Origin of the sequence: Enterobacter cloacae complex sp. OE43NF (assembly GCF_023544405.1) — a bacterium.
Lineage (GTDB): Bacteria > Pseudomonadota > Gammaproteobacteria > Enterobacterales > Enterobacteriaceae > Enterobacter > Enterobacter cloacae.
In genome coordinates this window covers 1-44,142 of sequence record NZ_JAMJFW010000040.1, presented here as the reverse complement: position 1 = coordinate 44,142, position 44,142 = coordinate 1, and the positions used below count along the sequence as shown (strand labels likewise).

Annotated in this window: 40 protein-coding genes and 1 pseudogene; 15 read left to right on the top strand and 26 right to left on the bottom strand. The window is 55.7% G+C overall.

The window, feature by feature from the left end:
* Positions 1-28 precede the first annotated feature (28 nt).
* The 3 genes from M8370_RS17450 to M8370_RS17440 are packed head-to-tail and all read right to left on the bottom strand — an operon-like array spanning position 29 to position 2,987.
* A complete protein-coding gene (locus tag M8370_RS17450) occupies positions 29-991 on the bottom strand; it encodes a lysylphosphatidylglycerol synthase domain-containing protein (RefSeq protein ID WP_013097488.1) in 963 nt (320 codons plus the stop codon).
* Positions 991-2,229: a cardiolipin synthase ClsB gene (gene clsB / locus M8370_RS17445; protein ID WP_250021497.1), complete on the bottom strand. Its 1,239-nt coding sequence runs from the start codon at positions 2,227-2,229 to the stop codon at positions 991-993. The genes M8370_RS17450 and clsB overlap by 1 nt, the downstream gene beginning before the upstream one ends.
* A complete protein-coding gene (locus M8370_RS17440) occupies positions 2,226-2,987 on the bottom strand; it encodes an endonuclease/exonuclease/phosphatase family protein (RefSeq protein ID WP_013097486.1) in 762 nt (253 codons plus the stop codon). The genes clsB and M8370_RS17440 overlap by 4 nt, the downstream gene beginning before the upstream one ends.
* A gap of 133 nt (positions 2,988-3,120) precedes the next feature.
* Here M8370_RS17440 and M8370_RS17435 point away from each other — a divergent pair, with 133 nt between their 5' ends.
* Positions 3,121-3,531 (top strand): YbhQ family protein, encoded by a 411-nt coding sequence (locus M8370_RS17435; RefSeq protein WP_014883088.1) that lies wholly within the window; start codon positions 3,121-3,123, stop codon positions 3,529-3,531.
* Here M8370_RS17435 and M8370_RS17430 read toward each other — a convergent pair.
* The 5 genes from M8370_RS17430 to cecR are packed head-to-tail and all read right to left on the bottom strand — an operon-like array spanning position 3,493 to position 9,133.
* The gene (locus tag M8370_RS17430; protein ID WP_014831156.1) at positions 3,493-4,599 is read right to left on the bottom strand and encodes an ABC transporter permease; all 1,107 of its coding nucleotides are present in this window, start codon (positions 4,597-4,599) and stop codon (positions 3,493-3,495) included. The genes M8370_RS17435 and M8370_RS17430 overlap by 39 nt on opposite strands.
* A 9-nt stretch (positions 4,600-4,608) precedes the next feature.
* Positions 4,609-5,742 (bottom strand): ABC transporter permease, encoded by a 1,134-nt coding sequence (locus M8370_RS17425; RefSeq protein ID WP_038418946.1) that lies wholly within the window; start codon positions 5,740-5,742, stop codon positions 4,609-4,611.
* The gene (locus M8370_RS17420; protein WP_250021496.1) at positions 5,732-7,471 is read right to left on the bottom strand and encodes an ATP-binding cassette domain-containing protein; all 1,740 of its coding nucleotides are present in this window, start codon (positions 7,469-7,471) and stop codon (positions 5,732-5,734) included. The genes M8370_RS17425 and M8370_RS17420 overlap by 11 nt, the downstream gene beginning before the upstream one ends.
* Positions 7,464-8,459, bottom strand: a complete 996-nt coding sequence (hlyD, locus tag M8370_RS17415; protein WP_013097481.1) for a secretion protein HlyD — start codon at positions 8,457-8,459, stop codon at positions 7,464-7,466. The genes M8370_RS17420 and hlyD overlap by 8 nt, the downstream gene beginning before the upstream one ends.
* A complete protein-coding gene (cecR, locus tag M8370_RS17410) occupies positions 8,456-9,133 on the bottom strand; it encodes a transcriptional regulator CecR (protein ID WP_013097480.1) in 678 nt (225 codons plus the stop codon). Before cecR ends, hlyD begins: the two co-directional genes overlap by 4 nt.
* A 205-nt stretch (positions 9,134-9,338) precedes the next feature.
* On the opposite strand from cecR, the gene rhlE reads away from it, so the two are divergent.
* Complete coding sequence (gene rhlE / locus M8370_RS17405) at positions 9,339-10,691, top strand: ATP-dependent RNA helicase RhlE (RefSeq protein WP_038418948.1); 1,353 nt, start codon at positions 9,339-9,341, stop codon at positions 10,689-10,691.
* Between the two features lie 97 nt (positions 10,692-10,788).
* Positions 10,789-12,966, top strand: coding sequence for an ATP-dependent DNA helicase DinG (gene dinG, locus M8370_RS17400; protein WP_250021495.1), 2,178 nt, complete (start codon positions 10,789-10,791; stop codon positions 12,964-12,966).
* Here dinG and M8370_RS17395 read toward each other — a convergent pair.
* The 5 genes from M8370_RS17395 to M8370_RS17375 form a co-directional block, all read right to left on the bottom strand.
* Positions 12,953-13,453 carry a fimbrial protein gene (locus M8370_RS17395; protein ID WP_038984985.1) on the bottom strand — a complete coding sequence of 167 codons (501 nt, stop codon included), beginning with the start codon at positions 13,451-13,453 and terminating at the stop codon, positions 12,953-12,955. The two genes, dinG and M8370_RS17395, sit on opposite strands and share 14 nt — an antisense overlap.
* Before the next feature lie 10 nt (positions 13,454-13,463).
* Positions 13,464-14,453, bottom strand: coding sequence for a fimbrial protein (locus tag M8370_RS17390; protein WP_250021494.1), 990 nt, complete (start codon positions 14,451-14,453; stop codon positions 13,464-13,466).
* 17 nt (positions 14,454-14,470) lie between these two features.
* Positions 14,471-16,966: a fimbria/pilus outer membrane usher protein gene (locus M8370_RS17385; protein WP_250021493.1), complete on the bottom strand. Its 2,496-nt coding sequence runs from the start codon at positions 16,964-16,966 to the stop codon at positions 14,471-14,473.
* A gap of 71 nt (positions 16,967-17,037) precedes the next feature.
* Positions 17,038-17,712, bottom strand: coding sequence for a fimbrial biogenesis chaperone (locus M8370_RS17380; RefSeq protein WP_029882478.1), 675 nt, complete (start codon positions 17,710-17,712; stop codon positions 17,038-17,040).
* Between the two features lie 61 nt (positions 17,713-17,773).
* Positions 17,774-18,307, bottom strand: coding sequence for a fimbrial protein (locus M8370_RS17375; protein WP_250021492.1), 534 nt, complete (start codon positions 18,305-18,307; stop codon positions 17,774-17,776).
* Positions 18,308-18,532: 225 nt separating this feature from the next.
* On the opposite strand from M8370_RS17375, the gene ybiB reads away from it, so the two are divergent.
* On the top strand, positions 18,533-19,495 hold the full coding sequence (ybiB, locus tag M8370_RS17370) for a DNA-binding protein YbiB (protein ID WP_029882476.1): 963 nt from the start codon (positions 18,533-18,535) through the stop codon (positions 19,493-19,495).
* A 114-nt stretch (positions 19,496-19,609) separates the two neighbouring features.
* Here ybiB and ybiJ read toward each other — a convergent pair whose 3' ends face one another.
* The 3 genes from ybiJ to mcbA all read right to left on the bottom strand — a co-directional run bounded on the left by ybiJ (position 19,610) and on the right by mcbA (position 20,805).
* Positions 19,610-19,870 (bottom strand): DUF1471 family protein YbiJ, encoded by a 261-nt coding sequence (gene ybiJ / locus M8370_RS17365; protein WP_013097471.1) that lies wholly within the window; start codon positions 19,868-19,870, stop codon positions 19,610-19,612.
* Positions 19,871-20,155: 285 nt separating this feature from the next.
* Positions 20,156-20,422: a DksA/TraR family C4-type zinc finger protein gene (locus tag M8370_RS17360; RefSeq protein WP_013097470.1), complete on the bottom strand. Its 267-nt coding sequence runs from the start codon at positions 20,420-20,422 to the stop codon at positions 20,156-20,158.
* Between the two features lie 116 nt (positions 20,423-20,538).
* A complete protein-coding gene (gene mcbA, locus M8370_RS17355) occupies positions 20,539-20,805 on the bottom strand; it encodes a DUF1471 family periplasmic protein McbA (protein ID WP_250021491.1) in 267 nt (88 codons plus the stop codon).
* Positions 20,806-21,048: 243 nt separating this feature from the next.
* Here mcbA and rlmF point away from each other — a divergent pair, with 243 nt between their 5' ends.
* Entirely contained in the window at positions 21,049-21,957 is a 909-nt protein-coding gene (gene rlmF, locus M8370_RS17350; RefSeq protein ID WP_250021490.1) for a 23S rRNA (adenine(1618)-N(6))-methyltransferase RlmF, read from the top strand.
* Positions 21,958-22,002: 45 nt separating this feature from the next.
* Here rlmF and ybiO read toward each other — a convergent pair whose 3' ends face one another.
* The 6 genes from ybiO to rhtA all read right to left on the bottom strand — a co-directional run bounded on the left by ybiO (position 22,003) and on the right by rhtA (position 28,613).
* Entirely contained in the window at positions 22,003-24,216 is a 2,214-nt protein-coding gene (gene ybiO / locus M8370_RS17345; RefSeq protein WP_250021489.1) for a mechanosensitive channel protein, read from the bottom strand.
* A 129-nt stretch (positions 24,217-24,345) separates the two neighbouring features.
* Positions 24,346-25,068 (bottom strand): glutamine ABC transporter ATP-binding protein GlnQ, encoded by a 723-nt coding sequence (gene glnQ, locus M8370_RS17340; protein WP_013097465.1) that lies wholly within the window; start codon positions 25,066-25,068, stop codon positions 24,346-24,348.
* Complete coding sequence (gene glnP, locus M8370_RS17335) at positions 25,065-25,724, bottom strand: glutamine ABC transporter permease GlnP (RefSeq protein ID WP_003858462.1); 660 nt, start codon at positions 25,722-25,724, stop codon at positions 25,065-25,067. The genes glnQ and glnP overlap by 4 nt, the downstream gene beginning before the upstream one ends.
* Before the next feature lie 93 nt (positions 25,725-25,817).
* Positions 25,818-26,561 carry a glutamine ABC transporter substrate-binding protein GlnH gene (glnH, locus tag M8370_RS17330; protein WP_013097464.1) on the bottom strand — a complete coding sequence of 248 codons (744 nt, stop codon included), beginning with the start codon at positions 26,559-26,561 and terminating at the stop codon, positions 25,818-25,820.
* Between the two features lie 361 nt (positions 26,562-26,922).
* Positions 26,923-27,426: a DNA starvation/stationary phase protection protein Dps gene (gene dps / locus M8370_RS17325; RefSeq protein WP_013097463.1), complete on the bottom strand. Its 504-nt coding sequence runs from the start codon at positions 27,424-27,426 to the stop codon at positions 26,923-26,925.
* 299 nt (positions 27,427-27,725) lie between these two features.
* Positions 27,726-28,613 carry a threonine/homoserine exporter RhtA gene (gene rhtA / locus M8370_RS17320; protein ID WP_250021488.1) on the bottom strand — a complete coding sequence of 296 codons (888 nt, stop codon included), beginning with the start codon at positions 28,611-28,613 and terminating at the stop codon, positions 27,726-27,728.
* A gap of 354 nt (positions 28,614-28,967) precedes the next feature.
* Between rhtA and ompX the strand changes: the two genes are divergently transcribed.
* Positions 28,968-29,486, top strand: a complete 519-nt coding sequence (ompX, locus tag M8370_RS17315; RefSeq protein ID WP_013097460.1) for an outer membrane protein OmpX — start codon at positions 28,968-28,970, stop codon at positions 29,484-29,486.
* 148 nt (positions 29,487-29,634) lie between these two features.
* Here the strand turns inward: ompX and M8370_RS17310 are convergent, their stop codons facing one another.
* Both M8370_RS17310 and mntS read right to left on the bottom strand, forming a co-directional pair.
* Positions 29,635-31,218, bottom strand: coding sequence for a phosphoethanolamine transferase (locus M8370_RS17310; RefSeq protein WP_023621661.1), 1,584 nt, complete (start codon positions 31,216-31,218; stop codon positions 29,635-29,637).
* A gap of 283 nt (positions 31,219-31,501) precedes the next feature.
* Positions 31,502-31,630 carry a manganase accumulation protein MntS gene (mntS, locus tag M8370_RS17305; RefSeq protein WP_013097458.1) on the bottom strand — a complete coding sequence of 43 codons (129 nt, stop codon included), beginning with the start codon at positions 31,628-31,630 and terminating at the stop codon, positions 31,502-31,504.
* A gap of 183 nt (positions 31,631-31,813) precedes the next feature.
* On the opposite strand from mntS, the gene mntR reads away from it, so the two are divergent.
* The 9 genes from mntR (at position 31,814) to M8370_RS17260 (ending at position 42,457) form a co-directional block, all read left to right on the top strand.
* Entirely contained in the window at positions 31,814-32,287 is a 474-nt protein-coding gene (gene mntR, locus M8370_RS17300) for a manganese-binding transcriptional regulator MntR (RefSeq protein WP_013097457.1), read from the top strand.
* Complete coding sequence (locus tag M8370_RS17295; RefSeq protein WP_250021487.1) at positions 32,284-33,393, top strand: anion transporter; 1,110 nt, start codon at positions 32,284-32,286, stop codon at positions 33,391-33,393. Before mntR ends, M8370_RS17295 begins: the two co-directional genes overlap by 4 nt.
* A gap of 101 nt (positions 33,394-33,494) precedes the next feature.
* Positions 33,495-34,589 (top strand): HlyD family secretion protein, encoded by a 1,095-nt coding sequence (locus M8370_RS17290; protein WP_029882857.1) that lies wholly within the window; start codon positions 33,495-33,497, stop codon positions 34,587-34,589.
* Entirely contained in the window at positions 34,586-36,157 is a 1,572-nt protein-coding gene (locus M8370_RS17285) for a DHA2 family efflux MFS transporter permease subunit (RefSeq protein WP_029882858.1), read from the top strand. The genes M8370_RS17290 and M8370_RS17285 overlap by 4 nt, the downstream gene beginning before the upstream one ends.
* Positions 36,157-37,680: an efflux transporter outer membrane subunit gene (locus M8370_RS17280; protein ID WP_250021486.1), complete on the top strand. Its 1,524-nt coding sequence runs from the start codon at positions 36,157-36,159 to the stop codon at positions 37,678-37,680. The genes M8370_RS17285 and M8370_RS17280 overlap by 1 nt, the downstream gene beginning before the upstream one ends.
* A 106-nt stretch (positions 37,681-37,786) precedes the next feature.
* Positions 37,787-38,827: an aldo/keto reductase gene (locus tag M8370_RS17275; RefSeq protein ID WP_250021485.1), complete on the top strand. Its 1,041-nt coding sequence runs from the start codon at positions 37,787-37,789 to the stop codon at positions 38,825-38,827.
* A 147-nt stretch (positions 38,828-38,974) separates the two neighbouring features.
* The gene (locus M8370_RS17270) at positions 38,975-40,351 is read left to right on the top strand and encodes a glycoside hydrolase family 1 protein (protein ID WP_250021484.1); all 1,377 of its coding nucleotides are present in this window, start codon (positions 38,975-38,977) and stop codon (positions 40,349-40,351) included.
* 51 nt (positions 40,352-40,402) lie between these two features.
* Positions 40,403-41,725, top strand: coding sequence for a PTS sugar transporter subunit IIC (locus M8370_RS17265; protein WP_038984964.1), 1,323 nt, complete (start codon positions 40,403-40,405; stop codon positions 41,723-41,725).
* 15 nt (positions 41,726-41,740) lie between these two features.
* Positions 41,741-42,457 (top strand): GntR family transcriptional regulator, encoded by a 717-nt coding sequence (locus M8370_RS17260; protein WP_038984962.1) that lies wholly within the window; start codon positions 41,741-41,743, stop codon positions 42,455-42,457.
* 43 nt (positions 42,458-42,500) lie between these two features.
* Here the strand turns inward: M8370_RS17260 and ldtB are convergent, their stop codons facing one another.
* Positions 42,501-43,421 carry a L,D-transpeptidase gene (gene ldtB, locus M8370_RS17255; protein WP_020689864.1) on the bottom strand — a complete coding sequence of 307 codons (921 nt, stop codon included), beginning with the start codon at positions 43,419-43,421 and terminating at the stop codon, positions 42,501-42,503.
* 307 nt (positions 43,422-43,728) lie between these two features.
* A pseudogene (locus M8370_RS17250) lies at positions 43,729-44,142 on the bottom strand (hypothetical protein); the annotation flags it as partial.

The following is a 44,142-nucleotide window of genomic DNA, read 5'->3' as shown; positions in this document are numbered from 1 at the left end:
CCGGGGTGAGGGCATCAGACCGCTGCGCCTATTTTGCCATCGCCTTCTCGTTCTTCGCTCTCAGCTTCTTCGCCCGGCTCTCAAGCACCAGATAACAGACCGTTGCCAGCGCCAGCGGCAGAAAGTAATAGAGCATGCGGTAGGCGAGCAGGGCGGCGATAATCGTCCCATGAGAAACATGTTCTCCGGCAAGCAGGGCGATAAATACCGCTTCCAGCACCCCAATCCCGGCCGGAATATGTACGATCACCCCGGCAATACTGCTCACCAGCAGCACCCCCAGCACGAAGAAATAATTCACATCTTCGCCAATGAGCAGCCAGATAATTGCCCCCATCGCCATCCAGTTGGCGCTGGAAACCGCCATCTGCAGCACGGCAAATTTCCATGAAGGTAAAACCAGCTTTTGCCCTTTGATGGTCATATGGCGGCGTCTGGCAAAGGCGCAGGCCCAGAGATACAGGGCGATAATGAGCAGGAGCGCGAAACCTAAAATCCGCAGCGTGGCTTCATCGATATACCAGTGTGCGGGCAACTGCACCACGCCGATGGTAAAGATCACCCCACCCAGCAGAATATAACCCAGCCAGTTGGTGGTGATGCTCAGCGAAAATATACGCGTGATAGTCCCACCGGGCAGTCCCAGGCGCGAGTACAGGCGATAGCGCATGCCAATCCCCCCGACCCAGGTGCTGAGCGTCAGGTTAAAGGCGTAGCAGATAAACGACACCAGCATGACCTGGCGTTTTGCCAGCTTGTGGCCGCAGTAGGCGCGGCCCAGCAGGTCATAGCAGCCGTACATCAGATAGCTGACAATCACCAGCCCAACCGCTCCCAGCAGCACCATCCGGTTGTAGTTGCGGATGACTTTCCACACCTCTTCCCAGTCCACCTTTTGCGCGTAAACCACCAGCAGCACCGCAACGGCAATAAAAAACAGCCAGGTCAGGATCTTTTTCGCCATTCGCCAGCGTGGATGCGATTTAGACATCAGGTTTTCCCTCCATCTTCCGCCTCAATGCGGTCCTGGGTTTCCATTTCGGGTTGAACAGGCGGATCCACCAGCGCAAGTTTTGGGGTATGCGCTGGCAGCCAGCCCACCATCGCCGGGAAATGGCGCAGGAAGTGGAACACCACTACGCTGATCCCCAGATTCCACCAGGTGCGTTTTGGCACCATGGACTCGTCCACGCGCACGCAGTCGTTGACGATCAGACCCTGCAGGTTATCCCGCAGGGTCTGGTTAAAATGACGATCGTGAATGATCAGGTTCGCTTCCAGGTTGAGCGACAGGCTCAGCGGATCGAGGTTACTGGAGCCGACGGTCGCCCAGTGATCGTCCATCAGCGCGACTTTGCCGTGCAGCGGTCGGCGACGGTATTCGTAGATCTGCACTCCGCCTTTGAGCAGGTAGTTATAGAGCAGCCGCGCGCCGACTTTGACGATGGGCATATCCGGCTCGCCCTGCACAATCAGCTTCACGCGGACGCCGCGTCGGGCGGCACTGCGCATGGCGTGCAGCAGCCGGTAGCCCGGGAAGAAATAGGCGTTGGCGATGATCACTTCGCGTTTGGCATTCGCCAGCATTTTCAGATAGTGGCGCTCAATATCGTCCCGGTGCTCGCCATTATCCCGCCAGACGAACAGCGCCTGCGCTTCGCCGGGCTTCCGGTTCTCTTCCGGACGATGGCGGCGCTTCCACCAGCGTCGGGCGGCCTCTTTGCCGGGTAAGTTTTCCAGTTCAAACAGCAAAATGTCCTGAACCACAGGCCCTTCGATGCGGATGGCGTAATCCTGCTTGGCCTCCGGGCCGTAGTCAGACATATGCTCGGCGGAGTAGTTAATGCCACCGACAAACGCCACCGTCTCATCAACGACGACGATTTTGCGGTGCATCCGGCGAAAGAGATTGGTACGCATGCCGAACAGGCGAGGGCCGGGATCGTAGTAGCGGAACACAACGCCTGCGGCAGTGAGCTCATTCACGAACGCGTCGCTAAGATCGGGCGAGCCATAGCCATCCAGCAGCGCTTCAATTTTGACGCCGCGCTGGGCGGCGCGCAGCAGCACGCTGTGCAACTGTTTGCCCACATCATCTTCAAACCAGATAAAGGTCTCGAGGATCACTTTATGCTGCGCGCGGTCTATCGCATCAAAAACGGCGGGGTAATATTCGTCCCCGTTGACCAGCAGCGTGATCCGGTTGCCTTCCTGCCAGGTACATTTCATAAGTGGATCTCCGCGCTCAGCGGGGCATGGTCGGAAAGGTGGCGCCAGTTAAGCAACGCCAGCGCGGTCGGGCTGCTGGCATGGGCGTTTTTCACATAAATGCGGTCAAGCCTCAGCAACGGGAAGCGCACCGGAAACGTGCGCGCAGGTCTGCCGTGCGCGCGGGTGAAAATCTCCTCCAGCCCGGCCTCCACTTTCAGAGGGTGGTTAGCCCGCTGCCGCCAGTCGTTGAAATCCCCGGCAATGACCACTGGCTCTCCTTCGGGCAGGGCGTTAGTCCACTCGGCCAGCATCTGCAGCTGTGCCTGGCGATGCGCTTCCCGTAGACCGAGATGCACACAGCCAACGTGCACCGGAAAATCGAGATCCGGCGGGGCGATACGGCAATACAGCAGCCCACGCTTTTCGCTTTCGCCGACGGAGACGTCCCGGTTCTCGTAATGTTCAATGGGATAACGCGACAACACCGCATTTCCGTGATGCCCTTCAGGATAGACCGCATTGCGGCCGTAAGCGTAATCACTCCACATGGTGTCGGCCAGAAATTCGTAGTGAGGCGTGTCGGGCCAGTTTTCGAAGTGCATCGGATGGACCTCGTGCGCGCCCATCACTTCCTGCAGGCAGACAATGTCCGCGCTGACGGTGCGAACCGCGTCGCGCAGCTCCGGTAAAATGAAGCGGCGATTAAATGCTGTGAAGCCTTTATGAATGTTTATCGTCAGCACTTTAAGCGAGAAATGCTGCATTTTTTTGGTCATACGCTCCTTCCTGAGTGACTATCCCAATGAAAATAAAGTGTAGTCGTCGTCACAAAAAGATGCGGTGTTACGGAATTTTCCGTAAAGTGCGGTAGTCTGATTAAGCAGAGAAAAATCCTTCAGGAGAGAAGCCATGAAGTGGCAACAACGTGTTCGTGTCGCAACGGGTCTAAGTTGCTGGCAGATAATGTTGCATTTACTGGTCGTGGCCGTACTGGTGATGGGCTGGATGAGCGGCACGCTGGTGCGTGTTGGCTTAGGACTATGCGTCCTCTATGGCGTCACCGTGCTGTCGATGTTGTTCCTGCAGCGCCATCATGAAGCGCGCTGGCGCGAGGTGGGTGATGTGCTCGAAGAGCTCACCACCACCTGGTACTTTGGTGCCGCAATGATTGTGCTGTGGCTGCTGTCCCGCGTGCTGCAAAATAACCTGCTGCTGGCGCTGGCCGGTCTGGCCATTCTTGCAGGGCCTGCGGTGGTCTCTTTGCTGACCAAAGAGAAAAAGCTACGCAATGTTGCGTCTAAACATCGCGTACGCCACTGACCCCGTCGTGGCCGCTATGACCAGTAGCGGCCACAAACTTCCCCAGATAATATCCAGACTCGCATCCTTCAGATAAATTTGCTTGGTGATATCCGTAAAGTGACGAATCGGGTTTATCCACGTCAGATCCTGTAACCACACCGGCATATTCTCAACCGGCGAAACATACCCGGAGAGCAGAATGGCCGGCATCATAAAGACAAACACGCCAATAAACGCCTGCTGCTGCGTGGAGCAGAGCGCGGAAATCAGCAGGCCAAACCCGACCAGCGACAGCCCGTAGATCACCATCGTGAAGTAGAACAGCGCCAGCGACCCGGCGAACGGGATCTGGTAGGCCCAGATCCCCACGCCCAGCACGATGGTGGCCTGGAACGTGGCAACAATCAGGGCGGGAACCGCTTTACCGACGAAGATTTGCCAGGTCGCCAGCGGGGAGACCAGCAGCTGATCGAGCGTACCTTGCTCGCGTTCGCGGGCGACGGACAGGGAGGTGACGATCATCACCCCAATGGTGGTGATCATGGCGATCAGCGACGGCACCACAAACCATTTGTAGTCCAGGTTTGGGTTGTACCAGTTACGTACCACCAGCTCGCTGTTGTTGGGCTTCGGTTTCCCCTCCATCAACTCCTGCTGATAATCCTTCACCACCTGTTGCAGATAATTCGCGGCAATCTGCGCGCTGTTGGAGTTACGCCCGTCGAGGATCAATTGCATGGGCGCGGGCTGGAAGGTGTCCAGATTGCGGGAAAAATCAGCCGGAAAACGCACCAGCAGCAGCGCTTTCTGGGTATCGATGGTGGGCTGGATCGCCTGTGGACTTTTCAGCAGCAGGATATGGGTAAAAGCCTTCGCCCGGGCAAAGCGCTGGGTCAGCTCGACGGAATGTTTACCGTTGTCTTCGTTGTAAATCGCGATGGTGGCGTTGGTCACCTCAAGCGTGGCGGCAAAAGGGAACAGAAACACCTGGATGAGCACCGGCAACACCAGAATGGCGCGGGTTTGCGGCTCGCGCAGCAGCGATTGCAGCTCTTTGCGTATTAACGTCCATAAACGGTGAAACATGTTCGCTCCTTAATCCAGACGCCGTTTGGTTTTCATCCACGTCAGCCCAATAAACATCGCCGCCGACGCCAGCAAAAACAGGGTATTGATAATCAGCACTACCGGAATATTCCCCGCCAGGAACAGGCTCTGCAGCGTGCTGACGAAATAGCGCGCCGGAATTATGTAGGTCACGGCACGGATCACCGCGGGCATGCTGTCTATCTGGAAGATAAACCCGGACAACATAATCGACGGTAAAAAGGCGGCGTTCAGCGCCACCTGCGCGGCGTTAAACTGGTTGCGGGTGACGGTGGAGATGAGCAGCCCCATGCCCAGCGTGCTCAGCAGGAACAGGCTGGTGATGAAAAAGAGCAGCACCAGCGAGCCGCGGTACGGCACCCCGAGGATAAACACCGAGACCAGCATACAGAGCAGCATCGCCAGCATGCCGAGGAAGTAGTAGGGGATAAGCTTACACAGCAGCAGCTCAAGGCGCGTCACTTCGGTTGAAAGCAGCGCTTCCATGGTGCCGCGCTCCCACTCGCGGGCAATCACCAGCGAGGTCAGGATTGCGCCAATCACCGTCATAATGATGGTGACCGCACCCGGGATAATAAAATGCTGGCTGATGGCGGCAGGGTTAAACCAGTAGCGCATCTGTACGTCGATCAGCGGTTCGAACGTTTCGCCCCGGTCTTCGGCGCGCTGCATCTGCCAGAGCTGCCAGATCCCCTCTACGTAGCCCTGGACAAAGTTGGCGGTATTCGGCTCGCTGCCGTCAGTGATCACCTGGATCGGCGCAGCGGTATCTGCCCGCGCCATGTTGGCGGCAAAATCGACCGGGATCACCACCAGACCGCGGATTTTCCCGGCCTGCATCTTCTGAATAAGCGCTTGCCGGTTGTCGCTGATGGTGGCGTCAATGTAGGGCGAGCCGGTCATGGCGTGGGTGAAGTCCAGCGCCTCTTCGCTCTGCTGCTCCAGTAATATGCCAACCCGCAGTTTGCTGGAGTCGAGGTTGATCCCATAGCCGAAGATAAACAGCAGTAGAAGCGGGATAACCACCGCAATCAGCCAGCTGCTGGGGTCACGCACGATCTGACGCGTCTCTTTGATGCACAGCGCGCGCACCCGGCGCCAGGAAATCGCCTTATTGCGCATCGGCATTCTCCTTATCCCAGTCGTGGATGAGGGTGATAAACGCCTGCTCCATGGTCGGGTCCGGCACCTCGTCGTCTGCGGCCTGGGCTTTCAGGTCATCCGGCGTGCCGTGGGCAATCAGCTTGCCGCGATAGACCAGCCCGATGCGATCGCAATACTCCGCCTCGTCCATAAAGTGGGTGGTTACCATCACCGTTACCCCTTTCTCCACCATGCTGTTGATGTGCAGCCAGAACTCGCGGCGGGTGAGGGGATCAACGCCTGACGTGGGTTCATCCAGAAACAGAATATCGGGCTCGTGCATCAGCGAGCAGGCCAGCGCCAGCCGCTGTTTGAAGCCAAGGGGCAGCTCATCCGTGGCGTGGGAAGCGATAGTTGTCAGGCCAAACGCCTCGCTCATGCGGTGGATTTTCTCGTCCTGGGCGCGCCCTCGCAGGCCGTAAACGCCGGAGAAAAAGCGCAGGTTCTGCTCGACCGTCAGGTTGCCGTACAGCGAGAACTTCTGCGCCATATACCCCAGATGCTGACGCGCCTTGCCGGAGCTGACTTTCAAATCCATATCCAGTACCAGCGCTTTGCCGGACGTAGGCACCAGCAGGCCACACATCATCTTAAAGGTGGTGGATTTCCCCGCGCCGTTTGGCCCGAGCAGGCCAAAAATTTCACCGCGCTTCACCGCGAAATTGACGTTATCGGTGGCGGCGAAATCACCGAATTTTTTGGTCAGGGATTTGGCTTCGATCACCGTCTCACCCGGCGTACCTTCCACCGTGTGCAGGATCGCCCCGAGCGGCGATTCCGAAGTACCCGCTCCGCCCAGCAGATCGATAAACGCGTCCTCAAAGCGGGGAGCCGTCTCTTCCATCTCAATGTCAGGCATGCCCGGCGCGTGACGAATATCCGCTTCGGTCGCCTCTTTGGTCAGGATCACGCGCACCGAACGGCCCTGAATCATCCCGTCGCTGACCTGGGGCAGCTTCAGCACCCGTTGCAGCAGTTTGCGGTTCGACTCCTGCGGACTGTGCATCAGGAAACTGCGTCCGGCCATGCTTTGGGTCAGCTTCGTCGGTTCTCCCTGATAAAGCAGCTCGCCTTCGTTCATCAGCAGCACATCGCGACACTGCTCGGCTTCATCCAGATAGGAGGTGCTCCAGAGGATCAGCATTCCGTCACCGGCCAGCTCGTGCACCATCTGCCACAGCTCGCGGCGTGAAATGGGGTCCACGCCCACGCCGGGCTCATCCAGCAGCAGCACTTTCGGCTCGCCGACCAGCGTACAGGCCAGCCCCAGCTTTTGCTTCATCCCGCCGGAGAGCTTGCCCGCCAGACGATCGGTGAAGGGACCGAGGGAGGTGAAGGACAGCAGACGGGCGAAAGTCTGCTGACGGGTTTCACCGGTCACGCTGCGCAGATCGGCGTACAGATTAAGGTTTTCCATCACCGTCAGGTCTTCATAGAGACCAAACTTCTGCGGCATATAGCCGAGCATGGCGTGGAGTGCACCGTCATCTTTAATCGGATCGAGCCCGAGCACGCTGGCCGCCCCTTCATCGGGCTTAAGCAGGCCTGCCAGCATCCGCATCAACGTGGTTTTGCCTGCGCCGTCCGGGCCAACCAGCCCGGTCACATAGCCTTTCTGGATGGTACAGTTCAGCGGCGCGACGGCCGGTTTTTCCATGCCCGCGAAGCGTTTGACCAGATTGTCGAGCCGGATAACCGCGTCATTCATGTCGTTCCCCGCTGTTCACTTTTACGGTGACTGGCATGCCCTGACGCAGCGCATCGTCCGCATCGGTGACGATGATGCGCAGGCGATACACCAGGTCGGTACGCAGATCCGGCGTTTCCACCGTTTTTGGCGTGAATTCAGCGGTGGGCGAAACAAAGCCCACTTTGCCGTGATACGGCTTATCCGGACGACCGTCGGTATAGAGCAACAGTTCGCGACCCGGCTGCATCTGGCCGAGGTTTGGCTCATCAATGTAGGCGCGCACCCATACCGGACGGGTGAGCGACAGGGTTAAAACGGTGCTTCCGGCGTTGAGCATGCTGCCGGGCTCCACGGCGCGGGTCATCAGCGTGCCGTCAGACGGTGCCACCAGCGTGGTGTCGTGCAGATCGAGCTCCGCCTGGGCCAGCTGGGCCTGCGCCTGTTCAAGGCTGGCTTTGGCCTGGGCGATATCCTGCGGGCGGTTACCGGTGTGGTACTGACTCAGTTTGTCCTGCGCTGATTTCAGCGTTGCCTGAGCCTGATCGCGTGATGAACGGGCGTTTTCCAGATCGTTGGCCGAAATAGTGCGGCTTTTCCACAGCCCCTGCTGGCGGGCATAGAAATTCTGCGCATAGTCATAGGCCGCCTGCGCCTGTTTGACTGCGGCAGCAGCCTGGGCAATCTCTTCGTCACGATAACCGGCCAGCATCAGATCATATTGCGCCTGGGCGACGGAAACGCCGGCTTTTGCCTGCATTAACGCGTTCTCGTAGGGCGCTTTATCAAGCATCCCCAGCGTCTGCCCGGTTTTGATGGTGTCGCCCTCATCCACGTTAAGCGACGCCAGCCGCCCCCCGACGCGGAAGCTCATATTCACGGTGCGAATATCAACGTTACCGTACAGCGTCAGGCCGCGATCCTGATGGCTTTGATACCACAGCCAGCCACCGACGCCTGCGGCAAGCAAAACAACAACCACCAGAATGATGGCGACAGGTTTTTTCATGACTTCAGGCTCCTTTGCGTTAAGCCTTGCAGGATCAGATCCAGATGACAGGTGATAACCTGGCTAATCTGCGCGGCTTTATCCTCATCAAATTGTGTCCAGCCGGTGCGTAACAGAATCGTTTCTCGCCCCAGACGGAAGGCCAGAATCTCACCCAGCAGGGCGTGGGTATGCAAAATCGTAGCGGTATCGTTGGCGTCTTGCCCGGTATAGGCCGCAATCAGCCGGGTCAGGTGCGTGTGCATCGGGGCAATCACCTGGTCATGCACCAGCTGGTAGGCGGCAGTGGGGAAGAGCTGTTCACGGGAGATAAATCGACTCAGGTTCAGCGTGTCGTCGTGCGTCAGCAGGCGGATCATGTTGTGGCAGGCGTTGAGGATCAGCTGGCGGATAGCGTCACGATCGGGCGACGGCTGGCTGAGCAGCGCGGTGGCTTCCTCCACGTGCGGGTGAAACTGCGTGCCAATAAAATCGGCGATCCACTGGGCACAGGCGAGGTATAAATCCTCTTTTGAGCCAAAATAGTAGGGGATAGCCGCAATGTTTTGCCCGGCCTGCGCCGCGATATCCCGGGTGGTGGCGTGCAAGCCATACTCACCAAACTGCGCCAGCGCGGCAGCAATAAGCTGGCTTTTGGCCTGTTCGCCTTTAGAAGTTGTCGGGGTTGTATTCATAGCGGCATTAAAAATTAATCAATCGATTGATTAAGATTATGCCTGATTAGCGAAATCGTCGAGGGAAGGTGGAGGGATATTTTATGCGCCACGTCACAAAAGCTGCTACACTCCGCCCCTTCGCGACATTGTGGTTTTTGTCCTCCTAATTGTTATATCTCCCTGAAAACTACACCTGTGATGGTCGGGGCGGTTCGGAGTTTTTATGTCTTTTGATTCCCTTGGCCTGAACCCGGAAATTCTGCGCGCGATCGCAGAGCAGGGCTACGTTGAGCCAACCCCAATCCAGCAGCAGGCGATCCCTGCCGTTCTGCAGGGCCGTGACCTGATGGCCAGTGCCCAGACCGGGACCGGTAAAACCGCAGGCTTTACCCTGCCACTGTTAGAGCTGCTGGTAAAAAATCAGCCGCACGCGAAGGGGCGTCGCCCGGTTCGTGCGCTGATCCTTACCCCAACCCGCGAGCTGGCGGCGCAGATTGGCGAGAACGTGCGTGATTACAGCCGCTATCTCAACATTCGTTCGCTGGTGGTTTTCGGCGGTGTGAGCATTAACCCACAGATGATGAAACTGCGCGGCGGCGTGGACGTGCTGGTCGCAACGCCGGGCCGTCTGCTGGATCTGGAACATCAGAACGCCGTGAAGCTAGATAACGTCGAAATTCTGGTGCTGGACGAAGCCGACCGCATGCTCGACATGGGCTTTATCCACGATATTCGCCGCGTGCTGGCTAAGCTCCCGCCGCGCCGTCAGAACCTGCTGTTCTCCGCGACCTTCTCCGACGAGATCAAAGCGCTGGCTGAAAAGCTGCTGCATAACCCGCTGGAAGTTGAAGTGGCGCGCCGCAACACCGCCTCTGAGCAGGTGACCCAGCACGTGCACTTCGTTGATAAAAAGCGTAAGCGGGAACTGCTCTCCCAGATGATTGGTCAGGGTAACTGGCAGCAGGTGCTGGTCTTTACCCGTACCAAGCACGGTGCAAACCACCTGGCGGAACAGCTGAACAAAGACGGTATTCGCAGTGCGGCTATCCACGGTAACAAGAGCCAGGGGGCGCGTACCCGTGCACTGGCGGACTTTAAATCCGGTGATATCCGCGTGCTGGTGGCCACCGACATCGCTGCTCGTGGTCTGGACATTGAAGAGCTGCCGCACGTGGTGAACTACGAGCTGCCAAACGTGCCGGAAGACTATGTTCACCGTATCGGCCGTACCGGTCGTGCGGCGGCCACTGGCGAAGCGCTCTCGCTGGTCTGCGTGGATGAACACAAACTGCTGCGCGACATCGAACGCCTGCTGAAGAAAGAGATCCCGCGTATTGAAACGCCGGGATACGAAGTGGATCCGTCCATTAAAGCGGAGCCAATTCAGAATGGTCGCCAGCAGCGTGGCGGCGGTGGACGCGGTCAGGGCGGCGGCCGTGGTCAGCAGCAGCCACGCCGTGCCGAAGGCGGTGCGCCGAAGTCGGGCAATAAACCGCCTCGCCGCGACGGCGAAGGGAAACCGGCAGGAGAAGGGCAGCGCCGTCGCCGTCCGCGTAAACCGGCTAACCCACAATAATCTGGAAGCCCGGCCGTAAAGCCGGGCTTTTCTTTTTGCGGCGACGAAAATAAAGTGCCACAATAGTGGCTGTTTATACAGTATTTCAGGTTTTCCGATGGCTTTAACCGCGGCGCTGAAAGCGCAGATTGGTGCCTGGTATAAGGCACTCCAGCAGCAGATCCCCGACTTTATCCCCCGGGCACCACAGCGGCAGATGATTGCCGATGTGGCAAAAACGCTCGCCGGTGATGACGGGCGACATCTGGCGATTGAAGCGCCAACCGGGGTCGGTAAAACCCTCTCTTATTTAATCCCGGGCATCGCTATTGCGCGGGAAGAACAAAAGACGCTGGTGGTCAGCACCGCTAACGTGGCGCTACAGGATCAGATTTTCAGCAAAGACCTGCCGCTGCTGCGCAAAATTATCCCCGAGCTGCGTTTTACCGCCGCCTTTGGCCGCGGACGTTATGTCTGCCCGCGTAACCTGGCGGCGCTCGCCAGCAGTGAGCCCAGCCAGCAGGATCTGCTGGCGTTTCTTGATGACGAACTGACGCCAAACAACAAGGCGGAGCAGGAACAGTGTGCGAAGCTGAAAGCCGATCTCGACAGCTACAGGTGGGACGGTTTGCGCGATCACACCAGCCAGGCCATCGGCGATGATTTATGGCGCAGGCTCAGCACCGATAAAGCCAGCTGCCTCAACCGTAACTGTCACTACTACCGCGAGTGCCCGTTTTTTGTCGCCCGGCGGGAGATCCAGGAAGCGGAAGTGGTGGTCGCCAATCATGCGCTGGTGATGGCGGCGCTGGAGAGCGAGGCGGTGCTGCCGGAGCCGAAAAACCTGCTGCTGGTGCTTGATGAAGGCCACCATTTGCCTGACGTAGCCCGGGATGCGCTGGAGATGAGTGCTGAAATCACGGCCCCGTGGTTCCGCCTGCAGCTCGATCTGTTCTGCAAGCTGGTGGCCACCTGCATGGAGCAGTTCCGTCCTAAAACCACGCCGCCGCTGGCGGTGCCCGAGCGTCTGAGTGAACACTGTGAAGAGGTCTACGGCCTTATCGCATCCCTGAACAACATTCTGAATCTGTATCTCCCGGCGACTCAGGAGGCAGAGCACCGTTTTGCCATGGGGGAGCTGCCGGACGAGGTGATGGAGATTTGCCAGCAGCTGGCGAAGCATCTGGAAAAGCTGCGCGGCCTGGCAGAGATGTTCTTAAACGATCTCAGTGAAAAGACCGGCACCCATGACGTGGTGCGTTTGCACCGTATTCTGCTGCAAATGAACCGTGCGCTGGGCATGTTTGAAGCGCAAAGCAAACTCTGGCGGCTGGCCTCAATGGCGCAGGCGTCCGGCGCGCCGGTCACCAAATGGGCCACCCGCGAAGTGAGAGACGGGCAGGTGCACCTCTTTTTCCACTGCGTGGGCATCCGCGTGGCCGATCAGCTGGAAAAGCTGATCTGGCGCAGCGTGCCGCACGTGGTGGTAACGTCAGCGACTTTGCGTTCCCTGAACAGCTTCTCGCGGCTGCAGGAGATGAGCGGCCTGAAGGAAAAAGCGGGGGACCGCTTCGTGGCGCTGGACTCGCCGTTTAATCACTGCGAGCAGGGCAAGCTGGTGATCCCGCGCATGCGCTATGAGCCGCTTATCGATAACGAAGAGCAGCATATTGCCGAAATGGCCGCCTATTTCCGCGAACAGCTGGAGAGTAAAAAATACCCCGGCATGCTGGTGCTGTTTGCCAGCGGACGCGCCATGCAGCGCTTTCTGGAACATGTTACCGATCTGCGTTTACTGCTGCTGGTGCAGGGCGATCAGCCGCGCTATCGGCTGGTAGAGCTCCACCGCCAGCGCATCGATAACGGCGAGCGCAGCGTGCTGGTGGGGTTACAGTCTTTTGCGGAAGGTCTGGATCTGAAGGGCGACTATCTGACCCAGGTGCATATTCATAAAATCGCCTTCCCACCCATCGACAGCCCGGTGGTGATCACCGAAGGAGAATGGCTGAAAAGCCTCAACCGCTATCCGTTTGAGGTACAAAGTCTCCCGGCGGCGTCGTTTAACCTGATTCAGCAGGTGGGTCGTCTGATTCGTAGCCACGGCTGCTGGGGCGAAGTGGTGATCTATGACAAGCGTCTGCTCACCAAAAACTATGGTCAGCGCCTGCTGAATGCCCTGCCGGTGTTCCCGATAGAACAGCCGGAGGTGCCTGAAATAAAAAAACGCCCGGCAAAACAGACTGCCGGGCGTCGGAAAAGCATCCGTGCTAAGGGGCGCGGTCCTACTGGTAAGTAAAGGTGGCCTGAACAACGCTGTTGAAGGTACCCGCTGTCACAGGCAGGGCGGTAGCGTAATAGCGTGCCGCCATGGGAAAATCGGCGGTGTGGGTACCGGCGTCAATCACCACGCTGAAGCGGGCTTCGGGGGCAAGCACGATGTAATCCAGACGGTCGGCCAGCTCTAATGCCACCCCTTTGGCGGTGCCACTATTGGCGAATTTAAAGGGGTGGTCCGTATCGCGGGGGCCGTCAACGCTGATGGTGGCAACCGTCAGCGTGGGCGGACAATTGGTGAGCTTTAAATCGAAGTTTTTCCACGGGCCGGTGTCGCCGATATCCTTAAAATCACTGGCGACGGCCTGTCCCAGATCCACCACCATGTTCTGGCTGGCGCTGTCTACCTGGCAGGTGGTGTCGTAAATATTCCCTTCGATATTGAGCGTCACGTCGGTCGCGCCCGCAGAGAGGCTCGTCAGAGCGAGCAAAAGGGATAACGTTTTCATCTTCGCTCCGTTACTGGTATTCAAGATCGATGGTGGCAATCGTATTGGCTTTCCCCGCCGTGACGCTGGCATCCGTCTGGTAATACTGCACCGCGAAGGGGATCACATCCGGAACGCCTGGCTCGGCTCTTCCACCCACCGGGATTGGGTAGTCGTATTTAAGATCGACACCGTCAAGCAGCATTCTCACCCCCACGCCCGTGGCGCTGTCGCTGCCGGGCGTCAGGTTCAGGACATCTGCATACTGGCTGTTGGTGCCATTTGCACTGGTTACCGAGGCCGTAAGATTGACCTCTTCGGTACAGGTGGCGGTGATGTTGAAATACTTCCAGGCCGTATAGCTGCCCACGTGGGTAAATTGCGACACCGGGAAATTGCCGAGGGTCACCGTCAGATTTAGCGGATCAATAGAACAGGTCGCCGTTCTTTCGCTGACCGTGGCGGAATAGTGGCTGGTATTACGTGCACCAGAAATCCCCACAGAGTTAAAAACCCCGAATCCATAGGGATCCTGCGCGAGCGAAAGGGTACCGCTGCCGATATGTGATGCCGTTTTGATTAACCGCTGGGTGTAGCTGAAAGAAAATGTTTGTCCGCTGTCGCTGCTGACCGTCCCAATGGGCGTGGCGGTTGTATCGCATGAGTACCCTTTGCCGCGAACGATCTGCCCGCTGCTGTTCAGAAGCTCAATGCCGATGCCGTCAACATTGGTGGTATACACGCCCGGCATGCCAGGCACTTCCGTTCCCGTTCCGTAATAGCAGGAAATAAGGGTGTGATTCGTCATCGTGCCGGTACAGCTGCCGTTAACGGTATGGGTCTTTGCCGAACCCGGGATGACGCCGCCAATATCGAGTGTTGTGGGTACAGAAAGCGTGCCCGCATCAAGGGTATAAGGCAGATCGGCGCTGTCACAGGAGGTTGCCGCCTGGGCATGCGGCACCAGACACGCGCTCGTGAGTAAAACCAGCAGTGCGAAGACATATCTACACATGTTCATTTTTTCCTCGGGAAGGGTCATACACACTGCGCCGTAACGTTAAGAACAGGGCCGTCGGCTTTGGTGGGCAGGTGATAAGTTGCCTTGCAATGGCTGTCGGCGGTTTTCCCCCAGCTGACGTTAACCGTACCTGTCTCGTGCATACCGGTGAGGTACACCTGCCCGCCGTCGCCTACGATAAATTCACCGTCCTGATGGGCCTGAGATGCCGTTGCGCCAAAGGGGATCGGGCGACCATCCGCACGTTTTAGTGTCATCAACACCCGACTGCCTACGTGGGTTTCATAATGTGCTCGCACGATGGCGCCGCGCGTTGGGGTCACCGTTTTGGCGGCCTGGTCGATATCGGCATTTTCCGGCAAGGTTTCGGTGTTCAGCGCGAGGGTGTTGTGACGGTATGGCGAAACGTACGGCACAATGGCATAGCCGCGATAATCGGTGTTGATGCCTGTCTGATTGGTGACGTTGGTGTCGTCTGCGCCCGGCGCTTCGATCAGCGCAGCGGTCTCACCCATCGGCTGACCGAGGGTGATGCCGTGCGCATGGGCGATCATACTGCCCTGAAGACCGACATTGAGCTGTTGCTGCTGGTTATCCTGGGAATACCCGGCGCTCACTTCGCCGTAGGTGCCTTTATAATCGGCATTCAGACTGGTGCTGTCCCCACTGCTCTGACTATGGCCCTGCTGAACCCCCCAACTGAGGTTATTTCCGGCCAGCGCCGTGCCGTTCAGACCCACGCTTTGGGTTGTTTCGTGCTTTGTGCTGTTCAGGTTGTAGTTCACCCAGGTGTTGCTGAGCCAGCGATCGAGCGGAACGGAGACGTTAAACGCGATCGTCTGCTCGCTGGTTTTCTCATTATTATCATCCCCGCTGTCACGCGTGTTTTTATCCAGTCCGTAACTGAGACCGTAGCTGATGCCGTGCCAGGAGTTGTTGTAGCCGAGGTTCAGTGAGGTCATCCCCTGGCTTGAATTCCAGTAGTTCTCTTTGACCAGGCTTAACGTCAGGGAACCAAACGCCCCGCCCAGGGACTGGTCGACAGTCGCCTCCTCGCGGCTGCGGCGCGTGTCCGGCGTTTCCCAGTCGTCATTACGGGTATGGGAATCCAGCGTGTCCTGCAGGGTGTAGAACCCCTTGCTGTTATAGCGATAGCCAGCAATGGAAAAATGGGTACCGGTGGTGGCGAAATCTTTGCTGTAGCGGATGCGCCAGGAGCGCCCGCGAGTGGGGTCCTGATCCTGCATCTCTGATTTGGCGTCGGTGACATCCACCGAAAAGGCCCCGAGATCGCCGATATTCTTGCCGACCCCCAGCGCCAGCGCATCGTAATACTGGCTTGCCTGCACGCCGCCGTAGACCGTAAAGCCGTAAGGCAAGCCGTAGATTGCCGTACCCTGCATAAACGGGTTTTTTTCGACGTCGTTGTCATAGCTGCGATAGCGCCCCGCGGTGAGGCTGTATTTAAAGCGGCCTTCACGCTGCAACACCGGCACCGACGCATAAGGCACCACAAAATGCTGTTCGCTGCCGTCCGTCTCTTTTACGGTGACGTTCAAATCGCCGCTTCCGCCGGTGGGGTAGAGATCGTTGATCTCGAACGCGCCGGGAGCAACATAGTTCTGGTAAATGACGTAACCATTCTGGCGAACGATAACCTGGGCGTTACTGTGCGCCGTACCGCGGATCACCGGCGCAAAGCCCTTCATGCTGTCCGGGAGCATGTCGTCATCCGAGGCGATCTGCGCCCCGGTGTAAGAGATGCTGTCAAATACGTCGGAAGGGGAAGAGCTTTGGCCGAATGTGACGTTCCCGCCAAGGGCGATAATATCGCGCTGGGCGTAGGTATAGACCGAAGAAAACTGGCTCTCTGCGTCACCGTTACCGCTGGTTTTGCTCCAGGTGGAGTAGTTACGAAAACGCCACGCCCCGAGGTTAAGACCCGGACGCAGGTTAAGAAACTCGCTGCGCTGATCGCTACCGTTTTCACCTTTGCCGCGGTTGTTCCCGGCGGTGAAGCTGTAATTGAGCAGCAGGGCGTTAATTCCCTCGTCATATTCCTGCGGGTCGACGTAATCACGCGGTACCTGGGTAATCGCGGTCTGGGGGATGCTTAACAGCAACTGCTGCGGATTAACATGAAACGTTGCGCTGGCGGAGGGGATCACGCTCAGGTCAATACACTGCGCCTTATCGTCCTGCCCGAATTTTTCGATATTAATACCGAAGCTTTTTAACTGGGAAGAGCTAAGGCACGGCTGCAGGGTTGATTTACCGCTGGCGTCTTTCTTCAGCGTGAACTCAATCTCTTTGCTTGCTACTTTATTATTGTTGACGTAAACGTCAACGTGATATTTACCGGGAGCCTGACCGGGACCAATCTCATAGATACTGAGGTCGGTTTTACCCTGGCCTGGGTGATCAATATCCAGTAGCGCCGGGTTGAAATAATCATCAGCCAGAACTTTTTGCACGCACACACCCAACAGCGTGCAGCCCAATGCAATAAGCATTGAGCGTCCGTGCTGTTTGGGTGGTTCGGTGGAGTAGTCCCAGCTCATAATAATTTTTGCTATTCCAGACGTTATTTAATCTGTGCGCTATAGGACTGGCTAATACCGCCGTAATCATTGATGATTTTCCAGCTCACGGTGTGTGCTGTAATATTTCCTGGTGTCGCGAAATGGGCTTCACTTTTTGGGCCAGCATAGGTGGCTTTATCGACTTTTTTACCGTCGAGCGTTATTTCCTGGAAATTCATATAAAACGGCGTGGGGTTTTCGACAATCAGCTGGTTTCCCCGGGTGTGCCAGGATAATTGCGTGGCAACATCTTCCGGTTTTCCGGTAATACCTGACGGGCGATAAAGCAGCTTAATGCGGGTTTTAATCGCAATCTGCAGCGTATTCACGCTCTCATTACGCGCAGAAGAGGGGATGGATTTAATATTCAACCAGAACAGCGATTCGCGATCGGCAGGTAAGTTTCCCCCGGTTCTGATGATGCGCAGAACGTTCTCTTGCTTCGCATCAAGGCGAAACAGCGGTGGCGTGATCAGGAACGGCGCTTTCTCACGTGCGTTATCTTCCGTTTCGACCCATGACTGCACCAGATAATCGAGATTGTCCGGGTTGGTGATCCCAATAGAGGATTCTTTTTTACTTTCTGGGTAGACCACGCGTGTGCCGCCAATGGTAATACCCGCATGGGCAACGGAAGCAATAAATAAAAAAGAGGAGGCCAGAAGATATTTTCGCATAGTGACACCGTAATAAAGCAATAACAGATATTAGCCACTGGGGTAGCTAATATCTGTTTTATTAGTTGTAAACGATAGTGAAGGTAGAAGCGGCATTCGCCAGTCCGGCAGACACCGTTCCTCCGGTCTGGATATAACGTGCACCAAACTGCAGATCGTTTGTTGTGGTACCTGGCGTGAGCGTATACGCAGCAGAAGCCGTATATAAACTCAGTGGATTTTCCGTTTTATCCAGCAACTGAACACCCACTCCTGACGCCGAACCGGTTCCTGATGTCACAGCAAGAATATCTTTGTTGTTACTGTCAGGCGTCCCGCCGAATGTCACCGAGGCGCTGGTAACCGTTTCAGGACAATCTTTTAACTGAATACTAAAGCGGGTTGTCGAGGTCGTCGAACCACTTCCGGTAAATGCAGATTTAGAAACCTTACCTAATGAAACATTAAGCGGATTGCTTAAACCGTTTACCACAGTACATGCAGAATCAATAATCTCACCTGTGAAATTAATTTGACCTTCACCACTGGACGCAAATACAGAAACGGAAGCACACACCATCCCGGCGGCGATCCCCGCAATAATCATTTTTTTCATTTAAATCCTCTGAATGAAAGTATGGCACTTCAGGTATTAATCATCACGTTGCTGATTAATTCGGCATGAACTATCGCTGAGAACTATTTTTCGATCAATTTATCTTCAGACCATTTTTACCCTCGAAGGGTGTTTGTCCAGGTGTCGGGAGAGAAAGGAAAATGATTACCCGCCAGGCATTTATCAGGGCTATAGTATCTGCAAAGAGCCGCAAGGAGAGATGTCGTGGACTATCGTAAAATTATCAAAGAGGTAGGGCGGGGGAAAAACCATGCCCGCGACCTGGATCAGGAAACGGCCCGTGCGCTGTATACCCATATGCTTAACGGCGACGTGCCCGATCTGGAGATGGGCGGTATCCTGATTGCGCTACGCATTAAAGGTGAAGGCGAAGCGGAGATGCGCGGTTTCTATGACGCGATGCAGGCGCAAACGCTGCGCTTAACGCCACCGGTAGCCAGACCGATGCCGATTGTCATCCCTACCTACAACGGCGCGCGCAAACAGGCGAATCTGACGCCACTGCTGGCTATTCTGCTGCATAAGCTCGGGTTCCCGGTGGTTGTCCATGGCGTTAGCGAAGATCCGACTCGCGTCCTGACGGAGACCATTTTTGGCATGTTAGGTATCGAGCCGACCCTGCACGCCGGACAGGCACAGGCAAAGCTGGATGGTCATCAGCCGGTCTTTATTCCGGTTAAGGCGCTCTGTCCACCGCTGGAAAAACAGCTGGATATGCGCTGGCGCATGGGCGTGCGCAACAGTGCGCACACCCTGGCGAAACTGGCGACGCCGTTTGGTGAAGCGGATGCCCTGCGCCTCTCCAGCGTATCGCACCCGGAGTATGTCACGCGGGTGGGCAAGTTCTTTGAAGATATCGGCGGCAGGGCGCTGCTGATGCATGGCACCGAAGGGGAAGTTTATGCCAATCCGCAGCGCTGCCCGCAGCTGGTGCTGATTGATGCCGCCGGCACGCGACCCGTGCTGGAGCGGGGTGAAGAGAATGTAGATGTGGTGTTGCCGGAGGCAAAAGATCCGCACACGACTGCGCACTGGATTGAGCAGTGTCTAGCCGGTAATGTCCCTGTTCCGCACGCCCTTAAGCTGCAGATGGCCTGCTGCCTGCTGGCAACCGGAGAAGTGGAGTCTGTCCAGGCGGGGTTAGCCCGTGTGGAACAGGCGTTTTAGGCAAAAAAAAGCCCGTCCAGTGGCGGACGGGCAAGCAAGGGTAACAACAGGGTCAATGAGGGTTGGAGCAGCTCACCAGAGGGTATGGTGAGGGTGGAGCATTACTTCAGTCGATTATTTGTAGATAACCGCAGTGCCGCTCAGCTTGTTATTGCCGTTAGCGGAGGTGATGGTGTATCCGCTTGCACCGGCCGCAGCGGCTTTTTCAGCCAGTTTGGCTTCCAGACCGTCCAGCGTGGTTGCGCCATCAGCACTCACCACACCTACTTTATTCATGTTCTGTGCCTGAGCAGAAGAAACGGGCTCTACAGCGAAAGCGCCAAAAGACAGAGCAGACAGGGCAACAGCAGCAACAGCATATTTGATGGTTTTCATAATTAATCTCTCGCAGGTTTTTCTGTTAAGGGGACGATGTTCCGTCGATGTGATAAGTATCACGTTTTTTTTCGGCAGATAAAATCGAAGAGAATTGACGTGGTTGCTCAAAAAAATTGAATGACAAATAACTTATTGAATATTAATAAATTCAGAAGGGCAATTTACAGTTCTTGTCGCTCCGGTTTACAGACGCATGATTCATGGCACATTTTGCTACGCGCCTGTTAAAAAATCGTGAGCGTAAAGGAAATCGCTTGCGCGGTGAACTTCGGTAAAGGAAAGTCAACGTAACTGGCTGTCTTTCGATCCTCTGCGATTATATCCTGAATGTGATTTGTTTTTTGAATCTTTATTCTGCTGGCAGGAGACGCATAACCGTACGCCGGGCATGGCTTTACGGCGCGCTTCCGGAATCGTTTCTCCGCACTCTTCACATTCCGTTAAACTTTCACCGCGCGGAATTTCACCGCGAGCACGGGCAACGGCATCTTCAATGGTACTGTTGATCTGTTCGTTAACGGCGTCATCATTCGCCCATCCGGAAGCCATGGCTTATCCTCACGTTCGGTGTGTATCTTATTCATATGGGGTCAAAAAACGTACAGTCAAGACGGGGGTGAGAACTGCATCTGTCAGCCAGATGCAGTGGTTCTCGGAAGGGGAACTTATTTATAGATGGTTGCTGTGCCATACATATGGTTATCGCCGCCAGCGGAATTCACCACGAAGCCTTTCGCACCTTCTTCGCGCGCTTTTTCGGCCAGCTTGTTTTGCAGATCGTCAAGGTTACTTGCACGGCTTACCGAGACGGTGCCTGCGGGGCGCAGCTGGCTGGTATCGGTACTTTCGGTCAGTGACTGAACGCCCATGGCAGAAAATGACGCACTCGCCAGCGCGCCAGCGATAACAACAAGAGTCAGGTATTTTTTCATAATCACATCCTCAGGGGGAAACAACAGGTGATTCCCTTTAAGTTTAGAAGCCTGACGAGTGTGATTTAGCGCAAAAATTTGATGATGATCTGCTTATTTTTTGAACGATATAAATTGACAATTCGCTGACAGATCAGCGACATAAAGGTCACTGATTTATGGCGTTTTTTTGCGCACAGCAGAGAGATATTTACCGTTGCTCCCGCACAGGGTATCTTACGCCGCTGTTTAAAGGAGAATGCCATGACTTCCAAGCCGGGATTACACCCGCGAAATCGCCACCGCAGCCGCTATGACATGAAGGCGTTATGCCAGAGCTGCCCTCCGCTGCAGGACTACATCGTGCAGACCCCAGCCGGTGAGCCTTCGGTCAACTTTGCCGACCCGCAGGCGGTAAAAATGCTGAATAAAGCCCTGCTGGCGCATTTTTACGGCGTTACGCACTGGGATATCCCGGAAGGCTTTCTCTGCCCGCCCGTGCCGGGGCGTGCCGACTATCTCCACTATCTTGCCGATCTGCTGGCTGACGATCGTGGCGGCGTTATTCCTCAGCAGGCCACGGTTCTGGATATTGGGACCGGCGCGAACCTGATTTATCCGCTTATCGGCGTGCATGAATATCACTGGCGCTTTACCGGGAGCGAAATTGGCGCTGAGGCGTTTGCCAGCGCGCAGGCGATCATTAATGCCAATCCTGGCTTAAGTCGGTCTATTCGCTTACGCCGTCAGAAAGATGCCGCCTCTATTTTCAACGGCATTATCCACAAGAACGAGCACTACGACGCCACCCTCTGCAACCCGCCATTCCATGATTCAGCGGCTGCCGCCCGCGCCGGGAGCGAACGTAAGCGTCGCAATCTGGGTCAGGCTGAAGATGGCGCGCTCAACTTCGGCGGCCAGCAGCAGGAGCTGTGGTGCGAAGGGGGCGAGGTGGCGTTTATCCTGCGCATGTTCGCGGAAAGTAAACAGTTTGCCCGCCAGGTGAAATGGTTTACCACCCTGGTTTCGCGCGGCGATAACCTGCCGCCGCTCTACCGCGCGCTGACCGAAGCCGGTGCCGTGAAGGTGGTGAAAAAAGAGATGGCGCAGGGACAAAAACAGAGCCGCTTTATCGCCTGGACGTTTATGGACGATAACAAACGTCGCAAATAGCACGCCGTCGTAAGCCGGGTAAGGCGAAGCCGCCACCCGGCTCGGTTACAGCGTCGGCTCCTGCGGAGGGAGCGGCGAGGCAGGCGGCGGCAGCACCTGATACGTCTGCACCGGCATACGCACATCCGCCAGATCAAAGTGTTTTTTCACCATGCTGTCGAGGGCAAAACGTACCGTCCACTGTTTGAGCGGCTGGGTGGTGAACGACACGCGCAGGGTAAAGGCGGTGTTGGTCAGCCCGACAATACCGGCAAACGACGGCTCGCCAATCACCAGGCCGCGAATATCCTCCATGGACATCATCTCATCTACCGCGTCCCGCAGCGCCTGTTTGGCTTTATCGGCATCTTCATGACGATCGACATCGTAATTTGCCACCACCGAGCCAATACCCCGGACGAAGTTGGCGAAGGTGGTAATCGATGACCACGGAATAATGTGGTACGCCCCGGTGTCCTGGCGCACGCCGACGGATCGAATCGACATTCGCTCAACGGTGCCGGTCAGCGGCCCGATGGTCACCAGATCCCCGGTGTTCATGCCGTTTTCAAACTGAATAAAGATACCGGTGATGATGTCCTTCACCAGCGTCTGCGAGCCGAAGGAGATAGCCAGACCCAGCGCACCCGCACCGGCCAGCAGTGGCGCGATATTCACGCCAATTTCCGAAAGCACAATCATAATCGTGATGGTACTGATTATAACCGCCAGCGCGTTGCGGAACAGGGTGAGCAAGGTGCGGGCACGCGCGCTTGGCAGCGGCCTGCCGTGAATGTCAGAGACCAGGCGGTTCTCAATCAGGCTGGCCAGCAGCGTCCAGCCTACGGCAGAGAAGAACAGGATCAGCGCGATACGAATTAAAATATCAACGGTCTTTTCCCCCGCGCCGTTGTGCAGCCAGTTCCAGAAATCGAACAGTCCCCAGGCATTGAGCAGCAGCATAATCGCCACACAGACGGTGAGAATGCGCGCCACCTTCAGTGAAACCGAAAGCCAGCCGTTCACCCGTTTTTGCAGCTCCGGGTAATTGCGCTGGACCTGAGCAGACAAGGTAATGGTTTTCGATAGCCAGCGAGAGAGCAGGCCGGAAACAAAGGCCGCGACGCCAATAATGGCCAGGCTTTTAAACGTGGCTCCCATCATAAATTTCAGGCTGTTGCCGGGATCGAACAGCGAGAAGAAGCACAGCACAATGAAGTAAGCGCTGGCCAGCCAGTGCCACACCAGGGCAAAAGCGCGAATAAAGAGGCTAAAGAACGAAAGGGAACGGTCGGCCAGATGCAGCAAGCTCTCGGTGATCGTCTTTTTGTTATGGAAGATGAGGTAGAGCGCCCAGACGGTAATGCAGATCATAATCAGCACATTCGCCAGCGCACCAGACTGGACGTTCACCTGGTTGGAGATGATTGGCACGGCAACCAGCAGACCATAACCAATCAACCCGCTGAGCACGCTCAGACGCAGCGCCCAGTATCTGGCGCTGCTATCCCGAATAGTGAAAGGGCGAAGATCTGGCACGCGTGGGCAAAATATCAGCCGCAGCAGCGCCTTAAAGAACTCAATTACGGCGAAGGCATTCAGAAACAGCGCCTGCTGGAAGGCGATAGTTTTGTTGCCGGTATTCAGCCTGTCGGCCAGCAATTGCCCTGTAAACAACGTCAGCGCCAGCAGCAGTAAATCAATGATAAACGCGGCGGCGATCATCAGCGGCAGATGCAACCAGCTGCTTTTCTGCTGATTCTTCTTGCGACCCCATTGCCCCATTTTTCGGTACAGGGGCCACGCGCACAGGCGCACCAGCCAGTAAAAAATGAAGACGGCGGCCGCCAGCAGTAAAAATTGCGTGGCAGCCGCGGTAAACGTCCGGGGGTTAAAGGGCTTGTGCGAAGAGCCCATCAGGTTGCGATAGAGCTGGGCAAAGCGCGAGGAGAGGGCATCGGCATAGTGGCGGCTAACCTCGGTCACATTTTCCAGCACCGTCTTTTGCTCTTCTACCGGCGGCGGGGTGATGGTTGGAACGGGCTCCTGGGGCGGTGTGGCGGCAATTTTTCTCAGCTGATCGACTAACTCTTGCCGGGAGGTGTCGTTTTCCAGCACATCGGCAAGGGCACTGTAGGCGGCTTTTTTCTCTTCTGCATCCGGTTCCGGTGGAGGCGTTTTTTGCTGCGCAGTGGCCGTTCCGGTGGTGACGCCGGGGATAGCAACGGCTATCGATGGCGCACTAAACAAGCTAAGCAACAACAGCAGGATCCACGGCACGGTGCCCTCCGGTGAAAATGTCGAACAAAATGATAAGTATAGAGGGCAGGGAGCGGAGGGCGTGTTTTGGGAACAATCTGGCGTAAAAAAGCCGGGCATGCCCGGCTTTGTATTTCAGAGGTCTGGCAATCAGGAGACGTGCTGCAGAAACTCCTGCAAACGCTGGCTTGGCGGGTTTGCAATCAGCGCCTGCGGGTTACCGTCTTCTGCGATACGGCCTTTATCAATGAAGATAAGGCGGGACGCCACTTTCTCGGCGAAGCCGATTTCGTGGGTCACGATCACCATCGTCATGCCCTCTTCGGCCAGATCCTGCATGACTTTCAGCACCTCGTGGCGCAGCTCCGGGTCGAGTGCGGAGGTTGGCTCATCAAACAGCATCATTTTCGGTTTAACCGCCAGCGCGCGGGCGATAGCCACACGCTGCTGTTGTCCACCGGAAAGTTCAGAAGGGTAGTGGTGAGCACGTTCTGCGAGGCCCACTTTCGCCAGCAGATCTTTAGCCAGCGCTTCCGCCGCCGCTTTGTTGGCACCGCGTACGCGCAGCGGGCCAAACATCACGTTTTCCAGCGCCGTCAGGTGCGGGAACAGGTAAAACTGCTGGAACACCATGCCCGCTTCCTGACGAATCAGACGGTCGTCCACTTTCGGATCATTCACCTTCAGACCATCGACGATCAGATCGCCACTGGTGATCTCTTCCAGCTTATTGATGCAGCGCAGCAGCGTGGATTTACCGGAGCCAGAGGGCCCGATAATGACAACCACTTCACCCTGTTTGATGCTCAGATCGATATTGTGCAGCACCTGGGTTGGACCAAAGTGCTTGGATACGTTTTTAAATTCAATCACAGGATTTTCATCCTTCTTTCAAGACGACGCAGAACGAAGCTCAGAACCAGAGTGATAATCAGGTAGACAACGGCTACCGCACTCCAGATTTCCAGCGCACGGAAGTTGCCAGCAATGATCTCCTGGCCCTGGCGGGTCAGTTCAGCAACGCCAATAACGATGAACAGCGACGTGTCTTTGATACTGATGATCCACTGGTTGCCCAGCGGTGGCAGCATGCGGCGCAGCGCCAGAGGCAGAATCACGTGACGGATGGTTTCGCGACGCGAAAGGCCTAACGCCAGACCCGCTTCACTGAAGCCTTTATGAATCGACAGTACCGCACCGCGCGTAATTTCCGCGATGTAGGCACCTGAGTTGATCATAATGGTCACGACGGCGGCGCTGAACGGGTCGATGCGCAGGTCGGTGAAGGCCATTGGCAGGGCGAAGTAGATGAACATGACCTGTACGACAATAGGCGTGCCGCGGATCACTTCGATGAAAACCAGTGCGATGTGGTTTGCAATCCAGCCACCGTAGGTGCGGGCGAAACCGGCGACAAGACCGATAATCAACCCGCCAACCAGACCGAGGACCGAAATCCACAGGGTCATTTTAGCGCCTTCAAGCAAGAGAGGAATGGCAGGCCAGATGGCGCTCCAGTCAAACTGCATGATGTATTCCTGTATACCGTGGTGAAAAACGAAAAACGTAGGCCCGGCAAGCATGAGCGTCACCGGGCGTTACAAACCTGAATTCAGGTAAAATTATTTAGGCTCGGTACCGAACCATTTTTTGTAGATTTCGTTATACGTGCCGTTCTCTTTCAGGGTTTTCAGCGCACCGTTAACTTTCGTACGCAGGTCGTCGCTGCCTTTCGGGAAGGCAATACCGTACTGCTGTGCTTCCAGAGACTCACCGACCGCTTTGAACTTACCGTTGCCTGCGGTTTTGATGAAATAGAGGATGTTAGGCGTATCGTGCAGAACCGCGTCAGCACGGTTGGTGCCAAGTTCCATATAGGCGTTATCGATGTTCGGGAACTGGCGCAGATCTTTGGTTTTGATGTTCGCTTTCGCGTAATCAACGGAGCCGGTGCCGCTCTTCACCGCCACCACTTTACCGTCGAGATCTTTCACGCTTTTAACGTCGTTATTGTCAGCTTTGACCATCACCAGCAGGCCGCTTTTGTAGTAGCCGTCAGAGAAGTCGATCGCTTTTTTACGCTCATCAGTAATGGTGATGCCTGCCAGGGCCAGGTCTACGTTTTTGGTTTGCAGTGCCGGGATGATACCGCTGAAGTCCATTGGCTTCAGGGTGTAATCCAGTTTGAGTTCTTTTGCGATTGCGGCCCACAGATCCACATCAAAACCAACGTATTTATCACCCTGTTTGAATTCAAACGGAACAAACGCCGTGTCGGTGGCTACAACCAGTTTATCGGCGGCCTGAGAAGAGACCGCAAAAGCCAGGGTAAGTGCAGCCAGTGAAACTTTTAATACAGACTTCATAGCATTTCCTTTTATATCCACGGGGCGATCCCCTGCGAGAACGACAGGCACAATGAAAAAATCGTGCCAACTTTACAAGCTGTTGTTTTGCAAAGGGGAGGATGTCATGCATTGCACAATAAGCGTGGCAATGATGTCTGATTGCACCAAGGTGGAGCACCGTTTTGGTGCGCGTCGTTTGGCTCAACTGACGGGGAGATATTTAGCGCAAATAATGATGAAAAAACAATCTTCCGTTAACGGTTGTGTGAGGTGATTATTACATTTCTTTCACGTTTGCAGCGTCTCAGTGGAAAAGTGTGCACCATAAATGTGCAAAACCCTCACCAGAGGCGAGGGTTTGATAGAAAATTCGTATGGATTATTCGATGTTAGATTCGATAAACCACAGGAATTGATCCAGGTCGCGAGACGCGGCAGTGAAGATATCCGCAGTATCTTCGTCTTTAGCCTGGCTAATTGCTTTACGCACGTCGTTAGCCACAATCGCATAACGGTCTGCCAGCTCTTTCAGGTGATCCTGAACGGTGTGAATATCCAGCGGATAGCTTTTCAGTGGCGTTTTGCTGTTAATCACCTGCGTGGTACCCAACGCCACACCGCCTAACTGCACGGCGCGTTCGGCCATGGTGTCCAGGTGGGTGACCAGTGCTGTGCGGAAGCCATCCAGCATTTCATGAACGGCAATAAAGTTTGCACCGCGCATATTCCAGTGGGCCTGTTTGGTGATCAGCGAAAGATCGATGAACTGGATCACCTGGCGATTCAGCAACTCAATCGTTGCTTTTTTGTCGCTGTCCGATACATCGTTACGGGTATAAAGCAGATTAGACGCTTTCGTTTTCACCAGTTTAGCGGTACTCATAATCTCATATCCTCTTGATGTTTATGTCCCAGGTAATTACGGAACTAAGTATAGCACCGGATTTTTTTCCTGCGGTTTGGCTGTGCCTATTGGTTTAATAGCAAGAAGGGAGTTGAATTATTAACTGGTTGAACCATATGGTATTTTTTAAAATTGACACAGATCAATCTTAATTCTCTATTTCCCATTAAGGGCGAGAGAAATATGACTTTTCGATGACGAAGAATGTAAGAAATTATAAATAATACAGAACTGGCCTTTATTCTGCATGGCACCGAGGCCATGCAGAATATACGGTATTAGCGGATGTCCACTTTCTCAACTTTTGGCTCAGGGCGCATGGTGAGCGTTGACCCCATCGACGCCGCAATAATGGAGCACAGCGCCAGCGTCTGGGTAAAGGTGAGGGTTTCCCCAAGGAATACCATACCGGAGATGGCGGCCAGTGCAGGCTCCATGCTCATCAGGGTACCGAAGATGCGCGTCGGCAGCCGCGTGAGGGCAATCATCTCCAGTGAATAAGGCAGAGCCGTTGAGAGGATGGCGACAGCAAAACCCACCGGCATTACTGACCACTGCCAGATAGAGACCGTCGCCTGAGCCATACCCAGCGGAACAAAGATGATGGCGGCAATGAGCGAGCCCAGCGCCACGGTCGCCGGGCCGTGCTCTTCGCCGGCGCGCTGACCCGTGAGGATATACACTGCCCAGCAGGCTCCGGCGCCCAGAGCCAGCGCGGCACCCGTCAGGTCGATTTCAGAGACGCTCTGGCCCAGTGGCAAGAGGAACCACAACCCCAGAACCGCTAACACCACCCAGATAAAATCGACAGGCCGTCGGGAGGAGAAAAGGGCCACCGCCAGCGGGCCGGTAAATTCCAGCGCGACGGCAATCCCCAGCGGAATGGTCTGGATAGAGAGATAGAACATATAGTTCATGGACCCCAGCGCCAGCCCGTAGAAGAGCAGCGGGAGGCGCTGCTCTTTTTTGACGCGCAACCGCCAGGGTTTAAAAATGACCACGAGGATCAGGGTACCCAAAGCGATACGCAGGGCAGTGACGCCCGGTGCGCCTACAAGTGGAAAGAGCGATTTCGCGAGGGACGCGCCACTCTGTATAGACAGCATTGCAATCAGAATTACAGCAACCGGCATCCAGACCGATGACGTGCGGGATATCCCTGGCATCCTTTCTCCTGTCAATTTTTGTCAAATAGGGTAAAAGCCGCAGTGTAATTGAAATATGGCGCAACGGTTGAGCTACTGTTGAAAAAAAACCAGGGAAAATCCGTAAAATGGATAAGCGTTGCTGGTTTTATCGCCTGTCAGATTAGGAATAATCTGGATGAATGTAACGGCGTTGACGCGCAGTATGAGTATTTAGCAACAGAAATCCTTTGTGATTTGAACAAGATAACTGATGCTGGAAACGTTCTGTTACAGGAAAGGTCCCGTTAGACATCACGAATCACAAAGAGTTTCGCAAATTTTTTTGATATATTTAAAACTTACGGATTTACTTGAAGCACATTTGAGGTGGTTATGAAAAAAATTGCATGTCTTTCAGCACTGGCCGCTGTACTGGCTGTTTCCGCAGGTACCGCTGTAGCTGCTACTTCCACTGTTACCGGTGGTTACGCTCAGAGCGATATGCAGGGCGTAATGAACAAAGCTAACGGTTTCAACCTGAAGTATCGTTACGAGCAGGATAACAACCCACTGGGCGTGATCGGTTCTTTCACCTACACCGAGAAAGATCGTTCTGAAAACGGCGCATACAACAAAGGCCAGTACTACGGCATCACCGCTGGTCCAGCATACCGTATCAACGACTGGGCAAGCATCTACGGTGTTGTAGGTGTTGGCTACGGTAAATTCCAGCAGACCGAAAACCAGGGTCTGAACCGCACTGCAAGCAACAGCGACTACGGCTTCTCCTATGGCGCGGGTCTGCAGTTCAACCCAATCGAAGACGTTGCTCTGGACTTCTCCTATGAGCAGAGCCGTATCCGCAACGTTGACGTTGGCACCTGGATCGCGGGCGTAGGTTACCGCTTCTAATCACTTCGGTGAGCCAGTAAAAAATCCGCCCATGTGGCGGATTTTTTTTTGCAAGGTAAAAGCAAAACGGCAACCATGGGTTGCCGTTTTTAATGTTTTTCCCTCTCCCGTGGGAGAGGGCCAGGGTGAGGGCATCAGACCGCACAGCTTACTTACTCTTTATATCGAAAATATCCGTACCCAAATGGTTATAGTCAACTTTCTGTAACTTGAAGTTGGTAACGTACACTGGGGGAGCTTTCTTGTTTGAGATAAACGGGTAAGCATTTTTGATCTGCTCTGCTGAAATCCCCGTCCACTGCGAGAAGAACGTCAGGAAATCATTGGCCGAGCGGCGCGCGGTGATAATACGATGCTTCTTGTCATCACTCGATAACACCATAAACGGTACCTGGAAGTTTTGCTGGAATTTATCGTCGTGCGCCAGATACTGCACCTCTTTACCGCGCTCTTTAAACGCCAGCCCGTGATCCGAGAAATAAACCATCGAGAAACTCTCACCCGTATTACGTAGCTGATCGTACAGCTTGCTGAGCAGTTCGTCGGTTTGCGTCATGGTATACAGATAGCAAGAGGTTTCTTTAGATTGCACAAACTCGGCGTATTTCCCCTGCGTGCGGTCGCAGGCCTGAGGGTGTGAACCCATCAGGTGCAGGACGATCAGCTGTGGCTGCGTACGCTGCGTGGCAAAAACCTGCGCCGTCATCTTGAGCAATGCTTCGTCTTTGGTATTTTTATCGGCTTCAAAATCACCGTTTTTCAGGAACTGTACTTCATCGGCACGCTTCGCGATGCTGGCAATGGCGGTATCGTATTCGCCAATTTGCCCCTGATTAGAGAACCACCATGTCTGAAAACCGGCACGGTTTGCCAGCGTGACAAAGTTATCCTGATACTGTGGTTTGCCGTCGACAACGCGGTTCAGGGTCAGGCCGAGCGATTTCTGCGTCGAGCCGCTGGCCGCAATATAATCGGTAAACAGGGTACCGTTGACGGCGCTGGCGAACGGCGTGTTATCCCAGTGTCCGCCGAACGCGCCCATCGCATCGCGGCGTGCGCTTTCGCCGATGACGACCACATAGGTATGGTACTTCGGCTTCACCGCCAGCACGTTCCAGGTGTCTTTCATATTGGAGAGCTCAGCCATGCGCGCCTGCTCGTCGAGAACTTCCTGGTTATTGACGACAACGTCTTTTACAAAGCGGAACACCGGATAGCCGGTATCCTTCAGCTTGAACACGCCGCCCCAGGCCAGGTTTTGCACGGGGGTGACAAAGAAGGTCACCACGCTGAATGCCAGGCATAGCGTCTCTATTTTTCCCCACGCTTTTTTCTCTTCGGGTTTACGACGCACCGCTATAACGCCAAGCGCAAAAATAAAGAGGCCGACCACGTAGCTGTACCACGGGAAGATCGTCAGGATCTCGGTCGACTCTTCCATATTGGTCGAGTGCAGCGCCAGCAGGGTATTAAAGTTTGGCGAACCGTAAGCCTGACCAAACGGGAAATAGAGCGCTGCAATCAGGGAGCAGATGCCCACTAACGTTTTTTGCGCGCGCGGCGCGGTACGCCACAGCAAATGCAGAATGCAGGTAAACGCAACGGCATACAGCAGGCTGAAGGGGTAACCCAGCGCAAAGTTAATCAGCAAGGATTGTAAAAAGTAGAATGCCGTCCACGGACTTAAGGCCCGACTGCGGGTAACAACGGTGTCTATCAGGGTTAAATTCATAGGTCACTATCATGCATAAAAACGCCATGTGCTCACCCTGGCGTCAAGGGTCATAACCTGCCTGACAGTGCGTGGAGAGGGAATGAGGGTCCGCTTCAGCGAGCCGCAAATTGTGCAGGGCTGCAAGAAGATAGTGCGAGCGCTAAATAATATCAACCGTTGCTAAGCAGATGTTTTGCGAAGAGGATTGCAAATCCGTAAAAAAAACCGGGAATAGGGCGGCCGGAGGCCAGTTTACAGCGGGAATATGACGGCAAAATGAAGCGGCGTACCGCAACGCCGCTTAGTGAGAAGGTTTGTCGTCCTGATGCGGCTTGTTGTTAAACATATCGCACAGCATGTTCAACAGCATTAAGCGCACCCTGAAGGGGGAGTGAGTAAACACGGTCATACACCTCTTGAATTCGTTCATAAGACCTCCTGATTTTTGATCCCTTCGATCCGTGAAGGGTGACTGCAATACATACAGATATAGCACAGGCTATATTGTATAGCTATGGCTATTTCGTTAATTTTTTGTGCTTGTAGAGGTATGGTTTACAATGTGCGCTCTCGATACCGGGCGCTGGAAGCGTCACCCCACTGAGGAAGTACAATGAACCGTCGCGCAGGTAAGCCAACAATCAGAAAAACGACGCAACTGGTGAATGTGGAAGAGCACGTCGAAGGTTTTCGTCAGGTGCGTGAAGCCCACCGACGTGAACTGATTGATGATTATGTTGAGCTGATTTCCGATCTGATTCGCGAGGTCGGGGAAGCACGTCAGGTTGATATGGCGGCCAGGCTGGGGGTTTCGCAGCCAACCGTTGCGAAGATGTTAAAACGTCTGGCCTCCGTCGGCTTAATCGAAATGATCCCGTGGCGCGGCGTCTTTCTGACGCCGGAAGGGGAGAAGCTGGCGCAGGAGAGCCGCGAGCGCCACCAGCTGGTGGAGAACTTCTTGCTGGTGCTGGGCGTAAGCCCGGAAATTGCCCGTCGGGATGCGGAAGGAATGGAACACCACGTCAGCGAAGAGACGCTGGTGAAGTTTCGTGAGTTTACGCTTAAATATGGTTCCTCCGCTGAATGAAAATCCCTGGACTGCAGGCCCTCACGCGCGATCGCTTCTTTCATCTCTTATTGATTATTGGTGCAGGTTTAAGCCTTTTTGTGCCGTTTGCGCCCCAAGCCTGGCCTGCGGCGATTGACTGGCGCACTATCATTACCCTGAGCGGGTTAATGATGCTCACCAAAGGGGTGGAGCTGAGCGGCTACTTTGACGTGTTGGGGCGAAAAATGGTGCGCCGGTTTGCCACCGAACGCAGGCTGTCGTTGTTTATGGTGTTCTCCGCCGCGGTGCTGTCGACCTTTCTCACCAACGATGTGGCGCTGTTTATCATCGTGCCGCTGACGCTCACCCTGCGTAAGCTGTGCGAGATCCCGGTGAGCCGGCTGATCATCTTTGAAGCGCTGGCCGTCAATGCGGGCTCGCTGTTAACCCCTATCGGCAACCCGCAAAACATTCTGCTCTGGGGACGTTCAGGGTTATCGTTCGCCGCCTTTACCTGGCAGATGGCGCCGCTGGCGCTGGTGATGATGGCGTCGCTGCTGGCGGTCTGCTGGTTTGCCTTCCCGGATAAAAAACTGCAATACCACAGCGGCACAACCGGCCCGCAGTGGCAGCCTCTTCTGGTCTGGAGTTGCCTGGGGCTGTATATCGTCTTTCTGTTTGCGCTGGAGCTGCGGTATGAACTGGCGGGCGTGCTGCTCGTGGCGGCTGGTTTTGTCGTGCTGGCGCGACGCGTGCTGGTGAGCGTGGACTGGACGCTGTTGCTGGTCTTTATGGTGATGTTCATCGACGTGCATCTGCTTATCCAGCTCCCGGTGCTGCAACACGTGCTGCACAGCGTCAGCGGTCTGTCGCAACCGGGGCTGTGGCTGACGGCGATTGGCCTCTCGCAGGTCATCAGCAACGTGCCTTCTACCATTTTACTGCTCAACTACGTTCCGCCGGACACGCTTCTGGCCTGGGCGGTTAACATCGGCGGGTTTGGTCTGCTGCCCGGCTCGCTGGCCAACCTGATTGCCCTGCGGATGGCGAACGATCGCCGCATCTGGTGGCGTTTCCATCTCTGGTCGATCCCCATGCTGCTCTGGGCTGCGGCGATCGGTTTCGGATTATTCCTTCTCATATAGTGCGCAATTTGTCAGTTTTTCCTGGCAAACGTATAGCAACGTCCTAGCTTTAGTGAACGGCATAGTGTGATGCCGCTCACTGACAGGACCGTTGCTGAACTATGGCTGAAGAACAAAACCCGCCTGCTGACGAGCAGGACAAAAACAATAATGAGCGTAAGCGTCCGGGCAAAAAACCGTTAATTATCCTCGGCATTGTCGTGGTGGTAATGGTCATCGTGGCGCTGGTCTGGTGGTTTTTAACCCGTAACGAAGAGACAACTGACGACGCCTTTACCGACGGCGATGTGGTGACGATTGCCCCTAAAACGGCGGGTTATGTCACGGCGCTACATGTGCGTGATAACCAGCGCGTGAAAAAGGGCGATCTGCTGGTGGTTATCGATCCGCGTGATACCACCGCCCAGCGCGATCAGGCTCAGGCCCAGCTTGGCCTGGCTATTGCGCAGCTGCATCAGGCCCAGGCACAGCTGGCGCTCTCAAAAGTGCAATACCCCGCCCAGCGCGACGAAGCCAAAGCGCAGGTGCTGAAAGCGCAGGCAGACCTCGCCAACGCGCAGGCGGAGTATCGCCGCCAGCGCGGGGTCGATCCGCGTGCCACCACCCAACAAAGCATTGATTCCGCCAACGCCCAGCTGCGTAGTGCACAGGCCGCTCTGGCAAGCGCGCAGGCCCAGCTGGAAGTGGCGGAGCAGGTACAGCTGCAAATCCGCCAGCAGGAGACCAACGTCGAAGCGCGTGAGCGCCAGGTCGATCAGGCTAAAGCGCAGCTGGAAACCGCTAACCTCAACCTCTCTTACACCGAAGTTCGCGCCCCGTTCGACGGGTTTGTCACTAAGCGCAACGTGCAGCCGGGTACGCTGGTACAGGCGGGCACGGCGCTGTTCTCGCTGGTCTCACCCAACGTCTGGGTGGTGGCCAACTTTAAAGAGTCTCAGCTTGAGCGCATGAAGCCAGGCGATAAGGTGGAGGTTTCCGTCGATGCCTGGCCAGATATGGCGCTTGAAGGCCATGTCGACAGTATCCAGCAGGGCAGCGGCTCGCGTTTCTCGGCGTTCCCGTCGGAAAACGCCACCGGCAACTTTGTTAAAATTGTCCAGCGCGTGCCGGTGAAAATTGTGATTGATAAAGGGCTGGATCCGAACAAACCGCTGCCGCTGGGGCTGTCGGTGGAACCGAAGGTCACCGTGGAATGACGGATCACAGCCACGACAACTGGAAGCCCGCCAGCAATCCGTGGGCGGTGGCGATTGTCGTCACGCTGGCGGTGTTTATGGAGATCCTCGACACCACCATCGTCAACGTGGCGCTGCCGCACGTGGCGGGCTCGCTCTCGTCCAGCTATGACGAGTCCACCTGGGTATTAACCAGCTACCTGGTGGCTAACGGCATCGTCCTGCCCATCTCGGCGTTTCTCAGCCGGGTGTTTGGCCGCAAGCAGTTCTTCCTGATTTGCATCGTGATGTTCACCGTCTGCTCGTTCCTGTGCGGGATCGCGACCGAGCTGTGGCAAATCATCTTGTTCCGTGTGATGCAGGGCTTTTTTGGCGGCGGCCTGCAGCCCACGCAGCAGTCGGTGCTGCTTGACTACTTTAAACCGGAAGACAGGGGTAAAGCGTTTGGTCTCTCCTCCATCGCCATTATCGTTGCGCCGGTACTCGGCCCGACGCTCGGGGGCTGGATCACTGACAACTACTCCTGGCGCTGGGTGTTCTTTATCAACATCCCGGTGGGGATAGTGACGGTGCTGGCGATCTACCAGCTGCTGGAAGATCCACCCTGGGAGAGTAAAGCCAAAGAGAAGCTGACTATCGACTGGACGGGGATCGGCCTGATCGCGCTTGGCCTCGGCTGTCTGCAGGTGATGCTCGACCGGGGCGAGGATGATGACTGGTTCTACTCGAACTTTATTCGCACCTTTGCGGTGTTAACGTTGGTCGGCATCATTGGCGCCATTTACTGGCTGATGTATGCCAAAAAACCGGTTGTTGATCTGCACTGCATGAAGGACCGCAACTTTACCATCTCCAGCCTGCTGATGGCGGGGATGGCGATGATCCTTTACGGCAGCTCGGTGGTGATCCCGCAGCTGGCGCAGCAGGATCTGGGCTATACCGCCACCTGGTCCGGGCTGGTGCTGTCGCCCGGCGCAGTGTTGATTGTATTGACCATCCCGCTGGTCCTGAAGCTGATGCCGGTGGTGCAGACGCGCTGGATCATCGCCTTTGGCTTTACCTGTCTGGCTGTGTCGTTCTTCTGGTCGCGCACGCTCACCCCGGATATCGACTTCGAAACGCTGGTGCTGTTCCGCAGCGCCCAGTCGATTGGGCTGGGGTTCCTGTTTGTCCCGCTGACCACCATTGCGTTTATTTCTATCCCAAGGCGGCTGAACGCGGATGCCGCAGCGCTGTTCACCATGTTCCGTAACGTTGCGGGCTCGATTGGCATATCGCTTTCCACGGCGGCCATCACCGAGCGCTCGCAGGCCCACAGCGCGCACCTTGCGTACCACGCCTCGCCGTTTAACGAGCAGTTCCAGCAGGCGATCCGCGAAAGCGCGCAGGCGATCCAGAACTTTACCACTCAGGTCGGCGACCCGACCGGCATTGCCACCGGGCGCATGTACCAGACCATGATTGAGCAGTCGCGCTTCCTGGCCTATATCGACGTATTCACCATTCTGAGCGTGGTGGCGCTGGTCCTGATTCCGTTTTGTTTGTTGCTCTCGCCGGTTAAGAGCGAGGGGAGTGCAGGAGCACATTGATGATACACAGACGTTTACACCCCCTGATGATAATGATGCTGCTGGCAGGTTGCGCCGTGGGGCCGGATTACCAGCCGCCTGCACCGCCTGCCGTCACGCACTGGAACGATAAAGGCGACAGCACGGTGAAATCAAAAACCACCTCCGCTGCGACTAACCCGCGCTGGTGGAAAACGTTCGGCTCGCCGCAACTCGACAGTCTGATTGAACGCGCCATCGCCGGGAATTTGTCCCTGCAGCAAACGGTGCTGCGCATCGCTGGTGCGCGCGAACAGATTAACCAGGCGGGCGGGGCGTTTTATCCGTCGGTCAACGGCAATCTGCAGGCGACGCGCCAGCAGCTCGGCCTGGAAGGTGAGTTGAAGTCTCATGGGGTCTACGACCAGCTTGATAACGTCGATCCGGAACTCAGGGGCGCGTTAGGGCCGCTGACGCAGCCGATCAACCTCTACCAGGGCAGCTTCGATGCCCAGTGGGAGATTGACCTCTGGGGTAAAGTTCGCCGTCAGGTTGAAGCTGCTGAAGCGCAGCAGAAAGCCGCTATTGAGCAGCGTAACGACGCGCTAGTCTCCCTTGAAGCCGAAGTGGCGCGCGCCTGGCTCCAGCTGCGCGGGGCGCAGAGCATTATTGCCACGCTGAACACCCAGATTAAAAGTGCGCAGCAAACGCTGGATCTGACCGAAAGTCGCCAGCGGGGCGGGCTGTCTCCGCAGATGGACGTAGAAAATGCGCGGGCGCAACTGGGCAACCTTGAAGCACAACTGCCGCAATATCAGGCGCAGGAGCGGCAGGCGATGAACGGCCTGGCGATCCTGCTCGGCAAGCCGCCGGGGGCGTTGGATGCGGAACTGCAGTCCGCCCAGCCGATGCCTGCGCTGCCGGATATCGTGCAAACGGGTATTCCATCCACGCTGGCGCGACGTCGTCCGGACGTGCGAGAAGCGGAAGCGAATCTCCATGCCGCCACAGCGCAAATTGGCGTGTCGGTGGCCGAGCTGTTCCCGAGCTTTACTCTTTCCGGGCAGTTTGGCCTGCGTAACAGCGAATCCAACTGGCTCACCGACTGGAGCAGCCACTTCTACAGTTTTGGTCCGCAGGTCTCCATTCCCATCTTCCAGGGCGGAAGACTGGTCTCCAGCGTGAAAGTGGCGCGTGCGCAACAGGGGGCGGCGGTGCTGGATTATCGCCAGACGGTACTGACTGCGCTGGGGGATGTTGAGAATGCGCTGGTGAGTTACCGCACCGATCAGCAGCGTGAAGCGGGTCTGGCGAAGACCATCGATGCGCTGCAAAACGCCTTCGACCTGGCCAGCGATAGCTACCGACAGGGGATTGCCAGCTTTATCGACGTGCTCGACGCCGAACGTCAGCTGGCACAGGCCGAGCAGCAGCGTGCCCAGGCGCAGGTGCAAAGCGCGCTCGATCTGGTGGCGCTCTATAAGGCGCTTGGCGGTGGCTGGGAGCCCTATCAGCAGGTGCAGTTACCGGATTACGCCGTCTTTGGCGATGCCCCGCGCGGATAATATTCAGAGGATTGGGCAAGAAACGGACAGGAACGCCACATTCGCGTTGGCCAGGGGGCGGGTATAACTATCAGGCACCCATCAAACGACATGTGAGGACTATCCTATGCGTTATCAAAAACTGGGCAATACCGGTCTGTTTGTTTCTGAACTGTGCCTTGGCACCATGACCTTCGGCGGTGAAGGTGGCATGTGGGGCAAGATTGGCCAGCTGCAGCAAAGTGAAGCCGAGCAGCTGGTGGGCCGTGCGCTGGATGCCGGGATCAACTTCATCGACACCGCGAACGTCTATTCCGAAGGCCGCTCGGAGGAGATCACCGGCCAGGCACTCAAGAACCTGAAAATTCCGCGCGAAAACGTGGTGGTTGCCACCAAAGTGTTTGGCGAAACGGGCACGGCGGGGGTGAACTCACGCGGCAGCTCACGCTATCACGTTATCAGCAGCGTGAAAGAGAGCCTGCGCCGTATGCAGCTCGACCATATCGATCTCTACCAGCTTCACGGTTTCGACCCCGCAACGCCGATGGAAGAGATGCTTTATGCCCTGGATAACCTGGTGCAGCACGGCCACGTGCGCTACATCGGTGTCTCTAACTGGGCCGCGTGGCAGATCGCCAAAGCGCTGGGCATTTCCGAGCGACTGGGTCTGGCCCGTTTCGCGTCGCTGCAGGCCTATTACACCATCGCCGGACGTGATCTGGAGCGCGAACTGGTGCCAATGATGCAGAGCGAAGGCGTCGGGCTGATGGTCTGGAGCCCGCTGGCGGGTGGCCTGCTGAGCGGGAAATATGGCCGCGACGGGCAGAGTGAAGCCGGTGGCCGTCGTCTGGAGTTTGACTTCCCGCCGGTGGAAAAAGAGCGCGCCTTCGACTGTGTGGATGTGATGCGTACTATTGCCGAAAGCAAAGGCGTCTCCGTCGCGCAAATCGCCCTGGCGTGGCTGCTGCATCAGAAGGTGGTGACCAGCGTCATTATTGGTGCCAAACGCGTCGATCAACTGGATGACAACATCGCCGCAACGGGGATCCGTTTAAGTGAAGACGAGCTGAAACAGCTTGATGCCGTCAGCGCACTGCCGCGCGAATATCCGGGCTGGATGCTGGAGCGGCAGGGGGAATATCGTCGTAATCAGCTCGCACAGCAATAACCCTCCTTTCCCCGGTGGCGCACCGCTCACCGGGGCTTTTTTTCCCGCTCTGCTCACAAAATTCGATCCTCCTCTTTGATCGCTTTTACATCTTCGCCTATATGACTAGTCATGAAATTTAAATGACTAGTCATATAGGGAGAGACCATGAATCAATCACTGCCAGCCAACTTTTTATGGGGCAACTCGGTATCCAGCATGCAGACGGAAGGGGCATGGAATGAGGGCGGGAAGGGGATGTCGGTGTACGACATTCGCGAAGCGGGGGAAAACATCTCCGACTGGAAAGTGGCGACCGATTCCTACCACCGCTACCGGGACGATTTCGACCTGATGCAGGATCTGGGCATGAACTGCTACCGCTTTCAAATCTCCTGGAGCCGGGTCTGTCCGCAGGGCGACGGCGAGTTCAACGATGAGGGCATCGCCTTTTACGACCGCTTTATTAACGATCTCATCGCCCGCGGTATCGAGCCGATGATCTGCCTCTATCACTTCGATATGCCGCTGGCGCTGGCGCAGGAGTACAACGGCTTTAACGATCGTCGCGTCATGGATGCCTTTATCCGCTATGGCAAAAAGATGATCGACTGCTTCGGTGACCGCGTGAAGTACTGGCTGACCTTCAACGAACAGAACATCTTCCATATGCCGGAAGCGTTTCGGATTTCCGGCTACATGAAAGGTGAGAAAACCCTGCGCGAGCTGTACGAGTTGCAGCATCACACCATGGTGGCGCACATGACGCTGACCGAATACCTGCACCAGACAAAACCGGGTCAGCTGATGGGCGGTATGCTGGCACACCAGCTGGTTTACCCGGCCACCTGCAAACCGCGCGATATCTTCTGCGCCCAGCAGTACGACGAATTCCTCAACCAGAACCTGCTGCGCGTCTTTGCTGGTCAGGGCTATAGCCCGGCGGTGATGGCGGTGGTGGAGCAGGAAGGGTTTGGCGATATCTACCGTGCCGAGGATCTGGGGCTGTTCGCAAGAACCCAAAACGACTTTATGGCTTTCAGCTACTACGCCAGTAAAACGCTGGACAGCGATGCCATTCCGCAGGGAACCCCGGTGAACAATTACCTGCTGTACGGCGATAAAAATAACCCGTACCTGAAAGCCACCGAATGGAACTGGCAGATCGATCCGCTCGGTTTTCGCACCATCATCACCCGCTACGCCAACGACTGGCGCATGCCGGTGTTCCCGATTGAAAACGGCATTGGCGTGATTGAATCCTGGGATGGCGTGAACCCGATTGAGGATACCTACCGCATCGACTATCACCGGGCGCATATCGAGGCGATGAAAGCCGCCATGTTCGAGGATGGCGCTGAGGTGATGGGGTATCTCGGCTGGGGTCTGATCGACATTCTGAGCTCCCAGGGTGACATGCGTAAGCGCTACGGCGTGGTCTACGTCAACCGTGAAAACCACGACCTTAAAGACCTGAAACGCGTGCCGAAGAAGAGCTACGCGTGGTTAAAACAGGTTATCCATACCAACGGACGCGAGATGTAAGCCGTACGCTGCCGGGCCGTTTTTGTGACTGATTGATGGGAACTATCCGCTATGTCTGAAACAAAAATCACACCGCATATGCAGTCCTTTGTCGATAAATTTGTTGAGTTCTCGGCGCGCCTGGCAAACCAGGTGCATCTTCGCTCCCTGCGCGATGCCTTCGCCACGGTGATGCCGATTTTCATCCTCGCCGGACTGGCGGTGCTGGTGAACAATGTGGTGTTTCCTTGGATTTTTGACGGCGATACGCTCACGCACTTCAAGGTATGGGGCGAGGCGATCATCAATGGCACGCTGAATATCGCCGCGCTGCTGCTGGCGCCGATGATTGCCTGGTCGCTGGCGCGCAACAAGGATTTCGACAATCCGGTCTCGGCAGTGGTTATCGCTGTCAGCAGCTTTATTATCATGATGCCGATGCGTCTGCAGCTCATGCCCGTCGGCAGCGACACCACGGTGAATGTCACCCAGGTGCTGACCTTCGCCAACATTGGTTCGACCGGGATTTTCGCCGGGGTGCTGATTGGCTTGCTCTCGACGGAGCTGTTTATCGCCATCTCGCGGCTTAAGGCGCTGCAAATATCACTGGGGGAAAACGTGCCGCCGGCGGTCAGTAAATCGTTTACCGCCCTGATCCCGACCATCCTGACGCTCTCACTGTTTGCCGTTCTGGCCGCGCTGCTGGCGAACGTATTGCATACGGATCTGATTCACCTGATCACCACCTTTATCCAGCAGCCGCTGCGGCTCATCAATACCAGCCTGCCGGGGACGATTTTTATCTACAGCTTTGGTAACTTCCTCTTCACGCTGGGTATTCATCAGTCGGTAGTCAACAGCGTGGTGCTGGAGCCGTTCCTGTTGATTAATACCAATGAGAACATGCTGGCCTTTGCCAACGGCCAGCCGATCCCGCATATCATCAACAACATCTTCGTGCCGACCTTTGGCATGGTGGGCGGTACCGGTAGCACCATTTCACTGCTGATCGCCATTTTTATCTTCTCGCGGCAACAATCGGCGAAACAGGTGGCACGTCTGTCGCTGGCGCCGGGTCTGTTCAACATCAACGAGCCGGTGATTTTCGGCCTGCCGATTGTGTTTAACCTGCCTTTAATGATCCCGTTTGTCCTGTTGCCCGCCATTGGCATTTACTTCGCCTGGCTCTGCACCACGCTGGGATTAATGTCGCGCTGCGTGGTGATGATCCCGTGGACCACGCCGCCAATTCTGAGCGCCTGGCTGGCAACCGCGGGGGACTGGCGGGCGGTGGTGGTGCAGTTGGCAATCATCGTATTTGGTGTATTCTTCTACCTGCCTTTCCTCAAAATTGCCGAGCGAGTGGCGTTGAAAAACAGCGGGATAGAACATTAAACAGAAGGAAGGACGATGGCGGCGAAATACATCACCATATCGCGTGAAATCAAAAAACGCATCATCAGCCAGCAGTATGCCGCCAATGAACCGCTGCCGGACCAGTTTGCGCTGGCGGCGGAGTTCAATACCAGCCGGATGACCATTCAGCAGGCCATGCGTCAGCTGATCGTTGAAGGGCTGGTATATACCCGTCAGGGGCAGGGGACGTTCATCCGCAAAAACTTCCTTCAGTTGTCGCAGTGGGATCTCTCCGGCAGCGACTACTTTGGCGCGACCAAAACCTGGGAGCATCTGGGCACGGTAACGAGCCAGGTGGTGCATTTTGAACTGCGCTTCCCGAACGAAAAAGAGCAGGCCTCGCTGATGATCAATGCCGATACGCCGGTCTATGACTTCATTCGTCTGCGTTTGCTTAATGGTGAGCCCATGTCGCTGGACGCGACCGTAATGCCGCTCAACCTGGTGCCCGGCCTGAACAAAAGCCATCTTGAAAGCTCAGTGTTTCGCTATGTGCAGGAGACGCTGGGGCTGAAAATCATGGGATCGTATCGCGTGGTGCGGGCGCTAAAGCCGAATGCGCTGGATATGCAGCATCTGGTCTGCGAGGAGAGCGACCCGGTGCTGGAGGTGGAGCAGGTGATTTATCTGGAAGATGGCACGCCGCTGGAGTATGCGCACTGTCATTATCGTTACGACCACGGCGGGATTGTGATTGTGAATAACGGATAAAAAAAAGCGGGCATCGAAGCCCGCTTTTTTCGCTGTATCGCGATTAGTTCAAACGCACCGGCATACCGGAACGGTTCTGCACAGCCTGGTCAACGATAGTCGTTTCCACGTCCGGCTGAGAGGTCACGGACTGCACCGCGCTGGTCAGCGTAATCGGCACGATTTCGTTATTGTTGATCTGGTCTTCGCTGGTGGACAGCGGGTTGTGCACTTCAATGTAACGGCTGCCATCCGGCTCAGAGGTCGCTTTAACCGGTTCGTTGATGAACTGGACGCGGGTACCTACCGGCACGTTTTCGAACAGGAATTTGATGTCGTCGTTACGCAGACGCACGCAGCCGTGGCTTACGCGCAGGCCGATACCGAAGTTAGCGTTGGTACCGTGGATGGCGTACAGGCGGCCGATGTACAGGGCGTACAGACCCATTGGGTTATCCGGGCCTGCCGGAACCACGGCGGGCAGCGGTTCACCTGCCGCGATGTATTCCGCGTGCATTTTCGCCGTTGGGGTCCAGGTTGGGCCTGCTTTCTTACGTTCAACTTTGGTGGTCCAGTTCAGCGGGGTATCTTTACCCAGCTGACCGATACCGATTGGCAGCACGATTACCGTGTTGGTGCCTTTCGGATAGTAATACAGACGCATCTCCGCGCTGTTAATCACGATGCCTTCATGAACGGTATCCGGCAGGATCAGCTGCTGAGGGATATTGAGAACGGTACCTGCTTTTGGCAGGTATGGGTCAACGCCCGGGTTCGCTTCCAGCATGTTAGACAGGCCCAGCTGGTACTGTGCTGCGAAATACTCCAGCGGCTGAGTGTTACCCTCAGGCACCGTCACCACCTGGTTTTGACCCACCAGACGGCTACCGTCTGTCGGCAGCGGATAAGTCACCGCAGAAGCGGTTTTGCAAAAACCTACTACGGCTAACGCCGCCGCAAAAAGCGTTGTTAATTTCATGTTCATGTTGTGCGAGGTATCTAAGCCATTCAGGCGTGAGTTGATAAGTCTGAATCTGTGATGGGAGCGCATTATATGTGCATTCCCGCTAACAGGGAATTCAGATGTGTACGAAATCACATTTTTTTCGATTTTGTTAAAGTTTAGCGGAGCGTCGCAACACAGGATCTCAATTCGGAATTGTGGCATAATGCCGTGTTTATCACACTTTTCGCAGGAATCTCCCCGTGTTAGTTACCAGCAACGTCACTATGCAGTTTCATAGCGACAAAATCAAGACCATAAAAAGGGAGCGAAAGCTCCCTTTGATGTATCACAGTTTGCGTCTGTTCTGGTCTTGAACAATAGACGAAATTGTTTTTTGCTGTTTCTTCAATTGTTCAGCGAACCATTTCTGATCGGTAACGTTGCCATTGATATGAATACTAGCGTCAATTGTCTGTTGACCTCCCGTATCCTTGTTATTATCCAAGAAATCTTTTAGATCACCGTTGGTTCTCTGATCCACAACACGCTCACCACCATCAAGCAGCCATGTTCCTTCGCGAGGAACTTCACTCAGACCATCGTGAGCCATACCTGTTAATCCAACAGATTTCATCTGCATGACTTGTCCGATAACTTGAGCATAAGACGAAGCAGCCAGAGCGTAACCAAGAGGTCCTGGATACTTAGCCATTGCAGTAGTCGCAGACTCATAAGCGTTTAACATACCGGTTGCAATAGA

What these genes read in the sequence shown, in the direction of transcription:
- ompX (WP_013097460.1), top strand. Translation starts at nt 28,968, where the DNA reads ATGAAAAAAATTGCATGTCTTTCAGCACTGGCCGCTGTACTGGCTGTT.
- M8370_RS17310 (WP_023621661.1), bottom strand. Translation starts at nt 31,218, where the DNA reads ATGAATTTAACCCTGATAGACACCGTTGTTACCCGCAGTCGGGCCTTA.
- mntS (WP_013097458.1), bottom strand. Translation starts at nt 31,630, where the DNA reads ATGAACGAATTCAAGAGGTGTATGACCGTGTTTACTCACTCCCCCTTC.
- M8370_RS17360 (WP_013097470.1), bottom strand. Translation starts at nt 20,422, where the DNA reads ATGGCTTCCGGATGGGCGAATGATGACGCCGTTAACGAACAGATCAAC.
- mntR (WP_013097457.1), top strand. Translation starts at nt 31,814, where the DNA reads ATGAACCGTCGCGCAGGTAAGCCAACAATCAGAAAAACGACGCAACTG.
- M8370_RS17285 (WP_029882858.1), top strand. Translation starts at nt 34,586, where the DNA reads ATGACGGATCACAGCCACGACAACTGGAAGCCCGCCAGCAATCCGTGG.
- hlyD (WP_013097481.1), bottom strand. Translation starts at nt 8,459, where the DNA reads ATGAAAAAACCTGTCGCCATCATTCTGGTGGTTGTTGTTTTGCTTGCC.
- M8370_RS17395 (WP_038984985.1), bottom strand. Translation starts at nt 13,453, where the DNA reads ATGAAAACGTTATCCCTTTTGCTCGCTCTGACGAGCCTCTCTGCGGGC.
- rlmF (WP_250021490.1), top strand. Translation starts at nt 21,049, where the DNA reads ATGACTTCCAAGCCGGGATTACACCCGCGAAATCGCCACCGCAGCCGC.
- dps (WP_013097463.1), bottom strand. Translation starts at nt 27,426, where the DNA reads ATGAGTACCGCTAAACTGGTGAAAACGAAAGCGTCTAATCTGCTTTAT.
- M8370_RS17430 (WP_014831156.1), bottom strand. Translation starts at nt 4,599, where the DNA reads ATGTTTCACCGTTTATGGACGTTAATACGCAAAGAGCTGCAATCGCTG.
- M8370_RS17425 (WP_038418946.1), bottom strand. Translation starts at nt 5,742, where the DNA reads ATGCGCAATAAGGCGATTTCCTGGCGCCGGGTGCGCGCGCTGTGCATC.
- dinG (WP_250021495.1), top strand. Translation starts at nt 10,789, where the DNA reads ATGGCTTTAACCGCGGCGCTGAAAGCGCAGATTGGTGCCTGGTATAAG.
- M8370_RS17435 (WP_014883088.1), top strand. Translation starts at nt 3,121, where the DNA reads ATGAAGTGGCAACAACGTGTTCGTGTCGCAACGGGTCTAAGTTGCTGG.
- M8370_RS17450 (WP_013097488.1), bottom strand. Translation starts at nt 991, where the DNA reads ATGTCTAAATCGCATCCACGCTGGCGAATGGCGAAAAAGATCCTGACC.
- M8370_RS17375 (WP_250021492.1), bottom strand. Translation starts at nt 18,307, where the DNA reads ATGAAAAAAATGATTATTGCGGGGATCGCCGCCGGGATGGTGTGTGCT.
- M8370_RS17390 (WP_250021494.1), bottom strand. Translation starts at nt 14,453, where the DNA reads ATGAACATGTGTAGATATGTCTTCGCACTGCTGGTTTTACTCACGAGC.
- clsB (WP_250021497.1), bottom strand. Translation starts at nt 2,229, where the DNA reads ATGAAATGTACCTGGCAGGAAGGCAACCGGATCACGCTGCTGGTCAAC.
- glnP (WP_003858462.1), bottom strand. Translation starts at nt 25,724, where the DNA reads ATGCAGTTTGACTGGAGCGCCATCTGGCCTGCCATTCCTCTCTTGCTT.
- M8370_RS17270 (WP_250021484.1), top strand. Translation starts at nt 38,975, where the DNA reads ATGAATCAATCACTGCCAGCCAACTTTTTATGGGGCAACTCGGTATCC.
- M8370_RS17440 (WP_013097486.1), bottom strand. Translation starts at nt 2,987, where the DNA reads ATGACCAAAAAAATGCAGCATTTCTCGCTTAAAGTGCTGACGATAAAC.
- ybiJ (WP_013097471.1), bottom strand. Translation starts at nt 19,870, where the DNA reads ATGAAAACCATCAAATATGCTGTTGCTGCTGTTGCCCTGTCTGCTCTG.
- rhlE (WP_038418948.1), top strand. Translation starts at nt 9,339, where the DNA reads ATGTCTTTTGATTCCCTTGGCCTGAACCCGGAAATTCTGCGCGCGATC.
- M8370_RS17260 (WP_038984962.1), top strand. Translation starts at nt 41,741, where the DNA reads ATGGCGGCGAAATACATCACCATATCGCGTGAAATCAAAAAACGCATC.
- rhtA (WP_250021488.1), bottom strand. Translation starts at nt 28,613, where the DNA reads ATGCCAGGGATATCCCGCACGTCATCGGTCTGGATGCCGGTTGCTGTA.
- mcbA (WP_250021491.1), bottom strand. Translation starts at nt 20,805, where the DNA reads ATGAAAAAATACCTGACTCTTGTTGTTATCGCTGGCGCGCTGGCGAGT.
- M8370_RS17380 (WP_029882478.1), bottom strand. Translation starts at nt 17,712, where the DNA reads ATGCGAAAATATCTTCTGGCCTCCTCTTTTTTATTTATTGCTTCCGTT.
- M8370_RS17280 (WP_250021486.1), top strand. Translation starts at nt 36,157, where the DNA reads ATGATACACAGACGTTTACACCCCCTGATGATAATGATGCTGCTGGCA.
- M8370_RS17385 (WP_250021493.1), bottom strand. Translation starts at nt 16,966, where the DNA reads ATGCTTATTGCATTGGGCTGCACGCTGTTGGGTGTGTGCGTGCAAAAA.
- glnH (WP_013097464.1), bottom strand. Translation starts at nt 26,561, where the DNA reads ATGAAGTCTGTATTAAAAGTTTCACTGGCTGCACTTACCCTGGCTTTT.
- M8370_RS17295 (WP_250021487.1), top strand. Translation starts at nt 32,284, where the DNA reads ATGAAAATCCCTGGACTGCAGGCCCTCACGCGCGATCGCTTCTTTCAT.
- M8370_RS17265 (WP_038984964.1), top strand. Translation starts at nt 40,403, where the DNA reads ATGTCTGAAACAAAAATCACACCGCATATGCAGTCCTTTGTCGATAAA.
- M8370_RS17420 (WP_250021496.1), bottom strand. Translation starts at nt 7,471, where the DNA reads ATGAATGACGCGGTTATCCGGCTCGACAATCTGGTCAAACGCTTCGCG.
- ldtB (WP_020689864.1), bottom strand. Translation starts at nt 43,421, where the DNA reads ATGAACATGAAATTAACAACGCTTTTTGCGGCGGCGTTAGCCGTAGTA.
- M8370_RS17275 (WP_250021485.1), top strand. Translation starts at nt 37,787, where the DNA reads ATGCGTTATCAAAAACTGGGCAATACCGGTCTGTTTGTTTCTGAACTG.
- M8370_RS17290 (WP_029882857.1), top strand. Translation starts at nt 33,495, where the DNA reads ATGGCTGAAGAACAAAACCCGCCTGCTGACGAGCAGGACAAAAACAAT.
- cecR (WP_013097480.1), bottom strand. Translation starts at nt 9,133, where the DNA reads ATGAATACAACCCCGACAACTTCTAAAGGCGAACAGGCCAAAAGCCAG.